Genomic DNA, 57671 nt, shown 5'->3' on the forward strand with positions numbered 1-57671 from the left:
TGCCCGATCGACGGCAGCGGCTTGCGTGGCGGCAGCGGGGTCAGGCCGCCGAGGCCCTTGCGGTAGATCAGCCAATAGATGCCGCCGACAAACACCGAGCCGCCGACGATGTTGCCCAGCGTGGCGAACAGCAGGTTGTGCAGGATGCCCCCCGCCGTGATCATCGACACGTCCAGCCCGGCCGGCACATGGCCCGTCACCTTGAGCAGGTAGGCCAGCGGCAGGAAATACAGGTTGGCGATGCAGTGTTCGAAGCCGGCGGCGACGAAGGCGGCGACCGGCAGGGTCAGCGCGACGATCTTGTCGGTCACCGTCCGGCCGGCGTAGGCGAGCCACACCGCCAGGCAGACCAGCAGGTTGCACAGGATGCCCTTGAAGAAGATCGTCACGGCGTCCGGGGCGATCTTGCCGATGGCGAGCTTGAGCACCGCCGCGCCGACCGCGCCATTGTTCATCTCGGTGTGGTGCGACAGGTAGATCAGGATGACGAGGCCGATCGCCCCGACGGCGTTGCCGATCCAGATCGTCGCCCAGTTGCGCAGAACCTGCGCCGTGCTGATCTGGCCGTTGGCCCGCGCCATCACGATCAGGCAGTTGCCGGTGAACAGCTCCGCCCCGCCGACCATGACCAGCGACAGGCCGAGCGAGAAGACCAGCCCGCCGAGCAGCCGCTGGACCGCGAAGCTGAGGGCGGGATCGGCCAGCACGATGACGAAGAACATGCCGCCCAACCCGATGCCGCCGCCGGCGACCACCGCCAGCATGAAGCTGGGCAGGAACGGCATCGTCGCCTTCTTCACCCCCAGCTTTTCGACCTTGTCCTGGATCTCGGCGGGCGCATAGGCGTCCATGCCAAGAACCGGCGTGTCTTTCGACGCAGAGTCCCCCATGGCGAAACTCCTTCCCATGTCTTGAGTTGCCCCGAACACCGGATCAGCCCACCGTCTCGTAGGCCTCGAACCCCTCGCCGCGGACCAGCCGGTCGTGAACGGCCTCCACGGAGTGGCGGACGGTGCTGGTGACCGGCGCGAAGAAGCTGGTGTCCTCCGGCTGGATGCCCAGGAACAGGATCTCCGGCACGGTCTCGCGCAGGCTGTCGATCAGGAAGTTCAGCGGGATGGCGTGGGTGGTGACCATGAACTGCTCGGCGACGCTGTCCTGCTCGATCAGGCGGACCGCGCCCGGCGGCAGCTGCATGTCGGCGGCATCGACGATCAGCACCCGGCGCGGCGCCAGCGAGCGGACGTGGTGGGTGTGGTTCTCCGGGACATCCTCGCCGTCCACCACCGTCCAGCCGGGGGCGGGCTCCTCGTCGAGGAGCTGGGCCAGCAGCGGACCGGCGCCGTCGTCGCCGCGCAGGACGTTCCCAACCGTGAACACGACATCGGTCATGACAGCCGTCTCCCCATCAGATAGATCGCCGGTTCGCGCCGGATGGCCTCCAGCGCCGTGGCCAGCCCGTCCAGCCACGCCGCCACATCGGGCGGGGCGGTCGGCCGCGCCGCCGCGATGGCCGCCAGCAGCGGCCGGGTGTGGGTGCCGTCCACCGTGATCTCGCCGAAGCGGAGCAGGCCGGACAGCTTGCGGTGCGCCTCCTCGTGGTCCCGCAGCGCGTCCAGGACGCGGTCGAACAGCGCGGTGGGGCAGCGGAAGGCCGGCTTGAAGCAGTCGAAGACCCCGATGTGATGTCCGATGGCCAGCGAATAATAGACCACCTGCTTCGCGTCCTCCGGGATGTCTTCCTTGCGCTCCAGCACCTTGGCGTTCAGCTGGTAGAACACCACCTCGGGCTCCCGGCCGCGGCCGCTGCGCAGGCCGGGGATGGAAGCGGGATCGGCGTGCGCGAGGGTGCTCATGGCGCCTCTCCCCGGATGGTCCGCTGCACGACCTCGGCCAGCCGGCCGATGATCTCGGCGCGGCGCGGGTCGCGCTCCCCGCCGATGGCCGCCGTCATGCGGTCGGGCAAGGTCAGGGCGCCGGGGGCGTTCGCATGCCCTTCCAGCAGGGCCATGAACTCCTCCACAATGGCGCGGCCCTGGCGGTAGCCGGCCATGCGCCGCGCCTCGCGCTCCAGCCGGACCCGCAGCGCATAGGGGATGTCGGGGTGGGGCAGGGCGGCGGCCTCGCCCGCGGCCTCGACATGGGTTTCGGCCTTCAGCTTCTGCTCCAGCAGGCCGAGCGCCACGGCGAAGCCGTGGATGGTCGCGGCCGGCGTCGGCGGGCAGCCGGGGATGTAGACGTCCACCGGCACGATGTTGTCGGTGCCGCCCCAGACGCAGTAGAGGTCGTGGAAGATGCCGCCGGTGCAGCCGCAGGCGCCGTAGGAGACGACGATCTTCGGATCGGGTGCGGCCTCATAGGCGCGCAGCGCCGGCATCCGCATGGAGCGGGTCACCGCCCCGGTGAACAGCAGGATGTCGGCGTGGCGGGGCGAGGCCACCACCTTGATGCCGAAGCGTTCCGCGTCGAACACCGGGGTGATGGACGAGAAAATCTCGATCTCGCAGCCGTTGCAGCCGCCGCAATCGACGCGGTAGACGTAGGCGGAGCGCTGGATGTTCTTCAGCAGCGCCGTCTTCATCGTGGCGATCTGGTCGCTGGTGGAGACCGGCGACATCTCCGCCACCAGGGCGTTGGGGGCGAGTGGTGCGTTCATGGCGTGGTCTCCAATTCCTTGACCGAACGCCCTGCTTCCGAGTGCCGGGCGTCCATTTGCCGGGCGATCCCCATGGTGGCGATCTGGTGGACGTCCTGGGCGCGCTTGCAGGCCGGGCAGGTCGCGACGGTCAGGCGCAGCCGCTCCGCCTCCTCCTCGCTGCGGGCCGTCTGGCCCAGCAGGCGGGCGACGTAGTCGACCTCCTTGGCCGGGGCGAAGGGCTTGCCGCAGCAGGCGCAGCCGGCCAGCGTGAAGACGGCCTTGCGCGTCAGGTCAGCCTTGCTGCCCACCGCCAGCTCGAAATCGGCGGACAGGCGGATGGCGCCGGTCGGGCAGGATTCCTCGCAGCGGCCGCAGAAGACGCAACGCCCGTAGTTGATCGACCAGGTGCGGCTGCCGGCGGCGGTGTCGGTTTCCATCTGGATGGCGTTGGCCGGGCAGGCGACGGTGCAGGCCGCGCAGGCGATGCAGTCCTCCGCCCGGTGTTCCGGCTTGCCGCGGAAGTCCTTGCAGACCTCCATCGGGGCGAAGGGGTACTTGACCGTCGCCTCGCCCGTGCGGAGGATTTCCTTGAGTAGCTTGAGCATTGGTCGCCCCCGTCACTTCAGCGGTGAGTCCGTGCGTTCGCGGCAGTAGCGCTCCATCTCCTTGTAGGCGATGGTCTTGGAGCGCTTCTTGCGGACGTCCACCACGGTCACGCGGTCGGTGCAGGAATAGCAGGGGTCGATGCTGCCCACGATCAGCGGGGCGTCCGACACCGTATTGCCGCGCAGCATGTAGCGCAGCACCGGCCAGTTGTTGTAGGTCGAGGCGCGGCAGCGCCAGCGGTAGAGCTTCTGGTTGTCACCGGTCATCGACCAGTGGATGTCCTCGCCGCGCGGCGCCTCGGTGAAGCCGAGCGCGAACTTGTGCGGGACATAGGTGAAATCCTCGGTCAGCACCGGGCCGGCGGGCGCCTTGTCGAGCAGCGTCTCGATGATCCACAGGCTGTCGAAGAACTCCGCCACCCGCACCAGCGTGCGGGCCAGCACGTCGCAGCCCTGCTCCACATGGACCGGCATGTCGAGCAGCTTGTAGCCGGCGAAGGCGTGGTCGGCGCGGGTGTCGCGGCGGTGGCCGCTGCCGCGCACCACCGGCCCGACCGGGCTGTAGTCGCGGGCGATCTGCGGGTCGAGCCGGCCGACGCCCTTGACGCGGCCGCTGACGTTGGCGGTGGACAGCAGCACCTCGACCAGCCGGGTCACGTCGTCGCGCAGCTCGGCGACCAGCTCGCGCGTCCTGGCCTGCTGGTCGCCCAGGATGTCGCGGCGCACGCCGCCGATCAGGTTCAGCGCGTAGGTCTTGCGGGCGCCGGTCAGCAACTCCGCCAGCGTCATCGCCTTCTCGCGCACGCGGAAGAACTGCATGAAGCCGGTGTCGAAGCCGATGAAATGGCAGACGAGGCCGAGGTTCAGCAGATGGCTGTGCATCCGCTCGGTCTCCAGCAGGATGGCGCGGATGGCCTGCGCCCGCGGCGGTACGGCGATGCCCAGCGCGTTCTCCACCGAACTGGCGTAGGCGACGCTGTGGGCGTAGCCGCAGATGCCGCAGACGCGGTCGGCGAGGAAGGTCACGTCGTTGTAGCCCATCCGCGTCTCGGCCACCTTCTCCATGCCGCGATGGACGTAGAACATGCGGTAGTCGGCGTCGATGATGTCCTCGCCGTCGACGAACAGGCGGAAATGGCCGGGCTCGTCGGAGGTGATGTGCAGCGGCCCCAGCGGGACGACGCGAGTCTCCTGCTTGGCCTCGTTGATGAATTGGTAGGTCTCGTCGTCGCTGGTCGGCGCCGGCCGCAGCCGGTAGTCCATCGAATCCTTGCGCAGCGGGTACAGCTCGTCCGGCCAATCGTCGGGCAGGACGAGGCGGCGTTCGTCGGGCAGCCCGACCGGGCGCAGGCCGAACATGTCGCGCACCTCGCGCTCGCCCCACACGCAGGCGGGCACCCGCGGGGTGACGGAGGGGAATTCCAGCGTGTCGGCGGGCACCTCGCAGCGCACCACCACATGGCACCGGTCGGCGCCCTCCATGGACAGCACGTAGTACACGGCGTAGGCGCCGTTCAGCGGCCGCTCGTCGTTGCCGACGACCACCGACAGCCAGCCGTTGTGGTCGTAGTAGAGGCTGGCGACGACGTCGGGCAGCGACACCGGCTTGACCGTGATGGTCACCTGGGCGCCGGTCTGCCAGGATTCGTCGAGGATGGCGTGGGGCAGGCTCTCGCGCAGGGAGGCGATGTAGCCGCTCCCGACCCGTTCCGGAGTGATGAGGTTCATTTGGAAATCTCCGTCTGCGAGAGGCTGCCGGTCACCAGAAGACCACCGGCGCGCACCGTGTCGTATTGTTGCCAGGGGGCCGCGACCACCGGGCGGCTGTCGCCGTTCATCACCACCGCGGTCGCCTGCTGGACCAGGTTGGACAGCGGCTGCGGCACGGCGAAGCCCAGCACCAGCACCAGCACCGCCAGGACGCCCAGCGGGGCCAGCGCCCTCCAGCCGACGTCACCCTTGGCCATCGTCTCCGGGCTCTTGCCCAGCACGCTGTCGGCGACGATCTTCACCAGCCCGGCGATGGTGATGCAGAGGAAGAGCGCGACCAGCGCCATGATCCAGCCGTAGCCCTCGTTCAGCCCAGCCATGAAGACCATGAATTCGCTGACGAAGATGTTGAAGGGCGGGAAGCCGGCCAGCGCCAGGGTGCAGGCCATCATCAGCAGGCCGGTGGCCGGGGCCGCGCGCAGCACGCCCTTCACCGCCCGCAGGTCGCGGGTGCCGTACTTCATCAGCACGTTGCCGGCGGTGCAGAAGAACAGGGCCTTGGTGACGCTGTGGTTGATGGCGTGCAGCAACGCCGCGGCGATGCCGAGCGGCCCGCCGACGCCGAGCGCCACGACGATCAGCCCGACATTCTCGATGCTGGAATAGGCCAGCTTGCGCTTCAGGTCCTGCTGGACGAAGAACAGCAGCGACGACACGCCGACCGACAGCACGCCCAGCGTCAGCAGCAACATCTGCGGGAAGCCGACGCCCACCGTGCCGACGGTGATGACGTAGAAGCGGATGACGATCAGCAGGGCGCATTTCAGAAGCACGCCCGACAGCAGGCCGGACACCGGGCTCGGCGCCTCGGAATGGGCGTCGGGCAGCCAGGCGTGCATCGGGAAGATGCCGGCCTTGGTGCCGAAGCCGATCAGGGCGAAGACGAAGGCCAGCTTGACCAGCATCGGGTCCAGCTCGGCGGCGTGGCCGACCAGCGCCGTCCACAGCACCGCCTGGTGCGGGTCGGCCAGCACGTCGGCGGCGTTGGAGAAGACCAGCACGGTGCCGTAGAGGCCGAAGGCGACGCCGACCGTGCAGATGACGACGTATTTCCAGGCGGCCTCCAGCGAGGATTTCTGCCCGTACAGCCCGACCAGGAAGGCGGAGCCGAGAGTCGTCGCCTCGATCGCCGCCCACATCATGATGATGTTGTTGGCGGTCACCGCCAGCAGCATGGTGAACAGGAACAGGCTGAAGAAGCCGTAGTAGATCCGCACCTTGCCGGCGTCGATCAGGCCGGCGTCGAGGTCGTGGCGGATGTAGGCGATGGAATAGAGCCCGGTCAGCAGGCCGACCACGCCGATCAGCATCATGAAGACGGCGCCGAGCGCGTCGACGAACAGCCAGTCGCCGAAGGCGGCGATCGCCCCGTTCGACAGCACCTGGACCAGCGCGGCGGCGCTCAGCAGGAAGACGTAGGCGATGGAGCCCAGATGGATGCGCTCCAGCAGCGCCACGCTGCCATGGTCGGTCGCCAGAGCCTCGGGCAGCGACTCCCGGAACCAGGGCAGGGTCAGCAGGAACACCGCCACCGCCAGCGGACCGATCAGGAGAAGTGGGGGAAGGATCGAGGGTACCATGGCGGTCATCCCTTCAGGCTCGTGAGCTGGCGCGCGTCGAGCGTGTGCAGCGTGTCGAAGATCCGCGACCCCAGCGCCGCCATCACCACCACCGCGAAGATGGCGTCGGTGGCGATGCCGATCTCCACCAGCTCCGGCGCGTTGGGGGCGAGCAGGGCCAGGGTCAGGTGCGACCCGTTCTCCATCAGGCAATAGCCGAACACCTGCTTCAGGATGTTCCGCTGCGCCACGATGCAGCCGAGCCCGATGAAGAAGAGGGCGAGCGACACCGCCAGCGCCGGCTTGATGGCGTCGGCCGCTGGCAGCGTCACCTTGGACGCGACGACGAAGCAGAGGATGAGGGCGACCGCCGCGCCGAGGATGGACAGCGCCGTCGGCATCACCGCGCCCGTGCCGATGGCCGGATCGCTGAGCCGGCGGAAGGCCCGATACATGATCGCCGGGACCAGGATCACCTTGGTCAGCAGCGCGGTGAAGGACCAGAGATACAGCTCGCCCGACCCGGTGGCCCCCGCCAGCGCCACGAACAGCATCACCAGAATGAAGCTCTGCAGCGCGTAGAAGCGGGCGGAGTTGGCCGGATTGCCGGCGAGCGTGACCAGAAGGGAGCTGACGATCAGCAGGCCCGACAGGCCGTTGACGATGAGAAATCCATTCATGACCGTTCCCTCCCTCAACCGAGCCACGAGGCGGCGATGGAGCTTGAGACCACCGTCATTACCACCAGGGCGACCAGCACGAACTTCATGCCGGCCGGCAGCGGGGCCGCCGCGGCCATGGTGGTGGACGGCTTGCCGGGCACCGAATGGCCCAGCCATTTCAGGAACCAGGCGAAGGAGCCGACCGATTCCGCCAGCGCGATGACGACCAGAAGCATCAGCGCCCAGTGCTGCGCCCCGACCTCGAAGCCGCCGGCGAAGATGGCGAACTTGCTGAAGAAGCCGTTGAAGGGCGGCACGCCGGTGATCGCCAGGGCGGCGCAGACGAAGGCGACGCCGAGCAGCGGCGACTTGGTGACGATGCCGCGCAGCGACGGCAGCAGGCGCGTTCCGGCGGTGTAGCTGAGCGCGCCGGCGACCAGGAAGAACAGCGTCTTGGCGAAGGCGTGGTTGAAGATGTGCGCGATGGCGCCCTTGAAGGCGAGGTCGGAGCCGAAGACCGACAGCGACAGCGCCAAGAGGATGTAGGCGAGCTGCGTGATGGTCGAGTAGGCGAGCAGGCGCTTCAGGTCGACCTGCGGCAGATACATGAAGAAGCCGTAGACCAGCGTCAGCACCGCCATGATCGAGCCGACCCAGCCGACGATCTCCGGCGCGCCGCCCGCCGACATCAGCCCGCGGGCGAAGATGTAGACGCCGACCTTCACCATGGAGGCGGCGTGCAGGTAGGCGCTGACCGGGGTCGGGGCCTCCATGGCGTCGGGCAGCCACATGTGGAAGGGCAGCTGGGCGGATTTGCCCCAGGCGGCGACCAGGATCGCCAGCAGGACCACCGCCTTCATCCCCGGCGCCAGATCGGCGATGGCGGAGAGCGCGAAGGTGCCGGTCGACAGGAACAGCAGGGCCGCCGCGACGTAGAGGCCGAGCGAGGCGACGTGGGTGACCAGCAGCGCCTTGGCCGCCGAGCGCAGCGCCTTCGGCGATTCATAATAGCCGATCAGCGCCCAGGAGCAGGAGCCCGTCAGCTCGAAGAAGGCGAGCTGGCCGACGATGGTAGAGCTGAAGACCAGCCCGGTCATCGCGCCGATGAACACCAGCAGGAAGGCGTAGAAGCGCCGCCGGCCGATGTCGGGATGCTCGCGGTTGCCGGCGTTCAGGTAGGCGGCGGAATAGACCGCCACCAGCAGGCCGATGGCGATCACCGCCAACGCGATCAGAACGCTGACGCTGTCCACCACCAGCCCGAGGATCGAGACCGATCCGAAGGAGATCAGTTCGTAGGTGCCGCCGATCTTGCCGTCGCCGAGCAGCGACATCGCGAGGATGGCGATCACCGCGACGGTGGCGGCGGCGAAGCCCTGGCACAGCCATTTGGCCGAGGCCCGTTTCGATGCGGCGATCACCGCCGCACCGCCGAAGGGGACGAGGATGGCGGCCAGCGCCGACAGCCCGAGCGGTTCCGTGGGGAGTGTTATCATGATGCTGCCCCTCGCCGGCTCACAGGCCGACCAGATAGAAGACGAAGGCGAGCGAGGCGGCGCCGACCCCGATCCAGCTGTGCTGGGGGGTCAGGCGGAAGCGGACGCGCGCGACGCTGTTCTCGACCACGCCGACCGCGGCGAAGATCAGGACCAGCTTGATGGCGAAGGCGACCAGCCCGAACAGCAGCCCGAAGACGGACATCTCGGGCGCGCTGCCGAAGGGCAGGAAGACGCCGATGAACCAGGCGACGACCACCGTCTGCTTCAGCGCCATCGCCCACTTGATCAGCGCCAGCGACGGGCCGGAGTATTCGGTCAGCGGGCCTTCTTGAAGCTCCTGTTCGGCTTCCGCCATGTCGTAGGGCAGCTTGCCCAGCTCGATGTAGATGGCGTAGGCGAAGGACAGGGCGGCGATGATCGTCGCGGTGGCCGACCGCACATGGCCGTCGGCGATGGCGCTGCCGATGGCGCCGAGGTTGGTCGAGCCGGCCAGCAGCGCCGCCACGAACAGCGACAGCAGCATCACCGGCTCCACCAGCACGCCCATGGTCAGCTCGCGGCTGCCGCCGATGCCGGAGAAGGAACTGCCGCTGTCGATGCCGGACAGCGAGAAGAAGAAGCGGGCCAGCGCGAACAGGTAGATCACCGTGATCAAGTCGCCGATGGGCGCCACCGGCGTGAAGCGGGTCAGCATCGGGATGCCCATGGCGATGACCAGCACCGTCGTCAGCATCACCGCCGGCATCGCCCGGAAGGCGAAGCCGCTGTTCGGCGGGGTCAGGTCCTGGCGGGTCAGCAGCTTGGCGATGTCGCGGTAGTCCTGCAGCAGGCCCGGCCCGTGGCGGGTGTGCAGTTTCGCCCGGACCATGCGCGACAGGCCGGAGACCAGCGGTGCCGCCGCCAGCAGGAGGAGCGCCTGGAATAGCCCCAGGATGAAGTGTGAGAAGGTCAGCATGGCGTCCTCCTGTCAGACGGCCAGCGCCAGCAGCGCGATCAGCGCCGCGACGATGTAGAGGCAGTAGATCCGGAAATCGCCGCCCTGGATGACCTGCAGCCGCTTGCCGCCCGCATCGACCGCGCCGGCGATCGGGGCGATGACGCTCCGGTCGGCCAGCGGTTCGGTGCGGCGCGCCAGCGTGACCACCCGCTCGAAGCCGAGCGCGATGCCGGTCCAGCGCCCGGCGATCGAGCGGCGCAGGGTGTAGAGCGGCGCGAAGAACATGCGGATCGGCTGGGCGAAGCTGCCGGCGGTGGCGGGCATGTGATGGTCCGGCAGATAGCCGGCCGCCCAGGGGGCCGCCACCTTGCGGTCGCCGCCGCGCTTGGCGGCGAAGGCCGCCTTCAGGCCGATCGGCAGGACGGCCATGGCGATCAGCAGAATGGCGATCAGCGGGGTGGAGAGCGTCGCCTGCTGCGCGTCGCCCGGCAGCAGGGTGGCGCCGACGGCCAGCGTGACCGGAGCCGCGCCGATGGTCGCCGCCGCGATGCGGCCCATCACCGGCGCCACCAGCGGGGCGAGCAGGCCGAGCGCCACGCAGGCGACGGCCAGCACCGCCATGCCGGCGACCATCGCGGCCGGCGCCTCGCGCGCCTCCTCCGCATGATGGCTGCGCGGCGCACCGGCGAACATGATGCCGTAGGCCTTGACGAAGCACATCACCGCCAGCGCGCCGGTCAGCGCCAGCATGACGGCGGCGATGGGGGCGGCGAACGCCACCAGCGGGGTGCCGTCCAGCGCCGCGGCGAACAGCGCCTGGTAGGTGTACCATTCCGACACGAAGCCGTTCAGCGGCGGGATCGCCGAGATGGCCAGCGCGCCGACCAGGAAGGACAGCGCGGTCCAGGGCATGTTGCGGGCCAGCCCGCCCATCTCCTCCATGTCCTTGCTGTGCATGCGGAAGATGACCGAGCCGGCGCCCAGGAACAGAAGGCCCTTGAACACCGCGTGGTTCAGCAGATGGTAGAGGCCGGCCATCAGGCCGAGCACCGCCAACACCGGCTGGTGCAGCGCCATGCCGATCATGCCGGTGCCGACGCCCAGCAGGATGATCCCGATGTTCTCGACTGAGTGGTAGGCCAGCAGCTTCTTGATGTCGTGCTCGGCCAGGGCATAGACGACGCCCAGCACCGACGACACCGCCCCGAAGGCCAGCACCAGCAGGCCCCAGCCGAGCATCGCCGGACCGGCGCTGGCGGCCAGCAGGTCGATGCCGACCTTGACGATGCCGAAGACGCCGATCTTGATCATCACGCCCGACATCAGCGCCGAGGCGTGCGACGGCGCAGCCGGATGAGCGCGCGGCAGCCAGATGTGCAGCGGGATCATGCCGGCCTTGGCGCCGAAGCCGGCGAAGGCCAGCAGGAAGGCGACGCTGTCCAGCGGGGCCGGCAGCGGATGGGCGCGGAAGGCGGCGAAATCGAAGCTGCCGGCTTGGTTCGCCATCAGGAAGAAGGCGGCCATGATCAGCACCGAGCCGCCATGGGCGACCAGGAAGTAGAGGAAGCCGGCGCCGACCGCCTCGTCGTCCTGGTCGAAGATGACCAGGAAGTAGGAGGCCAGCGACATCATCTCGAAGAAGATGAGGAACCAGAAGGCGTTGTCGGCCGCCACCACCAGCATCATCGAGGCGATAAAGGCGTTCATGAAGAAGCCCATCGCCCCGACGCCGCGCCCGGCGTATTCGCGCACATAGGCGAAGCCGTAGATCCAGGCGACCAGCGACAGCAGCGAGATGACCGCGATCATCAGGCCGGCCAGCGGGTCGAGCCGCAGAACGAAATGGGCGAAGGGGTAGGGGCCGGCGGCGTCGAGCACGGCCGGCTGGCCGGCCGCGATGGCCGTCAGCCCGGCGCCGAGCCCGGCGAGTGCCGCGGCGATGCCGACGCCGCTGCCGCCAAGACGGATGTCCCCCTCCCGACGCTTCAGGAGGAGGCAGAGGATGCCGCCGCCGCAGGACAGCAGCAGCGACATGATGAGCAGGGAGAGTGGAATCATGGGTCCAGCCCCTCCAGCGAGGCGAGCGGCGTTTCAAGACTGACCGGTGCCGCCGCAGCCAGCGTGCGCTTGACGGCGGCCGCTTGGCGGGTGGCATCGGCGTCTGCCGCGTAAAGGGCGGCGGTCGGGCACACGCGCACGCAGGCCGGCCCGTCGCCGGAAAAGGCGCAGAGATCGCATTTCACCGCCACGCTGCGGACGCCGATCTCCCAGGCCAGCAGCGGATCGAGCGCTGCCGAGTGGCGTGGCGTGGCGGCGGCGATGCCGGCGACCCCGGCGATGCCGGTGCCGCTGGGCGTGATGGCGCCGAAGGGGCAGGCCAGCGCGCACATCTTGCAGCCGATGCAGGCCTGCTCATCCAGCAGGATGGCGTCGGCGCCATGGGTGATGGCGTCGACCGGACAGACGCGGGCGCAGGGCGCGTCCTCGCACTGGTGGCAGAGGACGGGCCCGGTGTCGTCGCCGGTGCGCATGACGGCCAGCCGGGGATGCGCCTGCAGCCCCTGCTTTTTATGGGACTCGGTGCAGGCCGCCATGCAGGTGTTGCACCCGATGCACTTTCTCGGTTCCGCGATAACGAAGCGATTCATGTCCAGACCTCCGGCTTCCCGGGCGGGTGCGTCGAATCGGCCAATCAGGATCTGTTTTGAAAGTCCTGATAAGAAAACCTGATCGACCAATAAGAAGACAGTATTGGCTCGCGCACGCCCCAGCAGCCGCCTGTTGTCACGGACGGTGTGGCAGAAGGAGAGCCATCTGTTGCGAATCTTTGTCAGAGCAACGGCGATTCGTAATCGCCATCGTTGACTTCAATACGCTATTCCCCTGGGCGGCGCGATGTCAACTGGACACACAAAAAAAGTGGGTATAAGGTGTGCGACACAAAGACGGGAAGTTCTAAGGCGTTTTGATTGTCGAATGGCCTCCCATTAATTCCGATAAACGAGAAAAGATACTCGATAGGATCGGCTTATCGGCGTCGATTACTTTTAAAGATCGGGCGATAAGCGATTTCAATCAGTCGCGAAGCCACCGGCACCGGATTCGGCCAACCGGCGCGCAACGTCAGGGAACAGTGAAGCAATGCCGGGGCGGGGCCGTTCGACGACCCCCTTCCGGCTGCCAACAAGGACGACGGGAATGAACAGATTCGTCACTGCCAACCCGAGCAAGTGCATCGGTTGCCGCACATGCGAGGTCGCCTGTGCGCTTGCCCATTCCGATGGTGCCGGCGTCGAAGGGCTGGCGCCGGACACCTTCAAGCCGCGCATCCGCATGGTGAGGACGGCCGACGTCAGCACCGCGGTGATGTGCCACCATTGCGAGGACGCGCCCTGCGTCAACGCCTGCCCGAACAACGCCATCGTCTACCGCCAGCACAGCGTGCAGGTGGAGCAGGAGCGCTGCCTGGGCTGCAAGAACTGCGTGCTGGCCTGCCCGTTCGGTGTCATGGACGTGGTGACGGTGCCGGCGGTCCGGCAGTTCGCCGGCATGGCGCTGAGCCTGGGCGTCAAGGCGCAGGCGCACAAATGCGACCTGTGCGTCGGCCGCGACGCCGGCCCGGCCTGCGTGTCGGTCTGCCCCACCAGCGCCCTGACCCTGATGGACCGGGAGGCGATGGACGAGACCCTGCGCCGCCGGCGCGAGCGCGCCGCCCAGGAAGCTGCCGAAGTCGCGGCCTGATCCCCCCTCCCATCACTGCGGCCGGCGCACAGCCGGCACAATCGAGCGAACATCGAGGTCGAGATGGAAAAGCATATGGCGGTCTGCCCCTACTGCGGTACGGGCTGCAAACTGAATCTGCTGGTCGAGGGCGGGAAGGTCGTCGGTGCCGAACCCTTGAACGGCGTCACCAACGAGGGAGAACTCTGCCTCAAGGGCTATTTCGGCTACGACTTCATCAACGACACCAAGATCCTGACGCCGCGCCTGCGCAACCCGATGCTGCGCCGCAGCCGCGACGCGGCCTTCGAGGCGGTGTCGTGGGACGAGGCGATCCAACACGCCGCGACGAAGCTCAGCGCGATCAAGGCCAAGTACGGCCCCGACTCGATCATGACCACCGGCTCGTCGCGCGGCACCGGCAACGAGACCAACTATGTGATGCAGAAATTCACCCGCGCGGTTCTCGGCACCAACAACGTCGACAACTGCGCGCGCGTCTGCCACGGCCCGTCGGTCGCCGGGCTGCAGGTGACGCTGGGCAACGGCGCCATGAGCAACTCGATCCCCGAGATCGAGCACACCAAATGCGTCCTGGTCTTCGGCTACAACGTCGCCGACAGCCACCCGGTGATCGCCAAGCGCATCATCAAGGCCAAGGAGCGCGGCGCCAAGATCATCGTCTGCGACCCGCGCAAGATCGAGACGGCGCGTCTGGCCGATCTGTGGCTGCCGCTGAACAACGGCTCCAACATGGCGCTGGTCAACGCCTTCGCCAACGTCCTGATCAATGAAGGACTCTACAACAAGGAGTATGTCGCCAACCACACCGAGGGCTTCGACGAGTACAAGGCGATCGTCGACACATACACCCCCGAATACGCCGAGGCGATCACCGGCCTGCCCGCCGCCGACATCCGCGAGGCGATGCGCATCTACGCCGCCGCCCCCTCCGCCACCATCCTGTGGGGCATGGGCGTCACCCAGTGGGGCCAGGGCGTCGACGTGGTGAAGGGGCTGTCGGGTCTGGCGCTGCTGACCGGCAACCTCGGCCGGCCGAACGTCGGCGTCGGCCCGGTGCGCGGCCAGAACAACGTGCAGGGCAGCTGCGACATGGGCGTGCTGCCGACCGAATTCCCCGGCTATCAGAAGGTCACCGACCCGGAGGTGCGGGCGAAGTTCGCCAAGGCCTGGGGGGTCGAGTCGCTGCCCGACCAGATCGGCCACCGTCTGACCGACGTGCCGCATCTGGCGGAGACCGGCAAGCTGAAGGCCATGTATGTGATGGGCGAGGACCCCGCCCAGACCGAACCGGACCTCACGCAGGTGCGCAAGGGCTTCGAGGCGATGGAGTTCGTCATCGTCCAGGACATCTTCATGACGAAGACGGCGATGTTCGCCGACCTGATCCTGCCGGCGACGTCCTGGGGCGAGCATGAGGGCGTGTTCAGCGCCGCCGACCGCAGCTTCCAGCGCTTCACCAAGGCGGTGGACGCCAAGGGCGACGTCAAGCACGACTGGGAGATCATCAGCCTGCTCGCCACCGCGATGGGCTATCCCATGCATTACAACAACACCAAGGAGATCTGGGACGAGCTGCGCGAGCTGTGCCCGATCTTCTACGGCGTGACCTACGAGAAGATGGAGGGGCTGGGCGCCGTGCCGTGGCCGTGCCGCGACCTCGACTCGCCGGGCTCCAAGTATCTCTACGAGGGCAACGTCTTCCAGCGACCGGGCGGCAAGGGCCTGCTCTTCGCCACCGAGTGGCGTCCGCCGCAGGACCAGCTGACCGAGGAGTTCCCGCTGATCCTCTGCACGGTGCGCGAGGTCGGCCATTACTCCTGCCGCTCGATGACCGGCAACTGCGCCGCCCTGCAGACGCTGGCCGACGAGCCGGGCTACGTCACCATGAACCCGAAGGACGCCAAGGCCCTGGGCATCCGCGACCAGGAGCTGGTCTGGGTGTCGTCGCGCCGCGGCAAGGTGATCAGCCGGGCCAGCGTCACCGACCGCACCAACAAGGGGGCCGTCTACATGACCTACCAGTGGTGGATCGGCGCCTGCAACGAGCTGACCATCCACGCCGTCGATCCCATCGCCAAGACGCCGGAATACAAGTACGCCGCCGTCCGGGTGGAGGCCATCGCCGATCAGGTCTGGGCCGAGAACCACGTCCAGCAGGAATACGCGAAGCTGAAGGGCGGCCTCAGCAACGCGGTGACCCGTGCTGCGAAGAAGGCCCCGGCCTACGCCTGACCGCGGGGGACCGATCGCCCCGCCTCTCCCCTCGGGGACGGGCGGGGTGTCCCCTGCTTTCACGAGAGCCAGCCCATGCATGAGATCGCCCTTTGCCAATCCCTGCTCGAACAGGCGATGAAGGCGCGGGAGGCCGCTCCCTTCGGCCGGGTGGTCCGCGTCAGCCTGTCGGTCGGTCGGCAAAGCCGGGTGCAGCCCGACGCCCTGCGCCACGCCTTCGACCTGCTCAGCCGCGACACCTTCCTGGAGGGCGCCGATCTGCGGATCGACCGGCCGCCGGGTGAGGCGTTCCGGCTCGTCGAGATGGAGGTGTCTTGAGAGACGGCCGCGCTGAAAGAATGCCTGAAAGACGATATGTGGGCCAACGATGCGTCCCTTTGCCGCTGCGGCAGGCGGCGCCGCGGCAGCAACGGCTGACCCGGATCAATGACGGTGCCTGGGTTGTGAACCATAAGGTCCCACGTGCGATGCGCCCCACGGCGGTCACCGGTTGTGCGCTGCGCAGGACGTGGTGAGAGGAACCCCGGCATGCAGGAAAAGCTGGAATTTCTGATCGCGCTGGCCACGGAGAAGCATTTCGGCCGTGCGGCGCAGGTCTGTGGGGTGTCGCAGCCGAATCTGTCCGCCGCCATCAAGCAGTTGGAAACAACCCTGGGCGTGCCGCTGGTCGATCGCGGCGCCCGCTTCATCGGCTTCACCGCCGAAGGGGAGCGGGTGCTGGACTGGGCGCGGCGCATCGTCGGCGACTACAAGGCGATGCGCGCCGATGTCGAAATGATGAAACAGGGGCTGACCGGCACGCTGCGGCTGGTGGTGGTGCCGACGGCGCTGCCGATGGTCCAGCGGCTGACCGCCACCGTCTGGTCGATGCATCCCGGTATCAAGATCACCATCGCCTCCCACAGCTCCACCGAAATCCTGTCCAAGCTGGAGAACCTGGAGGCGGAGGCCGGGATCACCTATCTCGACAACGAACCGCTCGGCAACGTGGACGAGGTGCCGCTCTACCATGAACGCTACCACCTGATCACGGCGGCCGACGGCCCGTTCGGTGGTCGTGACAGCGTCACCTGGGAAGAGGCGGCGACCTTGCCGCTCTGCCTTCTGAACACCACCATGCAGAACCGGCGGATCATCGACCGCGCCTTCGCCGAAGCGGGGGTTCATGCCGAACCTATGCTCGAATCCAACTCCATCGTCGTGCTGACCAACCACCTCTGCACCGGCATGTGGTCGACGATCATGCCGCGGATCATGGCGGACTCGCTGCTGCTTCCCCCGACCATCCGCGCCATTCCCATCGTGGCTCCGGAACTGTCGACCCTGATCGGTCTCGTGGTGTCCCGGCGCGACCCGCAGCCGCCACTGACCGCGGCGCTGATCGCCGACGCGCGCCGCCTCGCTCCCGAGCTGGCGACGGCCGCCTGAAGGCGGCACGGCGGTCATCCACCCCGGGCGTGCCGGAGGCTGGTCCGGTGCTGAAGTCGATTGCCGGCGAAGGACCCGATGGTCGTCGCCCGGCCGGCCGCTCGATGCTCCCTCCCATGAACGTCCCTTTCGGCACCCGAGTGTCCAGGCGCCGTCTTCCTATGCATCGAGCAACGAATGGATGTGGAAGGGCGGCGGGGCGTTTGCCGTGACGCGGCTGCCGTCCCATGTCCGGCGTCTCAAGGCGCGCGCCTGTTCCTGCCTCTCATGGCGTCCACGACGACCGGCTTGCGCCGCGCATCAAGGCGCGGGCTTGCGCAAAGATTCCTGCGTCCTCACGGTTCACCTTCCCCGCATCGTCTATGACGAGGATGCGAATGTTACAAATTCCGACAAACTAGGACTAGCACCCACCCCGAAATCGTAAGATAGAAATAGCTACCTCAGATGGAGATCCGACGGGGTCTTCGTTAATCAAAGGTTAGCAACGACCATCGCGCGAAGGTATCGGTCCCATGAACTCATCCACCAAAGCCGCTTCTTCCATTCACGTCCCTAAAGAAGATGTGGAAAAGAGAAAGGCGTCGCGGTGGGCTTGTTTCGCGGCCGGCGCTATTCTTGCGGGTGTGACGGCCCCTGCGCTCGCGCAGCAGCTGCCGGCTCAACTTCCCTCGGGCGCGGAACCGCGTCCGGAGGCGCCGCGGCCGGTGATGCCGCTGCCCTCCGTGCCCGGCGGGGCGGTGACGGTGCCGAAGGCGCCCGCGGCGGAGGCCCCGGCGGGGGCCGAGAACTACCGCCTGACGTTGCGGGAGGTCACCATTGAAGGCGCCACCGCCTACAGCCAGGACAGCCTCAAGGCCGCCTACCAGGACATGCTGGGCCGCGAGGTGTCGGTGGCGGACCTGTTCAAGATCGCCAACGACATCGAGTTCCGCTACCGCAACGACGGCTTCATCACCAGCCGGGTCATCGTCCCCGCCCAGACGATCGAGGACGGCACCTTCCGCCTCCAGGTGGTCGAGGGCTTCGTGTCCGACATCACCTATCCCGACGACATCGGCCCGGCGCTCGCCGCGGTGAAGCGGCTGGTGGAGCCGCTGCGCGGCGTCAAGCCGATCAACGTCGCCGAGGTCGAGCGCCGTCTTCTCCTGGCGAACGACCTCGCCGGCCTGACCGTGCGCGCCAGCCTGGAGCCGTCGCCGGACACGCTCGGCGCCTCGGTGGTGGTGGTGAAGACGGACCGCAAGGTGGTGGACGCCCTGGTGTCGTTCAGCAACCGCAACACGCCCTATCTCGGCACCGCCCAGACGACCGCGACGGCGGCGCTGAACTCCTTCGGGCCGAACGCCGACACGGTGAACCTCAGCGGGCGCGTGTCCTCCCCGGCATCGCGGGCCTGGTCGGTCGGCGCCGGCTACCAGGCGCTGGTGACCGGCGACGGGCTGACCTTCTCCGCCACCGGCTCCTACTCCAAGTCGCGCCCGGGCCTGACGCTGGACCCGCTGGACGTGGAAAGCTGGGTGGCCGCGGGCGTGGGAACGCTCAGCTACCCGGTGATCCGCTCGCGCCTGGAAAACCTGCGCGCCGTCGGCGAATTCGAATACCGCGACGTGAACACCGACATTTCCGGCGACCGCTTCAACCGCGACCGCCTGCGCATCCTGCGCGGCGGTTTCAGCTATGACCGGACGGACGGCTGGGACGGCATCACCGCGGTGCGCGGCCTCGTGCATCAGGGTCTGGACATCCTCGACGCGACGAAGCTCGGCTCGGCCTACGCGTCGCGCGAGCGCGGGCGCAGCGACTTCACCAAGCTCACCGCCGACATCACCCGCGTGCAGCAGTTGCCGGCCAACTTCAGCATCCTGGCGACGGCCACCATGCAGGCCGCGGGCACGCCGCTGCTGGCCAGCGAGCAGATCGCGCTGGGCGGCCCGAGCTACGGACGCGCCTTCGACGAGGGCGAGATCTCCGGCGACAACGGCTGGGCCGGGTCGCTGGAACTGCGCTACACGCCGGTGCTGCCGGACAACAGCTTCGCGCAGGCGGTCCAGGTCTACGGCTTCGTCGATGGCGGCGAGGTGTGGAACCGCTCCAGCCTGGAGCAGAACAGCCGGAATTCGCTGGTCTCCGTGGGCGGCGGCGTGCGCGCCAGCCTCGTGGAACGGCTGTTCGCGACGCTTGAGATCGACAAGCCGCTGACCCGCCGCGTCGCGACCGAGGGCGACAAGGACATGCGGGTCTTCTTCAACATCACTGCGCAATACTGATAGGGCCGGGGGATACAGGACATGGGCAAGGGCAACGTCACCACCACCTCCGGCTTCACCGAGCTTCCCGGCGCGCGCCGCCACCGCCAGACGCTGCGCCAGCGGCTGCTGCTGTCGTCCGCGACGGAGGCGCCCCAGCGTGGTGGCGGCACCCGGCACCAGCGCCGCGCGGCAAAGGCCCGGGGAGGCATCGACTTTGCGCGGCTGGCGCTGCGCAGCGTGATCGGTGTGGCGCTATCCACCCTGTTCGCCGGCGCGGCCTACGCCAACCCGCTGGAAGGCACCGTCACCGCGGGCGCGGCGACCATCCAGTCGGCGACCCCGAAGTCGATGGAGATCCTGCAGTCCACCGACAAGGCCATTATCAACTGGAAGTCCTTCAGCATCGACGCCGGTGAGAAGGTCACCTTCCAGCAGCCCTCGGCCGCCAGCGTCACGCTGAACCGGGTCACCGGCAACGACCCGTCCAAGATCATGGGCAGCCTGTCGGCCAACGGCACGGTCATGCTGGTCAACCCGAACGGCGTGGTGATCGGCGCCGGGGCGAAGGTGGATGTCGGCGGGTTGGTGGCGACCACCGCCAACATCTCCGACGCCAACTTCATGGCGGGCAAGTACCAGTTCGACCAGGCCTCCGCCAAGCCGAACGCCATGGTGGTGAACGAGGGCGACATCACCGTCAAGGACAGCGGTTTGGCCGCCCTGGTGGCCCCGCACGTCCGCAATTCCGGCGTCATCCGCGCGAAGCTGGGCAAGGTCGCGCTGGGCGGTGCCGAGACCTTCACGCTCGACTTCCACGGCGACGGGCTGATCAGCTTCGACGCCAGCTCCGCCGTCAAGACGGTGGCGAAGGACGCGGACGGCAAGCCGGTCGCGGCTCTGGTCGTCAATTCCGGCGAGATCGCCGCCGAGGGCGGCAGCGTCACCCTGTCGGCGCGCGCCGTGAAGGGCGTGATCGACAACGTCATCAACACCGACGGCGTCATCAAGGCCACCTCGGTTGGCAGCGCCAACGGCAAGATCGTCCTGTCGGGCGGCGACAACGGCAAGGTCAACATCGGCGGCACCGTCGATGCCAGCGGGCGCGGGGAGGGGCAGACCGGCGGCACCGTCGTCGCCACCGGCGCCGAGATCGCCGTGAAGAAGAACGCCCGCGTCGACGCCTCCGGCAGCAAGGGCGGCGGCGAGGTCGCCATCGGCAGCAAGACGGGCCGCTCCGGCATTTGGTCGGACAAGGTGACGGTCGAGGCCGGCGCCACCCTGTCCGCCGACGCGGTGAAGTCCGGCAAGGGCGGCAGCGTGACGGTGCTGTCGCAGAAAAGCACGAAACACGCCGGTAAAATCTCCGCCCGCGGCGGTGCCGAGGGCGGCGACGGCGGCTTCGCCGAGGTGTCCAGCCACAAGGACATCACGCTGACCGGCAGCGTCGACCTGACCGCGCCGAAGGGCGCGGCGGGCACCTTCCTGCTCGATCCGGAAAGCCTGCGCATCGTCAGCTCCGCCGGAGGCAGCCAGGACGGCGCCGCGGCGGACGGCACGATCGGCGTCAACGACCCCAACCTGGGCAGCGGCGACGCCGTCAACACGGTATCGAAGCAGGTGCTGGAGAGCATCGCCAGCAACGCCAACATCGTGCTGGAGGCGTCGGGCCTCATCACGGTGGAGACCAGCCTCGATCTCCAGACCACGGCGGGCCACAGCTTCACCCTGCGGTCGCTGACCTCCAGCGGCATCGCCTTCACCGACGCCAGCTACGAGATCCGCACCAACGGCGGCGACATCGTGCTGGAAGCCAACGGCATGGCCAGCAGCCTGACCAACATCGGCAAGCTGACGACCCGCGGCGGCGCGGTGCGGCTGACGGCCACCGACAATGTCCAGCTCGGCAACCTGATCGACACCACGCCGGTCTCGGGAAGCGCCGGGGCGGTCTCCGTCAAGGCCGAGAGCGGGTCGCTGACCGCGTTGGACGCCGGCCGGATCGTCGGCGGCCCGGTCACCCTGACCGCCGGCGGCTCCATCGGCGCCAGCGGTGCGGCGGTGTCGACCAGCAGCAGCCAGCTCTCCCTGGTCACCGGCGGCAACCTGTTCGTCACCAACGACCAGACGCTGACCGACCTTTCCGTCACCAGCACGCACCGGACGGTCGGGGTCGACAGCCAGTTCTTCCTGGCCTCCACGGGCCTGACCTTCACCGCCACCGATTCGGCCGGCGGCACCGCGCTCGACACGATCAGCCAGGTCGGCGGTCTGAACAGCTTCGCCTTCCGCAGCGACCGCAACATCCAGGTCGGCACGGTCAACGCCGGAGCGGGATCCGTCGCGCTGACCAGCACCGCCGGCAACATCACCGGCACGGGCGCGAGCCTGCTGACCGGTGGCGCGCTGACGCTGACCGCCCGTGGCTCCTCGGGCAGCAACGGCGCCATCGGCACATCCTCGCAGGTGCTGAACACCGCCGGCGGCAGCCTGACCGCCACGGCCGGCAGCGGCGGCATCAACCTGTCGAACACCGGTGCGCTGACCCTGGCCAACCTGATCAGCGGCGGCTTTACCACCATCGCGGCCACCGGCAACCTGACGGTCGGCGCGGTGGCCATCGGCAGCAACACGCTGACCCTGACCAGCAGCGGCGGCAGCATCCTGAACGATGCCGACGCCTCGACCACCATCAGCTCCTACAGCCTGGTCCTGAACGCCGCCGGCAGCATCGGCACCAGCGGCACGGCCCTGACCGCCGGCTCCTACAACATCGACGCCACCTCCGGCGCGGGCGGCGTCTTCCTGACGACGTCGGGCTCGGCGGTGCTGGGCTCCATCGTCTCGACCAACGGCGATGTCGCGATCACCACCGGCGGCACGACCACCATCGGGACGATCACCAGCGCCAACGGGACCAGCAGCATCGCCGTCACGGCGAACGGCACGGTGTCCGACATCACCGCGACCACGGTCGATGCCGGGGCCGCCGGCAACGTCACCCTGACGACCGCCAACGGCAGCATCTCCGCCCTGTCCGGCACGATCACCGGCGACAACGTCACCCTCACCGCCGGGGGCAGCACCTCCACCGTGATGGTAAACACCGCGGCGAAGCGGCTGACGGTCACCAACAACGCGGGCAACGTCACGGTCATGCAGACCGGTGCCGTGACCGTGGACAACATCACCTCCACCGGCTCGTCGATCTCGCTCACCGTGAACGGCGGCGCCGCCACGCTGGGGACGATCAAGACGACCGCCGGCGCGATCTCCGTGACGGCGACCGGCGGGGCGATCCTGGGCAAGGACGCCAACAACCGGTTGTCCGCCAACGCCATCAGCCTGAGCACGGACGGCGCCATCGGGAGCTTCGGAACCCATCTGCGCACCTCCACGGGGTCGCTGACGCTGAGCAACGTCGGGGATCTGTATCTCGACAACAGTGGCGTGATCCTGACCGGCCTGTCGATCACGAACCGGCACGTTGGCGGGGCCGCCAACGCGCTGGAACTCACGTCCGAATACTTCAACTTCGTGGTCGGCGACAACGGCACCGCGACCATTCTGGAGGCGGTCGGCAGCCCGAAGCTGTCCACCCTCACTTTCGACAGCGACATCGACCTGATCGTCGGCGATCTCGCCACGGTGGGGACGGGCGGCACAGTCAAGCTGACCTCCACCACCGGCAGCATCCGCGACGATGGCAGCCTGAACACGCGGATCAACGCCGACACCGTGACGCTGAGCGCCGCGGCGGGCAGCGTGGGCGACGCCAACGCTCCGCTGGCGCTCAACGCCACGAAGCTGACGCTGACCACCGGCGGCGACCTGCACGTCACCAACCTGTCCGACATGGCGGAACTGACCGTCACCAGCACGCATGCGGACACGACGGTGGTGAACAGCTACTCGATCACCGCGCCGAACTTCACCTTCGACCTGACCGACGACGCCACCAACGGCTATCTGCTTCGCACGCTGGTCGACACCACCGGTCAGATCTTCTCCTTCAAGGGCGACCGCGACATCCGGCTCGGCCGGGTCGATCTGACTTACAAGAACGGCGTCCTCCCCGACAACGGGACGCCCTCGCCCAGCGAAACCTACAGCATCTTCAACGCCGAGACGACGAACGGCTCCATCCTGGACGACGGGTCGAAGACCACGGTGGTGCTGGCCGGGTCGGTCAACCTGAAGGCCAGCAAGGCGATCGGCAGCGGCTCGGGCACCGAGTATCTGGACATCGTCACCCCGGTTCTCAACGCCAGCGCGGCGGACGGCGGCATCTACATCACCCTGCCGACCTCGACGGGTGTCAACAACCAGAAGAACCTCATCACGCTGGGCAGCCGCTTCTTCAGCGCCGCCAACAACCCCATCGTGGTGACGGCGACCTGGGGGGACATCGCCTTCGGCTCCAACTTCTCGTCCAGCGCCAGCAGCGATATCACGGTCACGGCGACCAACGGCTCGATTCTGAACCCGAACAACGCCACGTTGCGCACGAGTTCCGCCGGTACGGTGACCCTCACCGCCGGGAAGAACATCGGCACGTCCGGAAAGGCGCTGAACGCGGAGGCCGGCACGGTCGTGGCCACCGCCGGCGGTTCGATGTGGCTCGGCCTGGGCACCGGCCCGACCGGGCTGGACAGCCTGACGGCCGGCGGTGACATCACCGTTACGAAGTCCAACGGCGTCATGACCGTCGGGTCGGTCAGCGCCAACAACGGCACCGGAACGGTCACGCTGACGAACACCAGCGGCAGCGTCCAGGACGATTCGGACAGCACGACGCTCATCGCCGCCGGCAAGGTGATCCTGAGCGCCAATGGAAGCGTCGGCGGCACCAACGCGCTGAATCTGGCGACGGCGAACCTGTCGATCACGACGGGCGGGTCCGTCGGCATCACCAGCACGATGGCGCTGACCGACCTGACGCTGACGCGCGGCTCCTACTCCGGCGGCACCATCGGGATCACCACGGTCAACGGGCAGGTCTTCACCCTGTCGGACAGCTCGTCGCAGTCCACGATCCAGACCGTCACCAGCAGCACGGCGCTGAACTTCGCCTTCAATTCGTCGCGCGCGGTCAAGGTCGGCACCGTCAGTGTCGGGTCCGGCGGCAGCGTCGCCATCGTCTCGTCCAACGGTGTCACCAACACCGGCAACGGCAGCAAGATCACCGCCGGCAAGGTGTCGCTGGAGGCGGGGGCCTCCTCCTCCATCGGTGATTCGACCCTCTACGGGGCCATCAACCTCGACACCGGCGACCTGTCCGTGACATCGGGGCGCGACATCTACGTCGACAACAACGGACGCGCCTTCAACAGCTTGGCGATCACCAGCACGAACGCCACCACGGCCACCGCGACCAAGAGCACCTTTTCCATCGGCAGCACCGGTGCCCAGATCTACACGTTGGTTGACAGCGGCACCAAGGTCGCAATCGACGTCGCCAGCGCCCAGAACAGCAACTTCAGCTTCACCGGTAAGAAGAACATCGAGATCAACCAGATCACCGCCGCCGGCGGTGCCGTCAGCCTGACCACGGTGGGCGGCGGGGAGAACTCGACGATTACCATGGCGGGAAGCGGAACCATTACGGCGTCCTCCGTCACCCTGTCTGCCAACGGCTCCGGCACCAACGGCGGTTCCATCGGCACCAGCACGCGGGCGGTGAAGACCTCCGCCGCGTCGCTGACCCTGGTGAGCAACGGTGACCTCTACATCAACAACAGCAACACCGCGCTGACCGCGCTGGACGTCACCGTCACGCACAAGACGTCCACCGCCACGGGGACCTATCAGTTCAACGCCCTCGGCTCCAACCGCAGCTTCACGGTGACGGAGGCCAGCGGCATCCAGACGCTGGCCCTGTCCACGCCGAGCAACGGCAGCATGGACCTGCGCTACAGCGTGGATCGCGGCATCGTGGCCGGCACGATCGACGCCGGCACCAGCTCCACCGGCTCGGTGGCGCTGACCTCCACCGGGGCGGCTTCGGGCGCGTCCGGCGGTCCGTCGATCAACGGGTCGGGCACGATCACGGCGGGCTCGGTCTCCCTGACCGCGACCGGCGGCAACGGCAACGTCGGCGGCACCAACCAGGTGCAGACCAGCACCCAGAAGCTGTCCATCGCGTCGGGCGGCAACGTGACGGTCAGCAACAACACAACCCTGACCGATCTGACGCTGGACTTCCGGCACAACAAGTCCGGCGGCGGCAGCAACAGCTACTCCATCAGCTCGACCGGCCTGACCGCCAGCTTCAGCGATTCGTCGTTGCAGGAAGGCCTGACGGTGACGAACGTCACCCAGAGCGGTCTGAAGCTGAACATCAGCAACGACAAGGCCCTGCGGATCGCCAAGATCGACGTCGGAAACAGCGGCACCGTCGATCTGACCGCCAATTCCGGCAGCTCCAGCATCAGCGCCACGAACAGCAGCGGCGCCGCGGTCACTGCGGGCAGCCTGACGCTGAAGGGGACCAGCGTCGGCCACACCAACAGCGGCTCCTACTTCACTACCCAGGTCGGCACGCTGTCGGCCAATCTGACGGGATCGCTGACGCTCAGCAACACCGGCACCCTGACGCTGAAGGATGTGAAGGCCGGTTCCTCGGCGGACATCAAGGTGACCAACAACGGGTCGCTGCTGCAGTCCGGAACCAAGCCGCTGAGCGCGGACAAGGTGACGCTGACGGTCGAAGGGGGCTCCATCGGGGCGTCCGGCACGCCGCTGCTGACCGAGACGCGGACCCTGGAGGTGATCGCCGGGCGCAACGTCTATCTGACGAACGGCGCCGACCTGCACGCCCTCAGCCTGGATGTCAGGCACGCCTCGACCGGCGCGCAGAACGCCTACGACATCCGGTCGGAAGGGCTGACCTTCGCGCTGACCGACAGCAACACCGGCAGCCAGTACACGCTCGGCAGCGTCGTGGACGCAAGCGGCCTCGACTTCTCGTTCAAGAGCGACAACAGCGTCGCCCTGGGGACGATCAACGGCGGACTCGCCCGCAAGGTGACCATCGAGACCACCGGCACCGGCAAGGACATCTTCAGCAACGGCAGCTCGATGGTGACCGCCGGCACGGTCACCCTCACCGCGACCGGCGGCATCGGTCAGGCGGGATCGTCCGCCAACCACATCGCGACGATGGCCGACACGTTGGTGCTGACGACGGCGACCGACGCCTTCGTGGACAACGGCAAGGACCTGACCGCGCTGTCGCTGACCAGCTCGCGGACGACCGGCGCCGGCACCTATCAGATCACCGCGCCGCAGCTCGTCTTCACCATGACGGACGACGGCGTCACCACCACGCTGAGCGAGCTGACCGACACCACCGGTCTCGCCTTCAAGCTGGACACCCAGCACGCGTTGTCCATCGGCACGCTCAACGCGCAGAACTGGGGCACCGTCGACCTGACCAGCGCAGGCGCCATCACGGGCGCCGCCTCGGCGAACGCGGGCAACCCGGCCAACCGCATCACCGCGGGCACCGCGACCCTGAGCAGCGGCGGCGGCATCGGCTCCTCCAGCAACAAGATCCATCTGTCGGCGTCGTCCGCGACCTTCAACGTGAAGGGCGATCTCTATGTCGAATCCGACACCCGCATCGGCACGCTCAAGATCAAGAGCACCTCGTCCAGCATCAACGACCGCAATTACAGCCTGACCTCGGTCGATACGTCCGGCTCGGCCATCGCGCTGACTGGTGCCGAGAGCAGCACCCAGGCGGTGCTGGCCGCGCTGACTGACCGCAGCGGCGTGCGCTTCACCTTCGACAGCCACCGCAAGCTGGTCGTCGGCGGCCTTGACGTCGGCAAGACCGGCACGATCGCCCTGATCGCCGACGCCGGCATCGTCGGGAACGGCCATTCGGTCCTCAAGATCAACGCCGGCGTCGCGAGCCTGACGTCCTCCTCCAACGTGGTCGGTGCGAACGGGGGTGAATTCATCAGCATCACCACCGGCAACCTGACGGTGAACGCCAACAACGGCGCCGTGATCAACCTGCACGGCTCGACGGTCATCGACTCCATGAGCTTGGCCGGTGCGCTGACCCTGAACAATTCCACCGGCGACATCGCGCTCGGCTCGATCTCGATGTACGGCGCCAACGCGGTCATCAACAACCAGGGCGGCTCGATCCTCAGCGGCACGATCAGCGGCAGCAATCTGGTGAACCTGACGGCGACCGGGTCCATCGGCAACGTCTCCGCCATCTCGACGCAGGCCAACTCCACCAGCACCACGCTGACCGCGAGCGCCGCCGGCAGCATCGCGGTGTCGGAGAGCAAGAGCCTGATCGCCCAGTCGGTGGTGAGCACCGGTGGCGGTGCGATCAAGCTGTCGACCGGCTCCTCGGGGGCCGGCCTCCTGACCGCCGGCACCATCACCACGACCGGGTCGGTGTCGCTGACCAGCGGCGATGGCAGCATCGACGCCAGCAACGGCAATCTGGTGTCCGGCGGCAGCGTCGAGCTGTCCGCGATCAATGGCGGCATCGCCGCCACGGGCTCCACGCTCAACGTCGCGACGACCGATCTGACGATCAAGACGCCCGGCACCTTCAAGGTCGCCGACACGCTCGACCTCGCCAAGCTGACCATCGACCGCACGCCGGGCACGACGGGGGCGTCGACCTCCGGCACGATGAGCCTGACGGCGGCCAACCTGAGCTGGAACGTCACGGACAGCGGCGGCACCACCACCTTCACCACGCTGACCGACAGCACCGGCCTGGACTTTACCTTCAAGGCGCCGGGGGCCATCGCCATCGGCACGGTGAACACGGGCGCTTCCAGCACGGTCAGCCTGACGGCGACGGGCAACAGCGCGACCGCCGGCAACATCACGGCGGTAAACAACAGCTCCACCATCACCGCGGGCTCCCTGAAGCTCGACGCCCAGAAGAAGACCAACGAACAGGGCAACAGCAGCGCCATCGGCAGCAACGCCACGGCGCTGGGCATGAACGTGTCCAGCCTGACCGCCAGCAGTGGCACCGGCGGCCTGTTCGTGAAGAACGCGGCGGGGCTAAACCTTAGCTCCATCACCACGGGCGGCGCCCTGACGGTGATTGCGGCGGCCGGCGACCTGACCGTCTCCAACCTCTCCTACGACAGCAGCAAGGCGCTGACCCTGACGGCGACGGCCGGCCGGATCCTCAACGGCGGCTCCAGCCTGAGCCTCGGCACCGGCAGCGCCACGCTGACGGCGGGGGCCGGCATCGGCACGGCGGACTCGGCGTTCAAGGTCACGACGTCCAGCACCGGGGCGCTGACCACCAACGTCACGGGCGCGGGCGGCCTCTATCTCGACATCGCCGGATCGCTGACGGGCGGGCTGACGGCCGCGGTCAGCAACGGCCCGGTGGTGGTGTCGGGCAGCGGCAACATCACGCTGACCAACGTCGCCATCGCCACCGACGCGGCGGGCAACAGCATCACCGTGACCTCGACCGGCGGGTCCATCACCGCCGGGACGGTGACGGCGGGCGCCAACGACGGCTCGGTCACGCTGAGCGCCACCGGCAACGGCGGCAAGATCCTGGCCGCCAACGGCGGGTCCGCGGTCACCGGCAAGACCGTCGCGCTGAACGGCGCCGGCGGCATCGGCACCTCCTCCGCCCGCGTTGGCGTGGGCGGGGCCCAGGTGCAGGTGAACGGCGGTTCGGGCGACATCTATCTGAGCACGACCGGCGCCACCGCGCTGGCCTACGCCGCGACGACCGGCGGCAAGATCGACGTGCAGGCCGGCGACCGCCTCCAGGTGGTCAGCGCCAGCACCGGCGGTGGGGCGATCACGATCTCCTCCACCGCGGTGGACGCCGACATCATCGCCGGCAGCATCAACGCCGGCACCGGGGCGGTCACCCTCAGCTCCAGCGGCGGCGGCGTCTATGACGACGGCCTTGCCGAGACGCGGATCGTCGGCGGTTCGGCCTCGCTGACCGGCAGCAAGGGCGTCGGCACCTCCAGCCGGTCGGTCCAGACCACCACCGGCAGCCTGACCCTGGCGAGCGCCACCGGCAGCGTCTACCTGACCGACGCCTCCACCGGCGGCGTCACCGTCGCCTCGGCCACCGCCTCCAGCGGCTCGGTCACCATCGAGTCCGCCGGCACGATGACGGTCCAGTCGGTGTCGGCCAACACCACCAATGGAACGGTCGCGCTGACCGCCACCGGCTCCATCCTGGGCAGCGGCAACGGCACTCATGTGACCGGCCATTCGGCCAGCCTGACCGCCAACGGCGGCAGCATCGGCACTGTCACCGACGCCGCCACCGGCGCCGGCACGCCGATCAAGATGAACGTGTCGAGCCTGACCGGCCTGACCGCCACCGGCACCACGCCGGTCATTTCGGTCGACAACATCAACAGCGCCGCCCTGACGCTGACCAGCAACCTCGTCACCCTCGGCGCCGGCGGGTCCGCCTACATCCGCACGGCCGGCAACCTGGACGCCAGCGCCGGCCTGTCGATGACCAGCGGCAACCTGCTGCTGCAGGCCGGCGGGGTGTTGACCCTGCCGACCGCGGCGATCAACCTCGGCATGGGTGCGCTGACCTTGAAGGGCACCACCGACGTGGTGGCCGCGGGGGCCTCGCCGCGGTCGCTGTCGATCACCGCGGGCTCGCTGACCTTCGCCAGCGGCTCCAATGGCGGCGACACCACCCTCAACACCACGGTCGGCACCATCGACGCCAGCCTGACCGGCTCCGGCAAGAACCTGACCGTCAACAACACCGGCACGCTGACGGCGGCGACCCTCGGCGCCAACGGCACCGTCACCGCCACCAGCAGCACCGGCATGACGGCGACCTCGGTGACCGGGGTCGGCACGGTCAGCCTGACCGCGACGACGGGCGACCTGACGGTCGGCACGGTCAACGCCGGTCCGACCGGGACCATCAACCTGTCGGCGGCGGGCGGCAGCCTGCTGACCGGCAACGGCACCAGCCTGACCGGCGGCACGCTGAACCTGACCTCCAACACCGGGATCGGGACCAGCAGCGCCGCCTTCACCAGCACCATCGCCAACATCTCGGCGATGGTGACCGGAACGGGCGGAATCTATCTGGCCGGCACCAGCTTCAACCTGGGCAATCTCGCCACCACCGACGGCGACATCGCCGTCACCGCCAGCGGCGCCATCAGCGACAGCAACGCCACCACCGGAATCAACGCCGGTGGCAGCGGCACCATCTCCCTGATCTCCACGGGGGGTGCGGTGTCCTTGACCAAGGCGGTGTACAGCGTCGGTTCGGACGCCACCCGGGCCAGCGTGACGGTGCAGGGCACCAGCATCGCCCTGGGCAACGTCACCACCACAGGCACGCAGACCTACACCGGCAACACCACCTTGAACGGCACGCTGTCCGGCAAGTCGGTGACCGTCACCGGGAACCTGACCCTGTCCGGCGCCAACCGCATGGTGAGCGCGACCGGCGGCGACCTGTCGGTGACCGGCACGCTGAACGGCGGTGGGTACGGGGCGACCCTGAACGCGGCGCAGGGCGGCGTGACGCTGGGCGGGGCGGCCAGCAACCTGGCCTATCTGACGGTCACCGCGGGGACCATCGGCCTGCGCGCCGTGACGACGACGGGTGCGCAGACCTACACCGGCGCGACCAGCCTCCAGGGCGCCTACGCCACCGGAAACGGCGCCTTCACGGTGACCGGCGCGACGACGCTGGCGGGCGGCACCACGGTGAACTCCGGCAGCGGAAACGTGCTGTTCAGCGGCACGGTGAACGGGGCCAACTCACTCGTGATCACCAGCAGCGGCGCGACGCAGTTCACCGGTACGGTGGGCGGCACGACGGCGTTGACGAGCCTGACCATCGATGCCGGCGGGACGGCCAGCGTGAAGTCGGTTTCGACCACGGGCGGCCAGACCTACAGCGGCACGGTGACGCTGGATGGCACCTACACCACCGACGCGGTCTTCTCGGCCATCGGCGCGGTGACGCTGGGCGGCAATACGACGGTGGACGGCACGTCGAGCGTTGTGTTCATGAGCACGGTGGACGGCGCTTACACCCTGGCGGTCAACAATCAGGGCATGGCGCAGTTCAACGGCGCCGTGGGCGGCACGACGGCGCTGATGAGCCTGACCACGGACGCCGGCGGCTCCAGCAGCCTGAAGTCGGTGACAACCAACGGCGCCCAGACCTACAACGACGCTGTGACGTTGGACGGCACCTACACCACCGGCAGCGGTGCCTTCACTGCCAACGGTGCGGCGACGCTGGCCGGCGGCACGACGGTGAACGGCGGGTCGAGCGTGCTGTTCGCCGGCACGGTGGACGGTGCCTACGCCCTGGCCGTCAACAGCAAGGCCGCGACGCAGTTCACCGGCACGGTGGGCGGCACGACGGCTCTGGCCAGCCTGACGACGGATGCCGGCGGCACCAGCAGCCTGCGCAGCGTCACCACCACCGGGGCGCAGACCTACAACGACGCGGTGACGCTCGACGGCATCTACACGACCACCACCGGGGCCTTCAGCGCCAACGGTGCGACGACGCTGGCCGGCGACACGACGGTGAATGGCGGGTCGAGCGTGCTGTTCGCCGGCACGGTGGACGGCGCCTACGCCTTGGCGGTCAACAACAAGGGCGCCACGCAGTTCACCGGCACGGTGGGCGGCACGACGGCGCTCGCCAGCCTGACCACCGACGCCGACGGTACTAGCAGCCTGAAGTCGGTGACGACGACGGGGGCGCAGACCTACAACGACACGGTCACCCTGGACGGCACCTACACGGGCAGCACGGTCACCGCCAACGCGGCGGCCACGTTGGGCGGGGCGACGACGGTGAACGCCGGGACGGCGACCTTCAACGGCACGGTGAACGGCGCCCAGGCGCTGACCATCGCCGGGACGGGCACGGCGCAGTTCAACGCGGCGGTGGGCGGCACGACGGCTCTGGCCAGCCTGACCACCAACGCCGGTGCCACGGCCAGCTTCCTGAACGTCACCACCACCGGCGCCCAGACCCACAACGCCGCCACGACACTCGACGGCACCTACACGACCACCACCGGTGCCTTCACCGCCAACGGTGCGGTGACGCTGGCCGGCGACACGATGGTCAACGGCGGGTCGAGCGTGCTGTTCGCCGGCACGGTGGACGGCGCCTACGCGCTGGCGGTCAACAACAAGGGCACGACGCAGTTCACCGGCACGGTGGGCGGCACGACGGCTCTGGCCAGCCTGACGACGGATGCCGGGGGCACCAGCAGCCTGCGCAACGTCACCACCACGGGTGCCCAGACCTACAACGACGCGGTCACGCTGAACGGCATCTACACGACCACCACCGGCGCCTTCACCGCCAACGGTGCGACGACGCTGGCCGGTGCGACAACGGTGAATGGCGGGTCGAGCGTGCTGTTCGCCGGCACGGTGGACGGTGCCCAGGCCCTGGTCATCAACAGCGCCGCCGCGACGCAGTTCAACGCGGCGGTGGGCGGCACGACGGCTCTGGCGAGCCTGACGACGGATGCCGGGGGCACCAGCAGCCTGCGCAACGTCACCACCACCGGGGCGCAGACCTACAACGACGCGGTCACTCTGAACGGCACCTACGCCACCACCACCGGTGCCTTCACCGCCAACGGTGCGGCGACGCTGGCCGGCGACACGATGGTGAACGGCGGGTCGAGCGTGCTGTTCGCCGGTGCGGTGGACGGTGCCTACGCCTTGGCGGTCAACAACAAGGGCGCCACGCAGTTCACCGGTACGGTGGGTGGCACGACGGCTCTGGCCAGCCTGACCACCGACGCCGGCGGCACCAGCAGCCTGCGCAACGTCACCACCACCGGGGCGCAGACCTACAACGACGCGGTGACCCTGAACGGCATCTACACGACCACCACCGGCGCCTTCACCGCCAACGGTGCGACGACGCTGGCCGGCGACACGACGGTGAACGGCGGGTCGAGCGTGCTGTTCGCCGGCACGGTGGACGGCGCCTACGCGCTGGCGGTCAACAACAAGAGCACGACGCAGTTCACCGGCACGGTGGGCGGCACGACGGCTCTGGCCAGCCTGACCACGGACGCCACCGGTACCAGCAGCCTGCGCAACGTCACCACCACGGGGGCGCAGACCTACAACGACGCGGTGACCCTGAACGGCACCTACACGGGCAGCACGGTCACCACCAACGCGGCGGCCACGCTGGGCGGGGCGGCGACGGTGAACGCCGGGACGGCGACCTTCAACGGCACGGTGAACGGCGCTCAGGCGCTGACCATCGCCGGGACGGGCACGGCGCAGTTCAACGCGGCGGTCGGCGGCGCGACGGCTCTGGCCAGCCTGACCACCAACGCCGGTGCCACGGCCAGCTTCCTGAACGTCACCACCAGCGGCACTCAGACCCACAACGCAGCCACGACGCTGAGCGGCACTTACAGCTCGACCGACAGCGCGATCACCTTCAACGGTGCGACGACGCTGGCGGGGACCACGGCGGTGAACGCGGGCTACGGCACGATCACCTTCAACGGGACGGTGAACGGCGCCCAGGCGCTGACGGCGACCTCGACCGGGGCGATGGTGTTCAACGCGGCGGTGGGCGGCACGACGGCGCTCGCCAGCCTGACCACCGGCACGGGCTACACCAGCCTGGTCAACGTGACCACGGCGGGGGACCAGAGCTACGGCGGCGAGACCAGCCTGATGGGCACCTACGCCACCGGCAACGGCGCCTTCACCGTCGCCGGCCCGGCGACGCTGGCGGGAACCACCACGGTCGACGCCGGCAGCGGCGTGGTGACCTTCAACGGGACGGTGAACGGCGCCCAGGCGCTGACCGTCAACAGCAGCGGCGCCACGCAGTTCAACGCGGCGGTCGGCAACACCACGGCGCTCGCCAGCCTGACCACCGACGCCGACGGCATCACCAGCCTCACGTCGGTGACGACCAGCGGCGCCCAGACCTACAACGACGCGGTGACCCTGGACGGCGCCTATCAGGCCGGCACGGTCTTCACGGCGGCAAAGGCGGTGACCCTGGGCGGCGACAGCCGGATCACCGGCACCGGCGGGATCGTCCTCGCTTCCACCCTCGACGGCGGGCGGGCGCTGACGCTGACCAGCGGCAGCGGCGACATCCTGCTCGGCGGTGCCGTCGGCGGCAGCAGCCATCTGGGGGCGCTGGCGATCAACGGCGGCGGCACCACCACCATCGCCGACACGGTCAAGGCGGCCTCGCTGGTCACCGACGCCACCGGGATCACCATCCTGAACGGCGGCAGCGTCGACACCACCGGGGCGCAGAGCTACGCCGACGCGGTGACGCTGGGGACCGACACGGTCCTGACCGGCACCCAGGTGGCGCTGTCGGGCGGCATCGACGCGGCGGAGGCGGGCCGTCAGAGCCTGACCATCGCCGGCAACGCCGCGCTCGCCGGCACCCTCGGCACCCGGCAGGCGCTGGCCGCGCTGACGGTCGGTGGCGAGACGCTGCTGACCGGCGCCACGGCGGTCACCAGCGGGGCGCAGACCTACGGCGGCGCAGTCCGTCTGGCCGGCTCCCCGTCGGCCCTGGCCGGCACCGGCGTCACCTTCGCCGGGGCGCTGGACGGCGGGCAGGCCCTGACCGTCACAAGCGGCACCGGCGACGCCGTCTTCGCCGGCACGGTCGGCGGAACGGAGCGGCTGGGCGATCTGACGGTCTACAGCGCCGGCCAGACCCGCTTCGCCCAGTCGGTTCGCGCGGCCTCGGTCGTCACCGACGCGGCGGGCACGCTGGCCCTGAACGGCGGTTCCGTCGACACCACTGGGACCCAGACCTACGGGGAACGGGCGGTGCTGGGGACCGACACCCTCCTGACCGGCCGCACCGTCGTGCTGGTCGGCGGGTTGGACGCCGCCACCCGCGGCGGCCAGGGGCTGACCATCGCCGGCGACGCCGTCGTCAACGGCTTGGTCGGCGGCACGCAGGCGCTGAGCCGCCTGTCGGTGACCGGCACCGCCACCCTGAATGGCGGCGCGGTGACCACCGTCGCGGAGCAGAGCTTCGGCGGCGCGGTGACGCTGGGGGTCGACACCGTCCTGACGGGCGGGACCGTCTCCCTGCTGAACGGCGGCAACGCCGCCAACGCCGGGGTGCAGGGGCTGACGGTCGACGGCGACGCCGTCCTGGCCGGGGTCTTCGGCGAAACCGGCGCCCTGCGGCAGATCGCCGTCAGCGGCGGCACCCGCCTGGACGGCGCGTCCGTCACCACCACCGGGGTGCAGCGCTTCGGCGGGGCCCTGACGGTGACCGGCGCCAGCGCGCTGACCAGCACCGGCGGCGACCTCGTGTTCGGCGGGGCCGTCGACAGCGTCAACCGTTCCGCGCTGTCGCTGAACGGCGCGTCCATCCGGGCGGCGGGAGACATCGGCGCGTCGGGCCTGATGGGCGACGTCACGGTCCGGACCTCGGGCGGCGTCTTCTACGACGGCGCGGTAACCGTGCGCTCGCTGACCCAGACGGCCGGCGGCGAGAGCCGCTTCGCCAAGACGCTGACCGCGACCGGGTCGGACGGCCTCCGCCTGACCGGCGCCGGCTTCACCTTCGGTGCGGCGGTGAACAGCGCCGGCTCGCTGGCCTTGGTCACGACGGACGGGGCCGGCATGGTGACCTTTGGTCGCGATGCCACGGTTGTCACGGAGGGAGGCTTTACCCAATCCGGTGGATCGGGCATTGTTCTGCCCACCAGCATTACGGCCAAGACCGGCCCGATCACGCTGGGTGCCGTGGCGTCCTTGCCGGACGGCCAGGCGTCCATCGCGGCGGGCGGCCCCATCACCATGGCGGGGCTCCAGGGCAAGGCCACCATGCTGACCATGGCGTCCGACGGCGGGGCGCTGCTCATCGGACAGGAGACCGGGACCGCCTTGCAGAAGATCGACGTGCTGAGCCTCACCGTTCCCAAGGCCGGTTCCGCCCGGATGTTCGGCACCGTGGCCGGCAGGACGGATGCGTTGGCCGCCAGCGCGATCGACAGCCCGCTGCGGGCCGCCCCGTACTTCATCAACAACACCCCCTGGGGTCCGACGCAGCAGGTCAGCCGGGTCGCCGCCACCGTGGTGGTGGTGGTCCCGGTTCCCAGCACCCCGGGCGTCGCCAGCCTGTTCACCGGCACGATGACCCGCGCCGGCCTTACGCCGAACGCTCTGGCCGCCTATGCCGCGCCGCAGGTTCTCACCCTGGCCGGCACGACCCCGTCGCTGACCGGTGTGGGGGCGCAGCCGGAGGTTCTGTCCACGGGCGCCGGAACCAACCCGTCCACCACCCGCGCCGGCGCGCAGCCGGAGGTCCTGACCACCGGCCCCGCGCCGTCCGCCACCGGCAACCAGCAAACGGAGGAGGAGGAGGCGCGCTGAGGCGCGCCTTCCCCCGGCAGACCTTTACCCTTTGGATAGCGAACGATGACCGAACCGACCCTGCCCCTGTTCTACAAGAGCCCCCGCCCGCTGGTGGCCGCCCGCGACGCCGATCTGTCGCTGCGGACCGAGCCGAACTTCGCCTTCGCGGCCACCACCAACTCGGTGCCGCTGATGGCGGCGGAGTTCCCCGCGGCCTGCAAGCAGTTCCCGATCCTGTTCTCGGAAGGCCCGACGGCTCAGCCGGTGGCTCTGCTCGGCCTGCGCAGCGGGGAGAATCTGTTCGTCGACGCGAACGGCGCGTGGGAGGAGGGGACCTACATTCCCGCCTACGTCCGCCGCTATCCGTTCATCTTCCTGGAGAGCGAGGACGGGGCTCAGCTCACCCTGTGCGTCGACGAGGCGGCGGACTCCGTCGTTCCGGGCCGGGACAACCCCTTCTTCGTGGACGGGCAGCCTTCCGCCCTGACCAACAACGCCCTGGAGTTCGTCAAGGAAGTCCAGGCCCAGAACCTGTTCACCACCCAGTTCGTCGAGGCGGTGGTCGCCGCCGGCCTGATGTCGGAGAAGCGCGCCGACATCACCCTGAACAACGGCGAACGGCTGAGCCTCGCCGGCTTCAACGTGATCGACGAGGCAGCCTTCAACCGGCTTCCCGCCGAGACGCTGGTGGAGTGGCGCGACCGCGGCTGGCTGGGGCTTGTCTACGCCCACCTGATCTCGGTCAGCAGCTGGTCGGGGCTGGTCGACCGCCTCGCCCTCCGGGGCTGATCCGGTCCCGCTTGGCGGAAACGGGAAGGGCGGCGCCACGATGGCGCCGCCCTTTTTCGTTCCGGACCGGCGGAGGGCCGGCGATCAGAAGCCCTTCTCGATCTTGAAGACGTCCGGCTCGTTCGGCTTCTCGATGTAGGAGAGCTGAAGCGACGGCGGCAGGGCGGGGGTGTCATCGGAGGGCTTCGGCGGGACCGCGAGGGTCAGCAGGCTCATGCGCCCCTGGCTGTCGGTGCCGCGGAAGACCACCACCTGCGATCCGTCGCCGACCGGCGCGTTGAGCAGCATGCCCTCCTGCCGGTAACCCTGTCCCACGAAATAGTTGCGCAGGGCGTTGGCGGCACCGACCAGGGCGTTGGGATCGACCTTCGGATTCACCGCGCCGCCCCACAGGATGTTCACCTGGAACAGCTTCTGCGTCGAATGGCCGAGGATGTAGGCGACGACCGCCGGGCCGGCACCGGTCTGCAGGTCGTCGACCTTCACGATCAGGCTGGTGGTCCGCTCCGTCGCGTTGGTCTCGCGGCGGATGTCCTTGCCCTCGATCTTGAAGTCCTTGGTGATGGCCTTCGTGACCTCGTCACCGGTCATGCCGAAGCGCGCGGAGCGGAAACCCGTAACCTTGGCGGCGGGGGCCGCGTCGGGTGCGGCGTTGGGCGCGGCGTTGGGCGTTGTGGCCGGGGCGGTCTGGGCGGCGGGGGCGGGGTTGCGGTCGGTGGTTGCGGCTTGGGCCGCGCCTGAGAGGGCTCCGGCCAGGGCAAGGGCGGCAAGGGACAGCCCCAGGGCCGGTCGGTGAAACGGCATAATGGAAACTCCACAGGACATCGAAGCCATTCGGTCGGCGGATCAAGGCAAATACAGCCGTTCGCCCCTTTTCTGGACGAGGCGACCGGCCAAATGCGGTTGCTTCGAACGACAGTTTAGCAAAATCCAACCCGGTTCCGGGGGTGAATTATGGCCGGATTGTCATGTCCTTTTTCCGACGCGGAAGGCGCCGGCGAAGTTCTGTACCTTGTCCGACGATACCGAGAGCAGCGCCTTCATGACCGCCGCCGGGCGCCGCGCCTGTGCGACGGCGATCTCAGCCACGAGGCGCTCCAACGCCGGGGTCGCGCTGCGGTAGCGGATGCGATGCTCCCCATCCGTATCGATCAATCCAGCCTGTTTAAGATTCGCCAAGACTTCCTGGAGGATGAGCGTGCTGCTGCGCGATTCGCGAATGAGTTCGTCCGAATTCCATGCCTGACCCGGATCACGCCGTAAAATCAGCAGAATCTCCAGAGTCCACACCGTCTTGATCGAATGCTGAAGAAAGATCAGGGCATCGTCCGAAAGCACGCCGCCAGTCCATTGTCTGTTCCAGTTCCCCGCGGGTCCCGGTCATCCGGGAAGGCTCGACGATTTGAGCCGTACGTCGGGGCGGAGTGTGCACAGGATGCCCGCCGCCGTCCAGCCCCACGCCCCTCTTTGCGGGGGCGCATCCGGCCCGATTCCAGACATCTTTCAGGGTAGAAGGGCACTCACTGGGCTGGTCGGCGGTCCTTCCCTGGCCCAAACAGGCCATATGGGGTAATTCATTGGGAAAATCGCCCTGCGGCGTGCTTCGGGCATGCCGAAGCGTCGCAATCGTGACAACTTAGGCCGCAATTCCGATCGGCTATGGCCCGTGCATGACTGGTTTCGACACCCGCCCCGTCTTCTTCATCATCGGCGCGCTTCTCAGCGTCCTGGCCGTTGCGATGCTGCTTCCGATGTCCGTCGATCTGGCGGCCGGCAACCCGGACTGGATGGTCTTCGCCATCGCCTTCGCCCTGACCCTGTTCTTCGGCGTCCAGTTCATGCTGGCCAACCGCATGGACCGGATCGCGCTGAACCTCCGGCAGGCCTTTCTGCTGACCGCCCTGTCCTGGGTGGTCATCTGCGCCTTCGCCGCTGTGCCTTTCATGGTGTCGCAGATCGACCTGTCGGCGGCCGACGCCTATTTCGAGGCGATGTCGTCGCTGACCGCCACCGGGGCTACGGTGATCTCCGGGCTGGACGGTCTGGCGCCGGGGCTGCTGCTGTGGCGGTCGCTGCTGCAATGGCTGGGCGGCATCGGCATCATCGGCATGGCCATCGCCATCCTGCCCTTCCTCCAGGTCGGCGGCATGCAGCTCTTCCGCTCGGAATCCTCCGACCGGTCGGACAAGGTGACCCCGCGGGCCAGTGACCTCGCCATCGCGGTGGGCTGGATCTACCTGTGCCTGACCGCGGTCTGCACGGTGATGCTCGCCTATGCCGGGATGTCCTGGTTCGACGCCGTCAACCACGCGATGACCGCGGTGTCCACCGGCGGCTTCTCCACTCGCGACGCGTCCATCGCCAGCTGGAACAGCCCGGCCATCGAGTGGGTGCTGGTGATCTTCATGGTGCTGGGCGGCATGCCCTTCGTCCGCTTCATCAGCCTTGCCCAGGGGCGGGCGGCCAGCTTCTGGGCGGACACGCAGATCCGCTGGTATCTCGGTTTCCTCGCGGCGGTGTCCTTCGGAATGTCGGTCTGGCTGACGCTGACGCGGGGCGTGCCGTGGGACGACGCCATCCGCGTGACCACCTTCAGCGTCGTCTCGGTGGTCACCACCACCGGCTACGCCTCCATCGACTATGAGCGGTGGGGGCCGTTGGCGTCGGTGGTCTTCTTCATCCTGACCTTCGTCGGCGGCTGCACCGGATCGACCTCGGGCGGGCTGAAGATCTTCCGGTTCGAGATCCTGTTCATCGTGCTGCGCGCGCTCCAGCGCCGCCTCTACAGCCCCAATCTGGTGATCCCGCTCAACTACAACGGCAAGCCGGTCAGCGCCGACGTGATGATCTCGGTGATGAGCTTCGGCTTCGTCTACCTGATGTCGGTGTTCGTGCTGGCCTTCGTCCTGGCCTTCCTCGGGGTCGACGTGGTGTCCGCCCTGTCGGGGGCGGCGACGGCGGTCAGCAACGTCGGCCCCGGCCTCGGCCCGACCATCGGGCCGGTCGGCAACTACGCCACCATGCCGGATGGCGCCAAATGGGCGCTGGCCGCCGGCATGCTGCTGGGGCGGCTGGAGTTCTTCACCATCCTGGTCGTGCTCAGTCCGTCCTTCTGGCGGCGGTGAGGGGGCCGGGGGGCTTCTCCTCCTGCTCCCGTTCCTGCGGGTCGCGGCTGGCTGCCGACACCAGATGGACGAGCGCAGCGCCGAGCGCGATCACCCCGACCGCCACCGACGCCCGCAGGAAGCGGGAGGCGTCGCCGTGCAGGGTGAAATGCCACCACAGCTCGTCGCTGAAGGCGATGTGCTTGTAGGAGAACAGGCCGAGCCAGAAGGCGCTGGCCAGCGCCACGCCGGTCGCGATGAACCAACTCGGCGTCAGGGGGTTGCGCAGGATGTTGCCGCGGCGGTGGAACTCCTTGCGGGCCGGCAACAGGGCCAGGAAGATCAGCCCCGGCACGATGGCCTCCGGCCAGTCGCCGCCCTTCAGCAGGGCGGAGGCGCAGCCGGTGGCCAGCAGCACCAGCGACAGCACCCAGGCGGCGTGCAGCCGCCGCTGCACCGCGTGGGCCAGCAGGATCAGCAGCACCCCGGCGACGCTGCCGGTGAAGTGCGACATCTCCACCAGCGGCAGCGCCGTGGCGTCGAAGGGGGCGGGCAGCGTTTCCTCCGGCGTGGCGCGCGAGAACAGCAGGAAGGCCCCGGTGATGAAGATGCAGGCGGCCAGCACCAGCGGCACCGCCGGGCTGATGGCGGCGGAGATGCCCCGCGACAGCCCGCCGATGCGGCGCCGGGCCTGAAAGGCCTCCACCCCGCCGAACATCAGCCCGGCGATCACCAGCGGCGCCAGATAATAGATCAGGCGGAAGACCAGAAGCCCCGCCATAACGTCGTTGCCGGGCATGGCCGGGGTCAGGCTGACCAGGACGATGGCGTCGAACACGCCCAGCCCCCCCGGCACATGGCTGATGATGCCGGCGACCAGCGCCAGCCCGAAGGCGACCAGCACGTCGGCGTAGCTCACCGCGTCGCTCGGCGGCAGGCAGAGATAGAGGACCAGCGCGGCCAGCGACAGGTCGCACAGCCCGAGCAGGAGCTGCCGAACCGCGATGGACGGGCGGGGGAAGGCGATGGCGTGCCCGAACACCCGCAGCGGCCGGCGCAGCCAGAAGCCGCCCACCGCGTAGGCCACCAGGATCACCAGCGCCGCCAGCCCCAGCAGGAAGGCGCTTCCCGGCGGGACGTGCAGCGCCTTCAGCGCCGTGGGGTCAATCAGCATGACCACCGGCATCACCGTCGCCAGCCCGAGCATAAAGGTGGTGACGACGAACAGCGTCACCTGCGCCACCTCCACCCCGCCCAGCCCATGCGGCGCGTAGAGGCGGTAGCGCACGGTCGCCCCGATGATGCTGGCGAAGCCCAGGCTGTGGCTGAAGGCGTAGCTGGTGAAGGCGGTGAAGGCCACCCAGCGGTAGGGAAGGGGCCGCCGCAGGTGGCGCAGGGCCAGCAGGTCGTAGAGCGTCAGCAGCCAGTAGCTGACCGCCGCCGCCGCTGAGGCGGCGAGAAGCTGCACGCCCGTGATGCGGTTCAGCGCCTGCCGGATGTCGGCGACGCTGTACTGCTCCAGCCAGCGGTTCAGGATGACCAGCGCCCCGGCCAGCAGGGCCAGGATGAGCACCCCCGTGCCGTAGCGCAGGAGCCGCTGGGTCCAGGTCGGGGGGCTTTCGGTGTGGGCCATGGCTGACAGGATCGCTCCAGGCGCCTAGGATGACGGGGCTTCGGACAAGAACAACACCGCGCAACGAAAAAGCGCATGGCCGGTCAGGGCTCTTCGGGAGGCAACGGATGCATCTTGTGCTTTATCTCGCCACCGGCCTGTCGGGGACCAACACGCTGATCCTGCTGCTCGCCTATCTCTGGGACAGCTCGGTGACGCTGTTCGGCGGCGCCACGGGCTACGACCTGCGGCCGGATGGTGTGTCCTTCACCTTGTCGCTGTTCACCACGGTCCTGCTGGCTTGGTACGCGCTGGTCCTGCGGCGGCGCCTGCGGTCGGAACGCAAAGGCGGCGCCCGCCCGGAATAGCCGGTGCGGCCGCCGAGCGTCGGAAGCATGAGCGCGGCATTTTTTGGAAACTCCGGCCGGGTTGATCCGTTGTGGGGGCCAAGACGCCGCGCCTCGGATTCGGGTGCGCTGCCCGGACCCGGAGAAAAACCATGCACGGGATCAACAAAACCGTCTCCTTCACCGCAGCAGGGCTGATTCTCCTGTTCGTCCTTCTCGCCAGCGTCTTCACCGAACCATTCGGGGCGCGCATTTCCGTTCTTCAGTCGGCCATCGTCGGCAACTTCGGCTGGTTCTACATACTGTCCGTGGCGGGATTCCTCTTATTCGCTCTTTGGTTGTTTTTCAGTCCCTACGGGTCGATCAAGCTCGGCAAGGACGATGACGAGCCGGAATTCAGCTACCTGACGTGGTTCGCCATGCTGTTCAGCGCCGGCATGGGGATCGGCCTGCTGTTCTACGGCGTGGCGGAGCCGGTGCTGCATTTCGCCAACCCGCGCGTCGGCGAGGCGGGAAGCCCCGATGCGGCGCGGGAGGCGATGAATCTGGCCTTCCTGCATTGGGGGCTGCACGCCTGGGGCATCTACATCACGGTCGGCCTGTCGCTGGGCTATTTTGCCTACCGGCACGACCTGCCCCTGACCATCCGGTCGGCGCTCTACCCGCTGTTGGGCGACCGGCTGAGCGGCTGGCCCGGCCATCTGGTGGACATCGTGGCGATCGTCGGCACGCTGTTCGGCATCGCCACCTCGCTTGGGCTGGGGGTCATGCAGATCAACGCCGGGCTCGATTACCTCGGGCTGGTCAGCATCGGGACGATGCAGCAGATGGTGCTGATCGCCGTCATCACGGCGATCGCCACCGCCTCGGCGGTCAGTGGGGTCGGGCGGGGCATCCGCCGGCTCAGCGAGCTGAACATGCTGGCGGGGTTGCTGCTCCTGCTGTTCGTCTTCCTGCTCGGCCCGTCGGTGTTCCTGCTGTCCACGCTGGTGGAAAGCATCGGGCGTTACCTGTGGACCTTGCCCTACACCAGCTTCCGCACGCTGCCCTACACCGGGGCGGAGTGGCAGGCGAGCTGGACGATGTTTTACTGGGGCTGGTGGATTTCCTGGGCGCCCTTCGTCGGGATGTTCATCGCGCGGGTGTCGCGTGGCCGCACCATCCGTGAATTCATTGGCGGCGTGCTGTTCGCTCCGGTGGCGCTGACCTTTGTCTGGTTCACCGTGTTCGGCGAGACGGCGATCCATATGGAGATGTTCGAAGGCGGCGGCATGGCGGCGGCGGTGCAGGAGAACGTGCCAACGGCCCTGTTCGTCATGCTGGACCGCCTGCCGCTCAGCGTGATCACCTCGGCCCTGGCGACGCTGATCGTCGTCACCTTCTTCGTCACCTCCGCCGACTCCGGCGCCTTGGTGATCGACATCATCGGGTCCGGCGGCAACCAGGACCCGCCCATCGCCACGCGCATCTTCTGGGCGGTGCTGTCGGGCGTGGTGGCGGCGGTGCTGCTTCTGGTCGGCGGGTTGCAGGCGCTTCAGACGGCGGCGGTGACGACGGCGCTGCCCTTCGCGGTGGTCATGGTGCTGATGTGCGTCGGGCTGGTGACCAGCCTGCGGGCGGAGCGCCGGGCCGGGCCGGGCCGGCGGGTGGCGCGGGTGCCCACCGCGTCGGAGGGCGGCGCCCCGGTGCAGCCGGTGGGCGACGGCGACTGGCGCCAGCAACTGGCCGCCGTGATCGGGCGCAAGGGAGCCATCGCGGCGGCGGCTCCGCCCGGTGCCGCCGTGGCGCGGCGCGAGGTCGCCCGCTTCATCGCCGACACGGTCGAGCCGGCCTTCCGCGACATCGCGACGGAGTTGGAACGGCTGGGCCGCCGGGCGGTCATCGAGGTCGGCCCCTTCAACGCCGGGCTGGCCGTCCTGCGCGACGGGGAGGAGGAGTTCAGCTACGACATCCGCGCGCGGGCCTACCACCCGCTGACCTTCGCCTTTACCGATCTGAAGGAGGCTGACGAACGGTGGCAGATGCGCGTCGAGGTGATCCTGCGTGGCGGCCTGCACAAACAATTGTTGCCGGCGCTCGCCGGGCGGGAAGCAATCGTCCGCGACTTCGTGCAGGAGTATGGAAAATGGCGGGGCTGGTGAAAGCGCGCGGCCTCTCGCGGTAGCAGGAGAAGATTGCCTCGAATTATGCTAGAAAGCCGTCCGGTGCTTTCTTCGTGCCGAGGCGGCGGCGACCACCATGGGTCATCAGGCGGATCAAAACCAGTCCGGGGTCGGCGCTCCCGGCGGGGAGGCGTGCGCGTCGGCGGACCGCCCGGTGACAGCCCCAATGACCGTTGCCGACCTTCCCCTGCTCGACGCGCTGTGGGCGCCGGTCTGGCTGCATGACAGCGGCCGCGGGCGGATGGTCTGGGGCAACCGCGCCGCCCTGGAGCTGTGGAACGCCGCGTCGCTCGCCGACTTCCAGGGCCGCGAGTTTGGCAGCCAGCCGGAGGGGGCGCCCCGGGCCGAAGGGGAATCGGTGGCGGGGCGCTGGACCTTCTACCCCAAGGGGCGTCCGGTGAGCGCCTGGGTGCGGCGCAGCGGCATGGCGCTGCCGGACGGGAGCCTGGGCATCCTGCACGAGGCGCAGCTCGCCGCTCCCGTGGCCGATCCGGACCATGGCGGCACCGACACCGAGGCGCTCGACCGCGAGCGCGCCATGCTGCAAAGCCTGATCGACTCGATGCCGGACATCGTCTTCTTCAAGGACGTGAACGGCACCTACCTCAAGGTCAACCGGGCGATGCTCGACTATGCGGGGCGGCCGCCGCTGGGGCTGACCGACCATCGGCTGTTCGACGCGGAGACCGCGGTGCGGCGGCGGCGGACCGACCAGATCGCCATGCAGAAGGGCTTCTCCCGCAGCGAGGAATGGTTCGTCCATCCCGACGGCCGCCGCGTGCTGATGGAGACCGCCAAGGCCGTCTGCCTCGACCGCAGCGGCAAGATGCTGGGCGTCGTCGGCATCGCCCGCGACATCACCGAGCGGCGGCAGACGGAGAAGCAGCTTCTGAGGCAGCACGCCCTTTTGCAGGGGATCATCGACACCATCCCCGACGCCGTCTTCTTCAAGGACCGGGACGGCGTGCTGCGCAAGGCCAACCGCGCCTTCGCCTCCTGGACCGGGCGCCCCCTGGAGCAGCTGATCGGGTTGGACAGTCACGAGATATGGCCTCACGAGATGGCCGACGGCATCCGCGCGGGCGACGCTTCGGTCTATGCCGAGGACCAGCCGCGGCGCAACGAGGAGAGCATCCCGCTGCCCGATGGCGGGCGGATCTGGGTGGAAATCCTGAAGGCGCCGATTCGCGACGCCGGCAACGAGCTTCTCGGCCTGGTCGGCGTCGGACGGGACATCACGCTCCGTAAGGCCGCCGAGGAGGATCTGCGGCGGAGCGAGGCGGAGAAGGACCACCTCGCCAACCACGACGCCCTGACCGGCCTGCCCAACCGCCGCCTCCTCTTCGACCGGCTGGACGTGGCGCTGGCCCGGTCGCGGCGCTCCGGGCGATCCTTGGCCCTGCTGTTCATCGACCTGGACGGCTTCAAGGCGGTCAACGACCGGATGGGGCACGACTGCGGGGACGAGGTGCTGCGCATCGCCGCGGCGCGGATCGCTGGCTGCCTGCGGCGCAGCGACACGGTGGCCCGCGTCGGCGGTGACGAGTTCACCATCGTGCTGGAGGATGTGACCTCCGCCGCGGACGCCGGGGGCGTGGCGGCGAAGATCGTGGAGGCGGTGGCGCTGCCCATCCCGGTGCAGGGCCCGTTCCAGACAGACACCGCCGTGATCGGCGCCAGCGTCGGCATCGCCCTGTCCCCCGCCGACGGGTCGGACGCCCGCAGTCTGCTGGTGGCCGCGGACGGCGCGATGTACCGGGCCAAGCAGGCGGGCCGCGGCACCCACATCTTTTACAAGGACATTCCCCGCAGGAATCCGGACTGACCGGGTGCGGAATCCGCTTGCGGAGTCAGAACAAAAGAAGAACAATACCCACCTGACCGGTTCTTGACGGGAGAGGATGGGATCATGTTCGTATGCGTCGATGGTGACCGCACCACCCGCCTGCGCCAGTGGGCCTGGCTCGACATCGGTGTCGGTATGGGCAGTGCCGGGACAGGTCCCGGCGAACGCCGCCTCGTCGGCTGGAGCGTCACGGACGAGGCGTGGCTCGTTTCCGAACCCATCGGCGTGGTCGCCACCAGCCCGCTGGGTCGTCCGCCGGGTTGGGCGGTGACCGACAACCACCGCCGGTATCTGCTCGAACAGCCCGGCCTGCCCCATGGGGACGAGCCGCTTGCCGCCATCGACTGCCTGCGGGCGAACGGCAGCCTCGACCCGACGGCCCCCATCAGCATCGTGCCCTGGCGCCCCGGCAAGTCCACCGCCGAACGCATCTTCGAGCGCCGGACGGCCTGATCGTGGCCTGATCGCACAAAGACGCGCCGCTGCGTGACGGAACGGCCTTTTTCCCGTTGAAAGCCTTGGTTGAGGCGGGAAGGGGTCGTTCACCATGCAGCAGCGCTGGCCGCAAAGGTTGTGGATCGTCCGTCACGGGGAAAGCGCCGGCAACGTCGCGCGCGACGCCGCCTACGCCGCCGGGGTGGGGCGGATCGACATCGCCGAGCGTGACGTCGATGTGCCGCTCAGCCGCCAGGGGGAGCAGCAGTCCGAAGCGCTGGCGCGCTGGTTCGCCGCGCTGCCGCCGGGCGAGCGGCCCGACGTGGTGCTGACCTCCCCCTATCTGCGGGCCCGGAGGACGGCGGAGATCATCCACGCCGGGGGTGGCCTGCCGGTCGAACCCACGGAATTCGTGGTGGACGAACGGCTGCGCGAGAAGGAGTTCGGCATCCTCGACCGGCTGACCGCGCTGGGCATCGCGCAGGAGCATCCCGAGCAGGCGGAGTTCCGCCGCATCCTCGGCAAATTCTACTTCCGCCCGCCGGCTGGCGAGAGCTGGTGCGACGTGATCCTGCGGCTGCGCAGCGCGCTCGACACCATCAGCCTGCACCATGGTGGGCAGCGCGTGCTGGTGGTCAGCCATCAGGTCGTCGTGCTGTGCCTGCGCTACCTGCTGGAGGGCATGACGGAGGAGCAGATCCTCGCCATCGACCGCGAGGGCGACGTGGCGAATTGCGGGGTCACCGAATACGCCTTCGATCCCGCCCAGGGGCACAGTGGGCGAATGCAGCTTCGCCGTTACAACTTCGTCGCCCCGCTGGAGGTGGCCGGAGCGCCGTTGACCACCGAACCCGACGCCAATACGGCCGTCCGATGAGCGCCATCCGATGAACGATTTTCCGATGAACGACTCGATCCCGGTCACCCGCGACTTGCTGCGGTCCATGCCGCTTCCGCACCCCGGTGACAGTGCCGACAAGGACGGACGGGGCCGGGTGCTGGTCATCGGCGGCAGCGTGGAGGTGCCGGGCGCCGTGCTGCTGGCTGGGACGGCGGCGCTGCGCGCCGGGGCGGGCAAGCTTCAGATGGCGACCTGCCGCAGCGTGGCCCCGCATCTCGGGCTCGCCGTGCCGGAGGCGCTGGTGCTCGGTCTGCAGGAGACGGCGGAGGGCGGCATCGCCCCCGACTGCGTGGATATGTTGTGCGAACGGGCGGCCCGCTCCACCGCGGTGCTGATCGGTCCCGGCATGATGGACAAGCTTGCGGTCGCCGACCTGACCGGCGCGCTGATCGCCGGGCTGGACGGGGAGGGCGGCCCTGTTCTGGTCATCGACGCCGAAGCGCTGATGGGCCTGGACAACGCCAACGAAGCGCTGTGTCGCCGCGGCGGCCGGACGATCATCACGCCGCACGCCGGCGAGATGGCCGGCTTGTCCGGAGTCAGCCGGGAAGAGGTGGAGACCGATCCGCCCGCCGCCGCCCGCCGCGTTGCGGACCTTCACAAAGTGATCGTCGTGCTGAAAGGGGCCTGCACCCACATCGCCACGCCGGACGGGCACATGTGGGCCTATGACGGCGGCAATGTCGGGCTTGCCACCTCGGGGTCGGGCGACACACTGGCGGGCGTCATCGCCGGGCTGGCCGCGCGGGGCGCCGACCCGGCCCAGGCGGCGATCTGGGGTGTCCATCTGCATGGCGAGGCCGGCAACCGTCTGGCCCGCCGCGGCCCGCTGGGTTTCCTGGCCCGCGAGCTGCTGGCCCAGGTGCCGGAGATCATGGCCGAACTGTCGGCCTGAGACCGCCGGCCTCGAAACGCCAGTCTCAGAACACCAGCTTGGCGGCTTGGTAGAGGACAACCCAAGGAGCGGCGATCAGCCCACCCCACAGGGCGACCAGCGGCAGGCCGCGCAGCTTCTTGGCCGGGGCCGGAGCGGTGAGGGGGAGCGGGAAGGAAACGGTCTCGGTGGTGCCGACAGCGGGATTGTACTGGGACATGATGACCTGCCGATCTGTGTGTAAGGGCAGGATGCGCGCCGATCTCTTAACGACGATTAAAGTCGGGGGTAGCCGGCGTGCGGGATTCCGGCGTACCGCCGCCGGGTATAGAAGCGCGTTCGAGTGGGAAATTTCGGAGACCGTTCCAGAGGTTCGCCTGCAGGCCCGCTTGAAGACCCCGGGTGGCTTGACAAAGATTGCCAATCGTCCCGAAATGTCCTTCGGAGGAAGGAGGTGGTCCATGCCGACCATGAACATCAGCCTGCCCGAAGCGCTGGCCGCCTTCGTCGAGCGGGAGGTGGCAAGCGGCGGCTACGCGTCGCAGAGCGAAGTCGTGCGCGAGGCGCTTCGCCTGCTCCATCGGGAAAAGGCGGTCGAGCTTGAGAAGCAGGAGATGCTCCGGCGCGCCATCCTGGTGGGCGTTGACGATTGGAAGGCTGGCCGTCTGGACGACCGCCCCATTGCCGACATCCTGAACGACATCGAGGATTGATCCGTGGTCGCCTACCGCGTCACTGATGCGGCGAAGCGGGACTTTGCAATGGTCCTGCGGGAAACCAGGGAGCGATTCGGCGCGCAGCAGAGAGATATTTACAAGGCCTTGATCGCCAAGGCGGTCGAGATGGTTGCCGCAAACCCTGCCAGGGGCGGCTCCTGGGACCGTGGGCGCATTGTGCCGGGCCTGCGCGCCTTTCACCTGGACCATGCCGCCGGCCGGCACGGCGCTGCGGCCCACACGCTTTATTACGCCATGGACCAGCAGGCCGGCGAGCCGCCGGTCGTCGTGATTCTTCGCCTATTGCATGAAAGGATGGAACCGGACCGCCGCATCCCGCAAGGATGAGGCTGATCCGGTTCCCGACGCTCGTTCAGGTCACTTGGCCAGCGTCTTGTTGAGCCACAGGGCCAGCAACGTGCAGACCGCGCCCGACAGCAGGTAGGCGCCGGCCGAGAACAGGCCGTAGTTGGCGGACAGCACCAGCGCCACCAGCGGCGCGAAGCCCGCCCCGAACAGCCAGGCGAGATCCGAAGTGATGGCCGCGCCGGTGTAGCGGTAGCGCTGGGTGAAGCCCGACGCGACCACGCCCGACGACTGGCCGAAGGACAGGCCCAGGATCACGAAGCCGACGATCATGAAGACCAGCTCGCCCAGCGGCCCGCCGTTCAGCAGCAGGGGCGCCACGCCGCTGAACACGGCGATGGCCGCGGCGCAGCTCCCCAGCAGGGTGCGGCGGCCGATGCGGTCGGCGATCCAGCCGGAGGCGATGATGGCCCCCAGCCCGAAGAAGGCCCCGACCACTTCGATCAGCAGGAAGTCCGCCGGCGTGTCCTGCGTGTAGAGGAAGATCCAGGACAGCGGGAAGACGGTGACCATGTGGAACAGCGCAAAGCTGGCCAGCGGGGCGAAGGCGCCCAGAACGACGCGCATGCCCTCGTTGCGCAGCATCTCGGTCACCGGGACCGGCTGAAGCTCGCGGCTTTCGAACAGGTGGGTGTATTCCGGCGTCACCACGATTCGCAGCCGCGCGAACAGCGCCACCACGTTGATGGCGAAGGCCACGAAGAACGGATAGCGCCAACCCCAGCTGAAGAAATCCTCCGCCGACAGGTTGCCGGCGAAATAGGCGAAGAGGGCGCTCGCCACGATCAGCCCGATGGGGGCGCCGAGCTGCGGAATCATGGCGTACCAGCCGCGGCGGCTCTCCGGCGCGTTCAGCGCCAGCAGCGAGGCGAGGCCGTCCCAGGCGCCGCCCAGCGCCAGACCCTGGCCGATGCGGGCCGCCGCCAGCAGCCAGATCGCCGCCGCGCCGATCTGCTCGTAGCTCGGCAGGAAGGCGATGGCGACCGTCGAGGTTCCCAGCAGGAACAGGGAGAGGGTCAGCTTGGCGCCGCGCCCGTGTGCGCGGTCGATCGCCATGAACAGCATGCTGCCCACCGGGCGGGCGACGAAGGCCAGCGCGAAAATCGCGAAGGACCACAACGTTCCGGTGAGCGGGTCAAGATAGGGAAAGACCAGCTTCGGGAAGACGATCACCGAAGCGATGGCATAAACGAAAAAATCGAAGAATTCGGACGTCCGTCCGATGATGACGCCAATCGCGATTTCACCGGGATTCACCCGGTGGTCGCGGGCATTGACCAATCTTGCATCCCGTTCGGTCGCCGTGGTCGATGATCCCATGGTCCCCCCACCGTCTGGCAATTGCGTCAGAGGGAATTAAATAGGCACCGCAACGGCATTCTGCCACGCCCATGGACGCATTGCCTTGATGTGCGTCAATGGCGGCGCGGAATCGCGGCGCATTGGACAAATTGTCCAATGTCCGACCCGGCCCGTGGGGGTTAGCTCTTCGCCCAAATCCAAAGCGAACCCCTGCTGACAGGTCCTGCCTTGACCCGTTTCCGCGCCTTGGCCCTCTTGCCGCTGATGGCGGTTTTGAGCGGCTGCAACCTTGTGGTGATGAGCCCGTCCGGCGACGTGGCGAGCCAACAGGCCAACCTCATCACCATTTCCACCCTCCTGATGCTTCTCATCATCATTCCGGTGATGGTGCTGACGGTGCTGTTCGCGTGGCGCTACCGCCAGTCGAATAGCACGGCCCAGTACGACCCGGATTGGGACCATTCGACGCAGCTGGAGCTGGTGATCTGGGCGGCCCCGCTGCTCATCATCATCTGCCTGGGCGCCCTCACCTGGATGGCGACCCACCTGCTCGACCCCTACCGCCCGCTCGACCGCATCGCCGCCGGGCGCCCGGTTCCGGCCGATACCAAGATGCTCGACGTCAACGTCGTGGCGCTCGACTGGAAGTGGCTGTTCATCTACCCGGAATACGGCATCGCCACGGTGAACGAGGTGGCCGCCCCGGTGGACCGCCCGATCCGCTTCAACATCACCTCCTCCACGGTGATGAACTCCTTCTACATCCCGGCGCTTGCCGGGCAGATCTACGCCATGGCCGGCATGGAGACGAAGCTGCACGCCGTCATCAACGAGCCGGGCAGCTACAAGGGCTTCTCCGCCAACTACAGCGGCGCCGGCTTCTCGCACATGCGCTTCACCTTCCACGGTCTGGCCGCCGACGGCTTCGACAAGTGGGTGGCGGACATCAAGGCGGGCGGCGGCAAGCTCGACCGCGACGGCTACCTCCAGCTTGAGCGCCCCAGCGAGAACGAGCCGGTGCGCCGCTACGGCGCCGTCGACTCGGGCCTGTTCAGGGCCATCGTCGGGATGTGCGTCGAGCCGGGCAAGATGTGCATGCACGACATGATGGCCATCGACGCCAAAGGGGGCCTCGGCCTGGCCGGCATCGACAACGTGATGCCGCTGATGCACGACAAGCTGTCCCGCCGCGGCACCGCGGTTCTCGGCCCGGCGCCGGTCTATGTGGCGGGCATCTGCTCGACCGAGGAACTGACCGGCCGCGCCGTCGAGTCGTCGCTGGGCGTGCTGAACGCTCCCGCCGACGAGTCTCCGATTTCCGGTCCGATTTCCGGCGCGGGTCTGCCGCGCTCCTCCATCACGCCGATCTCCGCGCCCGCCCCTGCGTTCGGGCCGCGGCTGACGGCCAATCCCTGAGCGGCCTACCGCCATGATCGACACATCGACCGTCGCCACCCATCCGCTCTTCGGGCGTCTGACCCTGGAGTCCTTCCCCTATCACGAGCCCATCGTGGTCGCGACCTTCGTCGCGGTCGTGCTGGGCGGCATCGCGCTCGTCGCGGCGCTGAGCTATTTCCGGTTGTGGGGCTATCTCTGGAAGGAGTGGTTCACCACCGTCGACCACAAGCGCATCGGCATCATGTACATGGTGCTGGGCCTGGTCATGCTTCTGCGCGGTTTCGCCGACGCCATCATGATGCGCCTCCAGCAGGCCATGGCCTTCGGCGGCAGCGAGGGCTACCTCAACGCGCACCATTACGACCAGATCTTCACCGCCCACGGCGTCATCATGATCTTCTTCGTGGCGATGCCCTTCGTCACGGGTCTGATGAACTACGTGGTGCCGCTGCAGATCGGCGCCCGCGACGTGTCCTTCCCGTTCCTGAACAACTTCAGCTTCTGGATGACGGTGGGCGGCGCGGTGCTGATCATGGTCTCGCTGTTCGTCGGCGAGTTCGCGCGCACCGGCTGGCTGGCCTACCCGCCGCTGTCCAACATCGCCTACAGCCCTGAGACGGGTGTCGACTATTACATCTGGGCGTTGCAGATCGCCGGTGTCGGAACAACTTTGTCCGGCATCAACCTGATCTGCACGATCGTCAAGATGCGCGCCCCCGGCATGACCATGATGAAGATGCCGGTCTTCACCTGGACGTCGCTCTGCACCAACGTGCTGATCGTCGCCTCCTTTCCGATCCTGACCGCCACGCTGGTCCTGCTGTCGCTGGACCGCTATGTCGGCACGAACTTCTTCACGAACGATCTCGGCGGCAGCCCGATGATGTACGTGAACCTGATCTGGATCTGGGGCCACCCGGAAGTCTACATCCTGATCCTGCCGGTCTTCGGCATCTTCTCCGAAGTCACCTCGACCTTCTCGGGCAAGAAGCTGTTCGGCTACACCTCCATGGTCTACGCGACGGTGGTCATCACGATCCTGTCCTACCTGGTGTGGCTGCACCACTTCTTCACCATGGGGTCGGGCGCCAGCGTGAACTCGTTCTTCGGCATCACGACGATGATCATCTCGATCCCGACGGGTGCGAAGATCTTCAACTGGCTGTTCACCATGTACCGCGGCCGCATCCGGTTCGAGCTGCCGATGATGTGGACCGTCGCCTTCATGCTGACCTTCGTGGTCGGCGGTATGACGGGCGTGCTGCTGGCCGTTCCGCCGGCGGACTTCGTCCTGCACAACAGCCTGTTCCTGATCGCCCACTTCCACAACGTCATCATCGGCGGCGTGCTGTTCGGCCTGTTCGCCGGCATCTACTACTGGTGGCCCAAGGCCTTCGGCTTCCGCCTCGATCCCTTCTGGGGCAAGGTGTCCTTCTGGTGCTGGGTGATCGGCTTCTGGGTCGCCTTCATGCCGCTCTACGTCCTCGGCCTGATGGGCGTCACCCGCCGCCTGCGCGTGTTCGAGGACCCGTCGCTGCAGATCTGGTTCCAGATCGCCGCCGTCGGCGCCGTTCTGATCGCGGCGGGCATCGGGGCCTTCCTCCTCCAGATCGCCGTCAGCGTCTGGAAGCGCCGTGAACTGGTCGACCGCACGGGCGATCCGTGGGACGGCCGCACCCTGGAATGGGCGACCTCCTCGCCGCCGCCGGACTACAACTTCGCCTTCACGCCGATGATCCACGACAACGACGCGTGGTGGGACATGAAGAAGCGCGGCTACAAGCGTCCGCTGGGCGGCTACAAGGCGATCCACATGCCCAGCAACAGCGGCACCGGCGTGATCCTGGCCGGGATCAGCGTGGTCCTCGGCTTCGCCCTGATCTGGTACATCTGGTGGCTTGCCGCGGTGAGCTTCGTCGCCCTGCTGGCGACCGCCATCCACCACACCTTCAACTATCACCGCGACTTCCACATCCCCGCGGACGTGGTGGTGCGGACCGAGAACGAGCGGACCCGTCTCCTCTCCGGGCAGGTGTAAAGCATGAGCACGACCCTGACAGCCGAGCGGAGCCGCAGCCAGGCTCCGGTCTTCCACGTGGTGGAGGAGCACGCGCACCCCGAAGGCTCCAGCACCATGCTGGGCTTCTGGATCTACCTGATGAGCGACTGCCTCATCTTCGCGGTGCTGTTCGCGACCTATGGCGTGCTCGGCGGCAACTATGCCGCCGGGCCGTCGCCCAAGGACCTGTTCGACCTGCCGCTGGTGGCGCTGAACACCGCCATGCTGCTGTTCTCCTCCATCACCTATGGCTTCGCCATGCTGGCGATGGAGAAGGGGCGGGTATCGCAGACCCAGCTGTGGCTGGCGGTGACCGGCCTGTTCGGCGCCGCCTTCCTGGCGATCGAACTCTACGAGTTCGCCCACCTGATCCACATCGGGGCGACCCCGCAGCGCAGCGCCTTCCTGTCGTCCTTCTTCACGCTGGTCGGCACCCACGGCCTGCACGTCACCTTCGGCCTCGTCTGGCTGGTGACGCTGATGGTCCAGGTCAACAAGCGCGGCCTGATCCCGGCCAACCGCCGGCGCCTGATGTGCCTCAGCCTGTTCTGGCACTTCCTGGACGTCATCTGGATCGGCGTCTTCACCTTCGTCTATCTGATGGGAATGCTGCGATGAGTTCTCACGCCGAACATCATTCCGGGCATCATGGGGCCGGCCATCATGGTGGCGATCACCATGGTCACGGGGAGCATGAGGGCGCCCACGGGACGCTCGGCAGCTACCTGATCGGCTTCATCCTGTCGGTGATCCTGACGGTCATTCCCTTCTGGCTGGTCATGGACGGGACGATCCTGGACAAGAACATGACCGCGATGGCGATCATGGCGCTCGCCGCCGTCCAGGTCGTCGTCCACATGATCTTCTTCCTGCACATGAACGGACGTGCGGAAGGCGGGTGGACCATGCTGTCGCTGATCTTCACGATCATCGTCGTGGTCATCATGCTGGCCGGTTCGCTGTGGGTGATGTACCACCTGAACACCAACATGATGCCGATCCACGACCCGAGCCAACTGCCGTGACCGGCACGGCGACCCACCGTCCGCGCCGGGGGCTGATCCTTCTCGGCGTCCTGGCGCTGGCGGGAGTCGCCGTCTTCACGTCGCTCGGCGTCTGGCAGGTCGAGCGGCTGTTCTGGAAGCTGGACCTGATCCAGCGGGTGGAGGAGCGGGCGCAGGCCGCGCCCGTTCCCGCCCCCGGCCCGGAGGACTGGCCCGCCGTCACGGCGGCCAGCCAGGAATACCGGCGGGTCGGCGTCACCGGGCGCTTCCTGAACGACAAGGAAACGCTTGTACAGGCGGTGACCGAGCGGGGCGGCGGCTTCTGGGTGCTCACCCCCTTGCGCACCGACCGCGGTTTCACCGTCCTGGTCAACCGGGGCTTCGTGCCGCCGGAGCGGCGCAGCACCGACAGCCGCCCCGACGGGCTGATCGATACGGACACCACCGTCACCGGCCTGCTGCGGGTGACCGAGCCGGGGGGCGGTTTCCTGCGCTCCAACGATCCCGCACAGGATCGCTGGTACTCGCGCGACGTGGCGGCCATCGCGGCGGCCCGAAGCGTGACGGATGCGGCCCCCTACTTCATCGACGCCGAGGCCAGCCCGCCGGGCGGGTCTCCGGTTGGCGGACTGACCGTGTTGAAGTTCAGGAACAACCACCTCGTGTATGCGCTGACGTGGTTCGCCCTGGCGCTCATGCTGATCGCTGCATCGCTCTATGTCGCGCGCAGTGAACGGCGCCGCCGGGGTTGAAGAAGTAATCTCTTTTTCTTCATGGTCTTTCGCCGGGTGAGAAAAGTCCTCTCATGGCCTCTTCCGCCATGCTTTTTTGTGCTATTAAGTCCGTCCGGAATCCGTGGCAAGGCTGCCAAGCCGGAGTATCGTGCCCATATAACAGGGGACCGAAGGAAGCCGGCGAAGGGCCAGACGTTTTCCGTGCGCGACACCACCGACAAGAAAAACCTGTTCCTGCTGGTGCAGTTGCGCTGGCTCGCCGTCGCCGGGCAGGTGGTGACGATCCTGATCGTGCACTACCAGATGGGCATCACCCTGCCGCTCGACCAAATGGGCGCGGTGATCCTGTTCCTGGTCGCGCTGAACATCGCCAGCGTCCTGCATCTGCGCCGCCAGACCTCGGTGTCGAACACCCAGCTTTTCCTGGAGCTGCTGATCGACGTGTCGGCGCTCACGGTCCAGCTCTACCTCAGCGGCGGTGCGTCCAACCCCTTCATCTCGCTCTACCTGCTGCAGATCACCCTGGGGGCGGTGCTGCTGGAGGCGTGGTCGGCCTGGGCGCTGGTGCTGGTCGCCACGGCCTGCTTCACCTTCCTGATCGGCGCCTACCGCCCGCTGGCCCTGCCGCCGGGGTTGGATGGGCTTCTGCTGGGGCTGCACATCCAGGGCATGTTCCTGTGCTTCGTGCTGACGGCCAGCCTGATCGTCCCCTTCATCACCCAGATCACCCGCAACCTGCGCGCCCGCGATGCCCATCTGGCCGACCTGCGCCAGCGCTCCATGGAGGAGGACCACATCGTGCGCCTCGGCCTGCTCGCCTCCGGCGCCGCGCATGAGCTGGGAACGCCGCTCGCCACGCTGTCGGTGATCGTGAACGACTGGCGGCGGATGCCGGTGGTCAAGGGCGATCCCGACATGGCCGAGGACATCGCCGAGATGCAGAACCAGATCGACCGCTGCAAGGCCATCGTGTCGGGCATCCTGCTGTCCTCCGGCGAGGCGCGGGGGGAGGGGACGCTGCGCACCACGGTGACCGCCTTCCTGGACGATCTGGTGGCGGAGTGGAAGGACAGCCGCTCCCCGGCCTGCGTCGATTACGACAACAGCGTTCGCTCGCGGGAGGGGATCATCTCCGACCTCGCGCTGAAGCAGGTGATCTTCAACGTCCTGGACAACGCGCTGGAGGTGTCCCCCGGCTGGGTCGGCATCGCCGCCGGGCGGCAGGGGGACAGCCTCGTCCTGACCGTCAACGACGCCGGCCCCGGCTTCGAGGAGCGGATGCTGGCGGAATTCGGCAAACCCTACCGGTCGAGCAAGGGG

39 protein-coding genes (2 of these 39 running past the window's edge) are annotated in these 57671 nt (G+C 68.2%); 22 read left to right on the forward strand and 17 right to left on the reverse strand.

Annotation, left to right across the window (positions count from 1 at the left end; translation table 11 throughout):
• The 12 genes in view from ABAZ39_RS22890 to ABAZ39_RS22945 are tightly spaced (at most 43 nt apart) and all read right to left on the reverse strand, a layout consistent with a single transcriptional unit that may run on beyond the window.
• Window positions 1-890, reverse strand: the 5' portion of a protein-coding gene (locus tag ABAZ39_RS22890; RefSeq protein WP_040136073.1) for a formate/nitrite transporter family protein. It extends 19 nt beyond the left edge of the window; 890 of the gene's 909 nt are visible here — the first part of the coding sequence; the start codon lies at window positions 888-890; the stop codon falls past the left edge of the window.
• Window positions 891-933: 43 nt separating this feature from the next.
• Entirely contained in the window at window positions 934-1392 is a 459-nt protein-coding gene (gene hycI / locus ABAZ39_RS22895; protein WP_040136076.1) for a hydrogenase maturation peptidase HycI, read from the reverse strand.
• Window positions 1389-1856: a formate hydrogenlyase maturation HycH family protein gene (locus ABAZ39_RS22900; protein ID WP_051658426.1), complete on the reverse strand. Its 468-nt coding sequence runs from the start codon at window positions 1854-1856 to the stop codon at window positions 1389-1391. The genes hycI and ABAZ39_RS22900 overlap by 4 nt, the downstream gene beginning before the upstream one ends.
• Window positions 1853-2617, reverse strand: a complete 765-nt coding sequence (locus ABAZ39_RS22905) for an NADH-quinone oxidoreductase subunit B family protein (protein ID WP_040137119.1) — start codon at window positions 2615-2617, stop codon at window positions 1853-1855. Before ABAZ39_RS22905 ends, ABAZ39_RS22900 begins: the two co-directional genes overlap by 4 nt.
• A 35-nt stretch (window positions 2618-2652) precedes the next feature.
• Entirely contained in the window at window positions 2653-3243 is a 591-nt protein-coding gene (locus ABAZ39_RS22910; RefSeq protein WP_040136078.1) for a formate hydrogenlyase complex iron-sulfur subunit, read from the reverse strand.
• Window positions 3244-3255: 12 nt separating this feature from the next.
• Window positions 3256-4971 (reverse strand): hydrogenase large subunit, encoded by a 1716-nt coding sequence (locus ABAZ39_RS22915; protein ID WP_040136080.1) that lies wholly within the window; start codon window positions 4969-4971, stop codon window positions 3256-3258.
• Window positions 4968-6602, reverse strand: a complete 1635-nt coding sequence (locus tag ABAZ39_RS22920) for a hydrogenase 4 subunit F (RefSeq protein ID WP_040136082.1) — start codon at window positions 6600-6602, stop codon at window positions 4968-4970. The genes ABAZ39_RS22915 and ABAZ39_RS22920 overlap by 4 nt, the downstream gene beginning before the upstream one ends.
• Window positions 6599-7252 carry a hydrogenase 4 membrane subunit gene (gene hyfE, locus ABAZ39_RS22925; RefSeq protein WP_040136084.1) on the reverse strand — a complete coding sequence of 218 codons (654 nt, stop codon included), beginning with the start codon at window positions 7250-7252 and terminating at the stop codon, window positions 6599-6601. Before hyfE ends, ABAZ39_RS22920 begins: the two co-directional genes overlap by 4 nt.
• A 14-nt stretch (window positions 7253-7266) precedes the next feature.
• Window positions 7267-8730, reverse strand: a complete 1464-nt coding sequence (locus tag ABAZ39_RS22930) for a hydrogenase 4 subunit D (RefSeq protein ID WP_051658427.1) — start codon at window positions 8728-8730, stop codon at window positions 7267-7269.
• 19 nt (window positions 8731-8749) lie between these two features.
• Entirely contained in the window at window positions 8750-9688 is a 939-nt protein-coding gene (locus tag ABAZ39_RS22935) for a respiratory chain complex I subunit 1 family protein (RefSeq protein ID WP_040136085.1), read from the reverse strand.
• Between the two features lie 12 nt (window positions 9689-9700).
• On the reverse strand, window positions 9701-11728 hold the full coding sequence (hyfB, locus tag ABAZ39_RS22940; RefSeq protein ID WP_040136087.1) for a hydrogenase 4 subunit B: 2028 nt from the start codon (window positions 11726-11728) through the stop codon (window positions 9701-9703).
• The gene (locus ABAZ39_RS22945; protein ID WP_040136089.1) at window positions 11725-12318 is read right to left on the reverse strand and encodes a 4Fe-4S dicluster domain-containing protein; all 594 of its coding nucleotides are present in this window, start codon (window positions 12316-12318) and stop codon (window positions 11725-11727) included. The genes hyfB and ABAZ39_RS22945 overlap by 4 nt, the downstream gene beginning before the upstream one ends.
• 550 nt (window positions 12319-12868) lie before the next feature.
• On the opposite strand from ABAZ39_RS22945, the gene ABAZ39_RS22950 reads away from it, so the two are divergent.
• From ABAZ39_RS22950 to ABAZ39_RS22980, 7 genes are all read left to right on the forward strand, one after another.
• Complete coding sequence (locus ABAZ39_RS22950) at window positions 12869-13411, forward strand: 4Fe-4S dicluster domain-containing protein (protein WP_040136092.1); 543 nt, start codon at window positions 12869-12871, stop codon at window positions 13409-13411.
• Between the two features lie 63 nt (window positions 13412-13474).
• Window positions 13475-15646: a formate dehydrogenase subunit alpha gene (gene fdhF, locus ABAZ39_RS22955; protein ID WP_040136094.1), complete on the forward strand. Its 2172-nt coding sequence runs from the start codon at window positions 13475-13477 to the stop codon at window positions 15644-15646.
• 75 nt (window positions 15647-15721) lie between these two features.
• Complete coding sequence (locus ABAZ39_RS22960; protein ID WP_051658428.1) at window positions 15722-15964, forward strand: hydrogenase maturation nickel metallochaperone HypA/HybF; 243 nt, start codon at window positions 15722-15724, stop codon at window positions 15962-15964.
• A gap of 210 nt (window positions 15965-16174) precedes the next feature.
• Entirely contained in the window at window positions 16175-17074 is a 900-nt protein-coding gene (locus tag ABAZ39_RS22965) for a LysR family transcriptional regulator (protein WP_040136096.1), read from the forward strand.
• A 710-nt stretch (window positions 17075-17784) separates the two neighbouring features.
• A complete protein-coding gene (locus ABAZ39_RS22970) occupies window positions 17785-19344 on the forward strand; it encodes a ShlB/FhaC/HecB family hemolysin secretion/activation protein (RefSeq protein WP_247881754.1) in 1560 nt (519 codons plus the stop codon).
• A gap of 21 nt (window positions 19345-19365) precedes the next feature.
• Window positions 19366-36720 (forward strand): filamentous hemagglutinin N-terminal domain-containing protein, encoded by a 17355-nt coding sequence (locus ABAZ39_RS22975; RefSeq protein WP_040136100.1) that lies wholly within the window; start codon window positions 19366-19368, stop codon window positions 36718-36720.
• Window positions 36721-36765: 45 nt separating this feature from the next.
• Window positions 36766-37491 (forward strand): SapC family protein, encoded by a 726-nt coding sequence (locus ABAZ39_RS22980; protein ID WP_040136102.1) that lies wholly within the window; start codon window positions 36766-36768, stop codon window positions 37489-37491.
• Window positions 37492-37575: 84 nt separating this feature from the next.
• Here ABAZ39_RS22980 and ABAZ39_RS22985 read toward each other — a convergent pair whose 3' ends face one another.
• Both ABAZ39_RS22985 and ABAZ39_RS22990 read right to left on the reverse strand, forming a co-directional pair.
• Window positions 37576-38295, reverse strand: a complete 720-nt coding sequence (locus ABAZ39_RS22985) for a hypothetical protein (RefSeq protein WP_051658429.1) — start codon at window positions 38293-38295, stop codon at window positions 37576-37578.
• A gap of 162 nt (window positions 38296-38457) precedes the next feature.
• Window positions 38458-38829: a hypothetical protein gene (locus ABAZ39_RS22990; protein ID WP_040136104.1), complete on the reverse strand. Its 372-nt coding sequence runs from the start codon at window positions 38827-38829 to the stop codon at window positions 38458-38460.
• Window positions 38830-39161: 332 nt separating this feature from the next.
• On the opposite strand from ABAZ39_RS22990, the gene ABAZ39_RS22995 reads away from it, so the two are divergent.
• Window positions 39162-40616, forward strand: coding sequence for a TrkH family potassium uptake protein (locus tag ABAZ39_RS22995; RefSeq protein WP_040136105.1), 1455 nt, complete (start codon window positions 39162-39164; stop codon window positions 40614-40616).
• Here ABAZ39_RS22995 and ABAZ39_RS23000 read toward each other — a convergent pair.
• Window positions 40591-42228, reverse strand: a complete 1638-nt coding sequence (locus ABAZ39_RS23000; RefSeq protein WP_051658430.1) for a lysylphosphatidylglycerol synthase domain-containing protein — start codon at window positions 42226-42228, stop codon at window positions 40591-40593. The two genes, ABAZ39_RS22995 and ABAZ39_RS23000, sit on opposite strands and share 26 nt — an antisense overlap.
• Window positions 42229-42335: 107 nt before the next feature.
• Between ABAZ39_RS23000 and ABAZ39_RS23005 the strand changes: the two genes are divergently transcribed.
• The 6 genes from ABAZ39_RS23005 (at window position 42336) to ABAZ39_RS23030 (ending at window position 48793) form a co-directional block, all read left to right on the forward strand.
• Window positions 42336-42575: a hypothetical protein gene (locus ABAZ39_RS23005; protein ID WP_040136107.1), complete on the forward strand. Its 240-nt coding sequence runs from the start codon at window positions 42336-42338 to the stop codon at window positions 42573-42575.
• Window positions 42576-42706: 131 nt separating this feature from the next.
• The gene (locus ABAZ39_RS23010) at window positions 42707-44695 is read left to right on the forward strand and encodes a BCCT family transporter (protein ID WP_040136109.1); all 1989 of its coding nucleotides are present in this window, start codon (window positions 42707-42709) and stop codon (window positions 44693-44695) included.
• Window positions 44696-44882: 187 nt separating this feature from the next.
• Window positions 44883-46541 (forward strand): sensor domain-containing diguanylate cyclase, encoded by a 1659-nt coding sequence (locus tag ABAZ39_RS33320; protein ID WP_051658431.1) that lies wholly within the window; start codon window positions 44883-44885, stop codon window positions 46539-46541.
• An 84-nt stretch (window positions 46542-46625) separates the two neighbouring features.
• A complete protein-coding gene (locus ABAZ39_RS23020; RefSeq protein WP_014241905.1) occupies window positions 46626-47015 on the forward strand; it encodes a hypothetical protein in 390 nt (129 codons plus the stop codon).
• A gap of 94 nt (window positions 47016-47109) precedes the next feature.
• Window positions 47110-47874, forward strand: a complete 765-nt coding sequence (locus ABAZ39_RS23025) for a histidine phosphatase family protein (protein ID WP_040136111.1) — start codon at window positions 47110-47112, stop codon at window positions 47872-47874.
• A 10-nt stretch (window positions 47875-47884) separates the two neighbouring features.
• A complete protein-coding gene (locus ABAZ39_RS23030) occupies window positions 47885-48793 on the forward strand; it encodes an NAD(P)H-hydrate dehydratase (protein ID WP_198129129.1) in 909 nt (302 codons plus the stop codon).
• A gap of 25 nt (window positions 48794-48818) precedes the next feature.
• Here ABAZ39_RS23030 and ABAZ39_RS36605 read toward each other — a convergent pair whose 3' ends face one another.
• Complete coding sequence (locus ABAZ39_RS36605) at window positions 48819-48992, reverse strand: hypothetical protein (protein ID WP_167555932.1); 174 nt, start codon at window positions 48990-48992, stop codon at window positions 48819-48821.
• A gap of 241 nt (window positions 48993-49233) precedes the next feature.
• Between ABAZ39_RS36605 and ABAZ39_RS23035 the strand changes: the two genes are divergently transcribed.
• Both ABAZ39_RS23035 and ABAZ39_RS23040 read left to right on the forward strand, forming a co-directional pair.
• On the forward strand, window positions 49234-49485 hold the full coding sequence (locus ABAZ39_RS23035; RefSeq protein ID WP_040136113.1) for a type II toxin-antitoxin system ParD family antitoxin: 252 nt from the start codon (window positions 49234-49236) through the stop codon (window positions 49483-49485).
• 3 nt (window positions 49486-49488) lie between these two features.
• Window positions 49489-49836 (forward strand): type II toxin-antitoxin system RelE/ParE family toxin, encoded by a 348-nt coding sequence (locus ABAZ39_RS23040; RefSeq protein ID WP_040136115.1) that lies wholly within the window; start codon window positions 49489-49491, stop codon window positions 49834-49836.
• Between the two features lie 30 nt (window positions 49837-49866).
• Here ABAZ39_RS23040 and ABAZ39_RS23045 read toward each other — a convergent pair whose 3' ends face one another.
• The gene (locus ABAZ39_RS23045; protein WP_051658432.1) at window positions 49867-51174 is read right to left on the reverse strand and encodes an MFS transporter; all 1308 of its coding nucleotides are present in this window, start codon (window positions 51172-51174) and stop codon (window positions 49867-49869) included.
• A gap of 210 nt (window positions 51175-51384) precedes the next feature.
• Between ABAZ39_RS23045 and cyoA the strand changes: the two genes are divergently transcribed.
• The 6 genes from cyoA to ABAZ39_RS23075 form a co-directional block, all read left to right on the forward strand.
• A complete protein-coding gene (cyoA, locus tag ABAZ39_RS23050) occupies window positions 51385-52572 on the forward strand; it encodes a ubiquinol oxidase subunit II (protein WP_040136118.1) in 1188 nt (395 codons plus the stop codon).
• 13 nt (window positions 52573-52585) lie between these two features.
• Complete coding sequence (cyoB, locus tag ABAZ39_RS23055; RefSeq protein ID WP_040136121.1) at window positions 52586-54592, forward strand: cytochrome o ubiquinol oxidase subunit I; 2007 nt, start codon at window positions 52586-52588, stop codon at window positions 54590-54592.
• Between the two features lie 3 nt (window positions 54593-54595).
• Window positions 54596-55231 carry a cytochrome o ubiquinol oxidase subunit III gene (gene cyoC / locus ABAZ39_RS23060; protein ID WP_040136122.1) on the forward strand — a complete coding sequence of 212 codons (636 nt, stop codon included), beginning with the start codon at window positions 54596-54598 and terminating at the stop codon, window positions 55229-55231.
• A complete protein-coding gene (gene cyoD / locus ABAZ39_RS23065; RefSeq protein WP_014241895.1) occupies window positions 55228-55638 on the forward strand; it encodes a cytochrome o ubiquinol oxidase subunit IV in 411 nt (136 codons plus the stop codon). Before cyoC ends, cyoD begins: the two co-directional genes overlap by 4 nt.
• On the forward strand, window positions 55635-56369 hold the full coding sequence (locus ABAZ39_RS23070) for an SURF1 family protein (protein ID WP_200474785.1): 735 nt from the start codon (window positions 55635-55637) through the stop codon (window positions 56367-56369). Before cyoD ends, ABAZ39_RS23070 begins: the two co-directional genes overlap by 4 nt.
• Window positions 56370-56552: 183 nt before the next feature.
• Window positions 56553-57671 carry the 5' portion of an ATP-binding protein gene (locus ABAZ39_RS23075; RefSeq protein ID WP_040136124.1) on the forward strand. It continues 156 nt past the right edge of the window, so only the first 1119 of its 1275 coding nucleotides appear in the window; it begins with the start codon at window positions 56553-56555; its stop codon lies beyond the right edge, outside the window.

Source organism: Azospirillum argentinense (assembly GCF_000632475.1).
Taxonomy (GTDB): Bacteria; Pseudomonadota; Alphaproteobacteria; order Azospirillales; family Azospirillaceae; genus Azospirillum; species Azospirillum baldaniorum.

Bases quoted from the DNA above. Each gene is read 5' to 3' on its own strand.
- ABAZ39_RS22950 (WP_040136092.1), top strand. From the start codon at position 12,869: ATGAACAGATTCGTCACTGCCAACCCGAGCAAGTGCATCGGTTGCCGC.
- ABAZ39_RS22965 (WP_040136096.1), top strand. From the start codon at position 16,175: ATGCAGGAAAAGCTGGAATTTCTGATCGCGCTGGCCACGGAGAAGCAT.
- ABAZ39_RS22930 (WP_051658427.1), bottom strand. From the start codon at position 8,730: ATGATAACACTCCCCACGGAACCGCTCGGGCTGTCGGCGCTGGCCGCC.
- ABAZ39_RS23010 (WP_040136109.1), top strand. From the start codon at position 42,707: ATGCACGGGATCAACAAAACCGTCTCCTTCACCGCAGCAGGGCTGATT.
- ABAZ39_RS22970 (WP_247881754.1), top strand. From the start codon at position 17,785: ATGCCGCTGCCCTCCGTGCCCGGCGGGGCGGTGACGGTGCCGAAGGCG.
- ABAZ39_RS22945 (WP_040136089.1), bottom strand. From the start codon at position 12,318: ATGAATCGCTTCGTTATCGCGGAACCGAGAAAGTGCATCGGGTGCAAC.
- ABAZ39_RS22995 (WP_040136105.1), top strand. From the start codon at position 39,162: ATGACTGGTTTCGACACCCGCCCCGTCTTCTTCATCATCGGCGCGCTT.
- hycI (WP_040136076.1), bottom strand. From the start codon at position 1,392: ATGACCGATGTCGTGTTCACGGTTGGGAACGTCCTGCGCGGCGACGAC.
- cyoC (WP_040136122.1), top strand. From the start codon at position 54,596: ATGAGCACGACCCTGACAGCCGAGCGGAGCCGCAGCCAGGCTCCGGTC.
- ABAZ39_RS23045 (WP_051658432.1), bottom strand. From the start codon at position 51,174: ATGGGATCATCGACCACGGCGACCGAACGGGATGCAAGATTGGTCAAT.
- ABAZ39_RS23005 (WP_040136107.1), top strand. From the start codon at position 42,336: ATGCATCTTGTGCTTTATCTCGCCACCGGCCTGTCGGGGACCAACACG.
- ABAZ39_RS23035 (WP_040136113.1), top strand. From the start codon at position 49,234: ATGCCGACCATGAACATCAGCCTGCCCGAAGCGCTGGCCGCCTTCGTC.
- fdhF (WP_040136094.1), top strand. From the start codon at position 13,475: ATGGAAAAGCATATGGCGGTCTGCCCCTACTGCGGTACGGGCTGCAAA.
- ABAZ39_RS23025 (WP_040136111.1), top strand. From the start codon at position 47,110: ATGCAGCAGCGCTGGCCGCAAAGGTTGTGGATCGTCCGTCACGGGGAA.
- ABAZ39_RS22915 (WP_040136080.1), bottom strand. From the start codon at position 4,971: ATGAACCTCATCACTCCGGAACGGGTCGGGAGCGGCTACATCGCCTCC.
- ABAZ39_RS22905 (WP_040137119.1), bottom strand. From the start codon at position 2,617: ATGTCGCCGGTCTCCACCAGCGACCAGATCGCCACGATGAAGACGGCG.
- ABAZ39_RS33320 (WP_051658431.1), top strand. From the start codon at position 44,883: ATGACCGTTGCCGACCTTCCCCTGCTCGACGCGCTGTGGGCGCCGGTC.
- ABAZ39_RS22980 (WP_040136102.1), top strand. From the start codon at position 36,766: ATGACCGAACCGACCCTGCCCCTGTTCTACAAGAGCCCCCGCCCGCTG.
- ABAZ39_RS22900 (WP_051658426.1), bottom strand. From the start codon at position 1,856: ATGAGCACCCTCGCGCACGCCGATCCCGCTTCCATCCCCGGCCTGCGC.
- hyfE (WP_040136084.1), bottom strand. From the start codon at position 7,252: ATGAATGGATTTCTCATCGTCAACGGCCTGTCGGGCCTGCTGATCGTC.
- ABAZ39_RS23020 (WP_014241905.1), top strand. From the start codon at position 46,626: ATGTTCGTATGCGTCGATGGTGACCGCACCACCCGCCTGCGCCAGTGG.
- ABAZ39_RS23000 (WP_051658430.1), bottom strand. From the start codon at position 42,228: ATGGCCCACACCGAAAGCCCCCCGACCTGGACCCAGCGGCTCCTGCGC.
- hyfB (WP_040136087.1), bottom strand. From the start codon at position 11,728: ATGATTCCACTCTCCCTGCTCATCATGTCGCTGCTGCTGTCCTGCGGC.
- ABAZ39_RS22960 (WP_051658428.1), top strand. From the start codon at position 15,722: ATGCATGAGATCGCCCTTTGCCAATCCCTGCTCGAACAGGCGATGAAG.
- cyoD (WP_014241895.1), top strand. From the start codon at position 55,228: ATGAGTTCTCACGCCGAACATCATTCCGGGCATCATGGGGCCGGCCAT.
- ABAZ39_RS22985 (WP_051658429.1), bottom strand. From the start codon at position 38,295: ATGCCGTTTCACCGACCGGCCCTGGGGCTGTCCCTTGCCGCCCTTGCC.
- ABAZ39_RS36605 (WP_167555932.1), bottom strand. From the start codon at position 48,992: ATGTCCCAGTACAATCCCGCTGTCGGCACCACCGAGACCGTTTCCTTC.
- ABAZ39_RS22910 (WP_040136078.1), bottom strand. From the start codon at position 3,243: ATGCTCAAGCTACTCAAGGAAATCCTCCGCACGGGCGAGGCGACGGTC.
- ABAZ39_RS22935 (WP_040136085.1), bottom strand. From the start codon at position 9,688: ATGCTGACCTTCTCACACTTCATCCTGGGGCTATTCCAGGCGCTCCTC.
- ABAZ39_RS22920 (WP_040136082.1), bottom strand. From the start codon at position 6,602: ATGACCGCCATGGTACCCTCGATCCTTCCCCCACTTCTCCTGATCGGT.
- ABAZ39_RS22975 (WP_040136100.1), top strand. From the start codon at position 19,366: ATGGGCAAGGGCAACGTCACCACCACCTCCGGCTTCACCGAGCTTCCC.
- ABAZ39_RS23030 (WP_198129129.1), top strand. From the start codon at position 47,885: ATGAACGATTTTCCGATGAACGACTCGATCCCGGTCACCCGCGACTTG.
- cyoB (WP_040136121.1), top strand. From the start codon at position 52,586: ATGATCGACACATCGACCGTCGCCACCCATCCGCTCTTCGGGCGTCTG.